This is a genomic window from Paenibacillus sp. J45TS6, assembly GCF_018403285.1.
GTDB lineage: Bacteria > Bacillota > Bacilli > Paenibacillales > Paenibacillaceae > Paenibacillus.
Map to the genome: position 1 here is coordinate 461371 of NZ_BOSJ01000001.1, position 57671 is coordinate 519041.

Annotated in this window: 52 protein-coding genes and 1 other RNA gene (1 of these 53 running past the window's edge); 4 read left to right on the forward strand and 49 right to left on the reverse strand. The window is 43.6% G+C overall.

From position 1 onward, the window contains the following. Positions 1–143: 143 nt before the first annotated feature. The 4 genes from KJS58_RS02270 to KJS58_RS02285 form a co-directional block, all read right to left on the reverse strand. The gene (locus KJS58_RS02270; RefSeq protein ID WP_213530044.1) at positions 144–1811 is read right to left on the reverse strand and encodes a peptide ABC transporter substrate-binding protein; all 1668 of its coding nucleotides are present in this window, start codon (positions 1809–1811) and stop codon (positions 144–146) included. Positions 1812–1959: 148 nt separating this feature from the next. After that, the gene (locus KJS58_RS02275; protein WP_374705771.1) at positions 1960–2346 is read right to left on the reverse strand and encodes a DUF3397 domain-containing protein; all 387 of its coding nucleotides are present in this window, start codon (positions 2344–2346) and stop codon (positions 1960–1962) included. Between the two features lie 3 nt (positions 2347–2349). Continuing rightward, positions 2350–3297 (reverse strand): ketopantoate reductase family protein, encoded by a 948-nt coding sequence (locus KJS58_RS02280; RefSeq protein ID WP_249716867.1) that lies wholly within the window; start codon positions 3295–3297, stop codon positions 2350–2352. Positions 3298–3423: 126 nt separating this feature from the next. Continuing rightward, entirely contained in the window at positions 3424–4071 is a 648-nt protein-coding gene (locus KJS58_RS02285) for an RsfA family transcriptional regulator (protein ID WP_213530048.1), read from the reverse strand. Positions 4072–4348: 277 nt separating this feature from the next. On the opposite strand from KJS58_RS02285, the gene KJS58_RS02290 reads away from it, so the two are divergent. Continuing rightward, the gene (locus KJS58_RS02290) at positions 4349–4585 is read left to right on the forward strand and encodes a DUF2626 family protein (RefSeq protein ID WP_213530050.1); all 237 of its coding nucleotides are present in this window, start codon (positions 4349–4351) and stop codon (positions 4583–4585) included. Between the two features lie 110 nt (positions 4586–4695). After that, complete coding sequence (locus tag KJS58_RS02295) at positions 4696–5784, forward strand: hypothetical protein (RefSeq protein ID WP_213530052.1); 1089 nt, start codon at positions 4696–4698, stop codon at positions 5782–5784. 24 nt (positions 5785–5808) lie between these two features. Here KJS58_RS02295 and KJS58_RS02300 read toward each other — a convergent pair whose 3' ends face one another. From KJS58_RS02300 to KJS58_RS02330, 7 genes are all read right to left on the reverse strand, one after another. Then, positions 5809–7077, reverse strand: coding sequence for an extracellular solute-binding protein (locus tag KJS58_RS02300; protein ID WP_213530054.1), 1269 nt, complete (start codon positions 7075–7077; stop codon positions 5809–5811). Between the two features lie 198 nt (positions 7078–7275). Continuing rightward, the gene (locus KJS58_RS02305) at positions 7276–8607 is read right to left on the reverse strand and encodes a PhoH family protein (RefSeq protein WP_213530056.1); all 1332 of its coding nucleotides are present in this window, start codon (positions 8605–8607) and stop codon (positions 7276–7278) included. Between the two features lie 228 nt (positions 8608–8835). Next, the gene (locus KJS58_RS02310; protein ID WP_213530058.1) at positions 8836–9900 is read right to left on the reverse strand and encodes an LCP family protein; all 1065 of its coding nucleotides are present in this window, start codon (positions 9898–9900) and stop codon (positions 8836–8838) included. Positions 9901–10082: 182 nt separating this feature from the next. After that, positions 10083–10385, reverse strand: coding sequence for a YlaH-like family protein (locus KJS58_RS02315; protein WP_213530060.1), 303 nt, complete (start codon positions 10383–10385; stop codon positions 10083–10085). Positions 10386–10444: 59 nt separating this feature from the next. Next, the gene (gene typA / locus KJS58_RS02320; protein ID WP_213530062.1) at positions 10445–12286 is read right to left on the reverse strand and encodes a translational GTPase TypA; all 1842 of its coding nucleotides are present in this window, start codon (positions 12284–12286) and stop codon (positions 10445–10447) included. A gap of 144 nt (positions 12287–12430) precedes the next feature. Continuing rightward, the gene (locus tag KJS58_RS02325) at positions 12431–12931 is read right to left on the reverse strand and encodes a hypothetical protein (protein WP_213530064.1); all 501 of its coding nucleotides are present in this window, start codon (positions 12929–12931) and stop codon (positions 12431–12433) included. 264 nt (positions 12932–13195) lie between these two features. After that, positions 13196–13855 carry a TerC family protein gene (locus KJS58_RS02330; RefSeq protein WP_213530066.1) on the reverse strand — a complete coding sequence of 220 codons (660 nt, stop codon included), beginning with the start codon at positions 13853–13855 and terminating at the stop codon, positions 13196–13198. 133 nt (positions 13856–13988) lie between these two features. Between KJS58_RS02330 and KJS58_RS02335 the strand changes: the two genes are divergently transcribed. Further along, positions 13989–14675 carry a TerC family protein gene (locus tag KJS58_RS02335; RefSeq protein ID WP_213530068.1) on the forward strand — a complete coding sequence of 229 codons (687 nt, stop codon included), beginning with the start codon at positions 13989–13991 and terminating at the stop codon, positions 14673–14675. A gap of 74 nt (positions 14676–14749) precedes the next feature. On the opposite strand, the gene thiI is transcribed toward KJS58_RS02335, so the two are convergent. The 6 genes from thiI to KJS58_RS02365 all read right to left on the reverse strand — a co-directional run bounded on the left by thiI (position 14750) and on the right by KJS58_RS02365 (position 19421). Next, positions 14750–15967 carry a tRNA uracil 4-sulfurtransferase ThiI gene (gene thiI, locus KJS58_RS02340; protein WP_213530070.1) on the reverse strand — a complete coding sequence of 406 codons (1218 nt, stop codon included), beginning with the start codon at positions 15965–15967 and terminating at the stop codon, positions 14750–14752. A gap of 3 nt (positions 15968–15970) precedes the next feature. Further along, positions 15971–17122, reverse strand: coding sequence for a cysteine desulfurase family protein (locus tag KJS58_RS02345; RefSeq protein WP_213530072.1), 1152 nt, complete (start codon positions 17120–17122; stop codon positions 15971–15973). 128 nt (positions 17123–17250) lie between these two features. Next, positions 17251–17952: a lytic transglycosylase domain-containing protein gene (locus tag KJS58_RS02350; protein ID WP_213530074.1), complete on the reverse strand. Its 702-nt coding sequence runs from the start codon at positions 17950–17952 to the stop codon at positions 17251–17253. A 140-nt stretch (positions 17953–18092) separates the two neighbouring features. Further along, positions 18093–18488, reverse strand: a complete 396-nt coding sequence (locus KJS58_RS02355; RefSeq protein WP_213530075.1) for a hypothetical protein — start codon at positions 18486–18488, stop codon at positions 18093–18095. A gap of 75 nt (positions 18489–18563) precedes the next feature. Further along, on the reverse strand, positions 18564–18782 hold the full coding sequence (locus tag KJS58_RS02360; RefSeq protein WP_201450717.1) for a DUF1540 domain-containing protein: 219 nt from the start codon (positions 18780–18782) through the stop codon (positions 18564–18566). A 135-nt stretch (positions 18783–18917) separates the two neighbouring features. Beyond that, entirely contained in the window at positions 18918–19421 is a 504-nt protein-coding gene (locus tag KJS58_RS02365) for a YpuI family protein (protein WP_213530077.1), read from the reverse strand. A 248-nt stretch (positions 19422–19669) separates the two neighbouring features. Here KJS58_RS02365 and KJS58_RS02370 point away from each other — a divergent pair, with 248 nt between their 5' ends. Further along, positions 19670–21553 carry a S8 family peptidase gene (locus KJS58_RS02370; RefSeq protein ID WP_213530079.1) on the forward strand — a complete coding sequence of 628 codons (1884 nt, stop codon included), beginning with the start codon at positions 19670–19672 and terminating at the stop codon, positions 21551–21553. Between the two features lie 68 nt (positions 21554–21621). On the opposite strand, the gene KJS58_RS02375 is transcribed toward KJS58_RS02370, so the two are convergent. From KJS58_RS02375 to addB, 32 genes are all read right to left on the reverse strand, one after another. Beyond that, the gene (locus tag KJS58_RS02375) at positions 21622–21870 is read right to left on the reverse strand and encodes a hypothetical protein (protein ID WP_213530081.1); all 249 of its coding nucleotides are present in this window, start codon (positions 21868–21870) and stop codon (positions 21622–21624) included. 190 nt (positions 21871–22060) lie between these two features. Further along, positions 22061–22462, reverse strand: an RNA gene (gene rnpB, locus KJS58_RS02380) — RNase P RNA component class A. Between the two features lie 70 nt (positions 22463–22532). Continuing rightward, entirely contained in the window at positions 22533–23648 is a 1116-nt protein-coding gene (locus tag KJS58_RS02385; RefSeq protein WP_213530082.1) for a Nif3-like dinuclear metal center hexameric protein, read from the reverse strand. Continuing rightward, positions 23624–24391, reverse strand: a complete 768-nt coding sequence (locus KJS58_RS02390) for a tRNA (adenine(22)-N(1))-methyltransferase (RefSeq protein WP_213530084.1) — start codon at positions 24389–24391, stop codon at positions 23624–23626. The genes KJS58_RS02385 and KJS58_RS02390 overlap by 25 nt, the downstream gene beginning before the upstream one ends. A gap of 212 nt (positions 24392–24603) precedes the next feature. Continuing rightward, on the reverse strand, positions 24604–25734 hold the full coding sequence (gene rpoD / locus KJS58_RS02395) for an RNA polymerase sigma factor RpoD (RefSeq protein WP_160034146.1): 1131 nt from the start codon (positions 25732–25734) through the stop codon (positions 24604–24606). A 44-nt stretch (positions 25735–25778) separates the two neighbouring features. Further along, positions 25779–27599 (reverse strand): DNA primase, encoded by a 1821-nt coding sequence (gene dnaG / locus KJS58_RS02400; RefSeq protein WP_213530086.1) that lies wholly within the window; start codon positions 27597–27599, stop codon positions 25779–25781. 45 nt (positions 27600–27644) lie between these two features. Further along, positions 27645–28100 carry a YaiI/YqxD family protein gene (locus KJS58_RS02405; RefSeq protein ID WP_213530088.1) on the reverse strand — a complete coding sequence of 152 codons (456 nt, stop codon included), beginning with the start codon at positions 28098–28100 and terminating at the stop codon, positions 27645–27647. A gap of 204 nt (positions 28101–28304) precedes the next feature. Continuing rightward, positions 28305–30380 carry a glycine--tRNA ligase subunit beta gene (glyS, locus tag KJS58_RS02410; RefSeq protein ID WP_213530090.1) on the reverse strand — a complete coding sequence of 692 codons (2076 nt, stop codon included), beginning with the start codon at positions 30378–30380 and terminating at the stop codon, positions 28305–28307. Next, on the reverse strand, positions 30373–31260 hold the full coding sequence (gene glyQ / locus KJS58_RS02415; RefSeq protein ID WP_160034137.1) for a glycine--tRNA ligase subunit alpha: 888 nt from the start codon (positions 31258–31260) through the stop codon (positions 30373–30375). Before glyQ ends, glyS begins: the two co-directional genes overlap by 8 nt. A gap of 353 nt (positions 31261–31613) precedes the next feature. Beyond that, positions 31614–32366 carry a DNA repair protein RecO gene (gene recO / locus KJS58_RS02420; RefSeq protein ID WP_213530092.1) on the reverse strand — a complete coding sequence of 251 codons (753 nt, stop codon included), beginning with the start codon at positions 32364–32366 and terminating at the stop codon, positions 31614–31616. A gap of 36 nt (positions 32367–32402) precedes the next feature. Next, complete coding sequence (locus tag KJS58_RS02425) at positions 32403–32555, reverse strand: YqzL family protein (RefSeq protein ID WP_213530094.1); 153 nt, start codon at positions 32553–32555, stop codon at positions 32403–32405. Between the two features lie 134 nt (positions 32556–32689). Continuing rightward, complete coding sequence (gene era / locus KJS58_RS02430; protein ID WP_213530096.1) at positions 32690–33592, reverse strand: GTPase Era; 903 nt, start codon at positions 33590–33592, stop codon at positions 32690–32692. Positions 33593–33631: 39 nt separating this feature from the next. Continuing rightward, positions 33632–34039, reverse strand: a complete 408-nt coding sequence (locus KJS58_RS02435) for a cytidine deaminase (RefSeq protein ID WP_213530098.1) — start codon at positions 34037–34039, stop codon at positions 33632–33634. Between the two features lie 37 nt (positions 34040–34076). Then, a complete protein-coding gene (locus KJS58_RS02440; protein WP_213530100.1) occupies positions 34077–34442 on the reverse strand; it encodes a diacylglycerol kinase family protein in 366 nt (121 codons plus the stop codon). Beyond that, positions 34442–34936, reverse strand: coding sequence for an rRNA maturation RNase YbeY (gene ybeY / locus KJS58_RS02445; protein WP_213530102.1), 495 nt, complete (start codon positions 34934–34936; stop codon positions 34442–34444). The genes KJS58_RS02440 and ybeY overlap by 1 nt, the downstream gene beginning before the upstream one ends. A gap of 87 nt (positions 34937–35023) precedes the next feature. Then, the gene (locus tag KJS58_RS02450; RefSeq protein WP_213530104.1) at positions 35024–37252 is read right to left on the reverse strand and encodes an HD family phosphohydrolase; all 2229 of its coding nucleotides are present in this window, start codon (positions 37250–37252) and stop codon (positions 35024–35026) included. 17 nt (positions 37253–37269) lie between these two features. Then, on the reverse strand, positions 37270–38241 hold the full coding sequence (locus KJS58_RS02455; protein ID WP_213530106.1) for a PhoH family protein: 972 nt from the start codon (positions 38239–38241) through the stop codon (positions 37270–37272). Between the two features lie 6 nt (positions 38242–38247). Continuing rightward, the gene (yqfD, locus tag KJS58_RS02460) at positions 38248–39453 is read right to left on the reverse strand and encodes a sporulation protein YqfD (RefSeq protein ID WP_213530107.1); all 1206 of its coding nucleotides are present in this window, start codon (positions 39451–39453) and stop codon (positions 38248–38250) included. Beyond that, entirely contained in the window at positions 39450–39743 is a 294-nt protein-coding gene (gene yqfC / locus KJS58_RS02465) for a sporulation protein YqfC (RefSeq protein ID WP_213530109.1), read from the reverse strand. Before yqfC ends, yqfD begins: the two co-directional genes overlap by 4 nt. A gap of 126 nt (positions 39744–39869) precedes the next feature. Continuing rightward, positions 39870–40391 (reverse strand): hypothetical protein, encoded by a 522-nt coding sequence (locus tag KJS58_RS02470; protein ID WP_213530112.1) that lies wholly within the window; start codon positions 40389–40391, stop codon positions 39870–39872. A 13-nt stretch (positions 40392–40404) separates the two neighbouring features. After that, complete coding sequence (floA, locus tag KJS58_RS02475) at positions 40405–41415, reverse strand: flotillin-like protein FloA (RefSeq protein WP_213530114.1); 1011 nt, start codon at positions 41413–41415, stop codon at positions 40405–40407. 62 nt (positions 41416–41477) lie between these two features. Further along, positions 41478–42854, reverse strand: coding sequence for an NfeD family protein (locus KJS58_RS02480; RefSeq protein ID WP_213530116.1), 1377 nt, complete (start codon positions 42852–42854; stop codon positions 41478–41480). Between the two features lie 127 nt (positions 42855–42981). Continuing rightward, the gene (locus KJS58_RS02485) at positions 42982–43425 is read right to left on the reverse strand and encodes a GatB/YqeY domain-containing protein (protein ID WP_160034110.1); all 444 of its coding nucleotides are present in this window, start codon (positions 43423–43425) and stop codon (positions 42982–42984) included. Positions 43426–43440: 15 nt separating this feature from the next. Beyond that, entirely contained in the window at positions 43441–43614 is a 174-nt protein-coding gene (rpsU, locus tag KJS58_RS02490) for a 30S ribosomal protein S21 (protein WP_005547957.1), read from the reverse strand. Between the two features lie 144 nt (positions 43615–43758). Further along, positions 43759–44118, reverse strand: coding sequence for a histidine triad nucleotide-binding protein (locus KJS58_RS02495; protein ID WP_213530118.1), 360 nt, complete (start codon positions 44116–44118; stop codon positions 43759–43761). A 270-nt stretch (positions 44119–44388) separates the two neighbouring features. Continuing rightward, positions 44389–45261: an IS3 family transposase gene (locus KJS58_RS02500; RefSeq protein WP_306433048.1), complete on the reverse strand. Its 873-nt coding sequence runs from the start codon at positions 45259–45261 to the stop codon at positions 44389–44391. Continuing rightward, positions 45195–45539: a helix-turn-helix domain-containing protein gene (locus KJS58_RS02505; protein WP_249716845.1), complete on the reverse strand. Its 345-nt coding sequence runs from the start codon at positions 45537–45539 to the stop codon at positions 45195–45197. The genes KJS58_RS02500 and KJS58_RS02505 overlap by 67 nt, the downstream gene beginning before the upstream one ends. Before the next feature lie 105 nt (positions 45540–45644). Then, positions 45645–46049 (reverse strand): hypothetical protein, encoded by a 405-nt coding sequence (locus tag KJS58_RS02510; RefSeq protein WP_213530120.1) that lies wholly within the window; start codon positions 46047–46049, stop codon positions 45645–45647. A 154-nt stretch (positions 46050–46203) separates the two neighbouring features. Next, positions 46204–49635, reverse strand: a complete 3432-nt coding sequence (locus KJS58_RS02515; RefSeq protein ID WP_213530122.1) for an AAA family ATPase — start codon at positions 49633–49635, stop codon at positions 46204–46206. Next, positions 49632–50816: an exonuclease SbcCD subunit D gene (locus KJS58_RS02520; RefSeq protein WP_213530125.1), complete on the reverse strand. Its 1185-nt coding sequence runs from the start codon at positions 50814–50816 to the stop codon at positions 49632–49634. The genes KJS58_RS02515 and KJS58_RS02520 overlap by 4 nt, the downstream gene beginning before the upstream one ends. A gap of 30 nt (positions 50817–50846) precedes the next feature. Beyond that, positions 50847–54962, reverse strand: a complete 4116-nt coding sequence (addA, locus tag KJS58_RS02525) for a helicase-exonuclease AddAB subunit AddA (RefSeq protein ID WP_213530127.1) — start codon at positions 54960–54962, stop codon at positions 50847–50849. Then, a protein-coding gene (addB, locus tag KJS58_RS02530; protein ID WP_213530129.1) for a helicase-exonuclease AddAB subunit AddB crosses the window boundary here: on the reverse strand, positions 54959–57671 show its 3' portion. Its footprint extends 800 nt past the window's final position; only the last 2713 of its 3513 coding nucleotides appear in the window; its start codon lies off the right edge, out of view; the stop codon is at positions 54959–54961. Before addB ends, addA begins: the two co-directional genes overlap by 4 nt.

Here is a 57671-nt window from a genome sequence, read left to right on the forward strand (position 1 = left end):
TAAATCAGCATAATAATAGTAAGTTCATTTTCGTTATATGCAAAAAATTACTTAATTCTGGAAATTGGTAGAACAAATAAAAAATCGGGATATATAAGGGGTTACCCACATATATATCCCGAAATAACTATACTGTTAGATGATTACTTGTTCTCAAGATAAGCTCTGGTGAAATCAATCGCTCCGCTAAAGTCAAGGCTCACACCTTTAAGATTAGGTTTAGTGAGTGACACATTCGTATAATAGTACACCGGTGCAATAACCATATCATCTTGAATCAAGATTTTCTCAGCTTGTGCGAAGTACTCATTACGTTTAGCTAGATCTTTTTCCTCTGCCGCTTTCTCAATCAAAGCATCATATTCAGGATTCGCATAACCAGAATCATTATTACCGTTACCTGTTGTCCAAATATCCATGAATGTCATTGGATCATTATAGTCAGCAGACCAACCTGCACGTGCAATTTGATAGTTAAGATTGTTACGAGTTTCTAGGAATACGCCCCACTCTTGGTTTTGTGTAGCTACTTCCACACCAAGAACGGTTTTCCACATATTCGCAGCAGCTACCGCCAATTTTTGGTGAGCTTCACTCGAGTTATAGATCAAAGTAATCTTAGGAAGAGTAGTGTATCCTTCTTCTTTCATACCTTCTTCTAGCAATTTCTTCGCTTCATCTGCATTCTCTTGGAAGTACTCTGCATCTTTTACTTCCTCACGGAATTGTGCTGATTCACCTTTAATACCTGGTGGAACAAAACCGTATGCAGGAATTTGTCCGCCAAGGGTTACATTATCAACAATGGATTGACGAGTAAGCGCCATTGTAAATGCTTTACGGATTTTCGCGTTTTGGAACGGCTCAGCCGTTGTATTAAACATATAATAGTAAGTACTTGCAATACCAGTAGAATGGAATTCCTCTGGCAATTCTTTACTTACGCCTGGAATTTGATCAGTAGGGATTTCGCCGTTAGGAGCTCCAGCATAATCAAGTTCTCCGCTTCTATAAGAGGAAAGCTCAGTTGCACCGCTAGGTGTCAAAGACATATCGATTTTTGAAAGTTTGATATTATCTTTATCCCAATATTGTTCGTTCTTCGTTACCTCAATTTTTTGTCCCGTTGTCCACTGGGTGAGCGTGAATGCACCGTTAGTGATCATCGAATCTTTGTTAGTTGCCCATTTATCATTACCTTCTACCGATTGGTGAACCGGATAGTAAGTATAGAATGAAGTCAGACCCAAGAAATAAGGAGTCGGATTTTTAAGAGTAACTTTCAAAGTATGCTCGTCCACAGCTTCAATGCCGACTTTGGAGAAATCTGTTAATTCGCCAGTATTGTATTCCTCTGCACCGCTAATGTAGTAAAGTTGATAGGAATACGGAGGCGCTGGAGAGGTTGCAGGATCAAGTACGCGTTTCCAAGCAAACACAAAATCATTTGCTGTAACTGCGTCGCCATTGCTCCATTTAGCATCTTCACGAAGTTTGAACTCATAGATCAGTCCATCTTCGGAAATTTCCCAACTTTCAGCTACACCTGCAATTTCGTTGCCTTCAGAATCCATACGAACAAGGCCTTCATACATCGTTTTCAAAACGGTGTTCGTCTGGCTGTCTTGCGCAAGAGCAGGGTCAAAAGTTGGTGGTTCAGCGCTCAAGTTAATTTTCAAAACCTGTTCTGTTGGTGTGGAAGAACCATCACCTTGACTGCTATCATTGCTATTATCTGAACCGCACGCTGCAAGTACGGTACCAAATGCAAGAACAAGCGTCAAAAGGACTAGCAAACTTTTCCTCTTCATCTAGCATTTCCCCCTAAAAATGTGGTATATGTTTATAGATTATACAACCAGTGGTCAAAAAAAGCCATATAACTTTTTCTTCTTCTACATATTTTTTCAAAATTCGACTCTTTCGACACAAAACGCACACAATCTATGTCATATTTTCTTACATCAAAGCTATTATGTAACTGAATAATCCAAAGGCCATAAGTACTAAGTAACTAAACCCCATCAAGACAAATGCCATGCGCCAAACGACCCTGAACATACGCTTATAATCAATCTTTCCTTTTAATCTAGTTTGGGCACTTCCGATCAGACCGAGAGCAATAAGTAACAAGATTAAAATCAAATAGAATCCAAACCCTGAGTCAAATGTATTATTAAATAGAGCAGCAACCGCAGCAATAAGAAAGATCGTCGTTACATCCATTGCGGTAAGAAGGGCAACTTTCTTTTGCTTCTTATAATAAAGGACGAGGAAATACACAATGAGAAACGGAAAAAAAGGGAGCATGCTCAGCACGCTCAGGAAAGATTCGATTGTATCCAAATTTTACACTTCCTCCTCTATTAACATCCCTTGAACTATTTTATATACAAGCTCATGTCCAGGAGCAGCCACCCCTGCCTCCTTTGCCATATCGATAATACTACCGTTAATTGCATCAATCTCTGTTGCTTTCCCATTCATGACATCTGTACACATCGAAGACCGATTACTTGCGGTGGAACGGCACACTTGAATCACTTGTTCCCATAAGTCCGCATCATAAGGAATAGACAGCGCATCATACACACGAGTTGCTTCAACATACAATTGTTTCATCGTCTGCAATCGATAGGAACTATGTAATAACTCACCATTTGTAATTCTCCAAATTGAAGTAAGCGGATTGATAATCGCGTTGATCATCAGTTTTCGGTAAACCAGCTTATCGATTTCATTCGACGATTTTGTAGTAAATCCTGCTTTGAGCAACGCTTCTGTAAAATACAACATCACATTTACTGCTTCCGTTTGCTCTTCTTCGCAAGACTCTAGGAGAGTTTCTCCATAACCTGCTCGAATCACTTCATACTTGCTTGTTCTTTTCGCCCCTTCTGTAGTTACCGCGGCAAACACATAGGCTTTAGGCAAGGCCGAAGCGATTTTGCGAGTATGCCCTGTTCCATTTTGAAAACAATAAATGGGTATATCCACATCGACGCTCCTCAGCACCTCAATCACATCATTAATTGCTCCTTGTTTTGTCATGATCATCAATAGATTTCCCGGCTGCCTCTGCCATATCTCTTCAAAGCGGTTTATAACATAGATCTGTAGATATGAGACTTGCACTTTTGATACATGCCCCTTGGGGTCCGTAATGTGAATCCCATTCTTCACGAGTTCACCCGCTTGTTCCTCTGTTCGCACCCATAAACGGACCGATTCACCAGATGCCGCAAGCTGGCCTCCATATAGTAGTCCCAGTGCCCCAGCACCAATTACATCAATCATCAAAACAGATTCCACTCCCATTACAATTGATTTATCTATTATGATAACAGAAGGATAAGATGACAAAAACCCGTCTACCGCATAATAGCGATAATACGGGTCTTAGATACTGGCTTAATCTGTGTATTAATCAATACGTTCGAGATTGCCGTTCGCATCCATTTTAAACCTAGATTTCACTTCTTCCTCTTCTTCTGACAGAAATGCTAGTCTTCTTGCCCGGTCCATAATCTGGATCAGCGCCTTGTAATCATCGTTCACTACACGATAGTCAGTCTGTACCTCGTTCACTTGTTTAAACAATCGTTCATTCTCAAACTTCAAATCGTTTAACTCTTCTTCTTTTTCACGAAGCTCTTTCTCCAAGAGTTTTAAATGTCTAGCATTTTCGTGAACCATTCCTTTCCATTGTCTCAGGAACCGGATTACGGCATCAATAGATAACGTTTCTTCTGAAAACGCTTCTGAGCGATATACCATTTCTTCCGTATCTGTTACAGAAAGGGCTGCAACCTGCGGCTGTACTGCAGATTGTCTTTTTGAATAACTTCTTTTTTGACGCTGAGCCTTTGCGATTCCGATGGCTTCATCATATTTTTTGCGTACAAAACTATTCCAGCGAAAACCACAAGCAGCAGAAGTCCTTCCAATCTTATCCCCTACTTCTTCAAAAGCAGCCAGCTGAGTACTTCCTTCACGAATATGACGAAGCGTCACATCAGCCAGAATCAAATCATCTTCTGCACTCCAAGCATCTTGTCTCACAGCAGTCATGCTATAAACCTCCTAACTTGCATCCATTATCACAACCTCACTCCGGCATAGTAAGCCAGAGTGTAAGCCGGTTATAAAAGCAGCTTTAATCATTCTTATGCCCTTCATAGAGTTCATAGAATCTATTTCATATTAAAATGTATTCCCAATTTTGAGCATTGTCATACCCGAAAAGATTTCGCTTTCAAACCCGATTTTTATTTACAGCTTTTTCCTTAAAGGCTATAATGTTACTTAGTATACATTTGATCGAATTATCAGAAAGGGGGTTGCTATCGTGGCGCGCATGTTTCGTGTGCTTGGTTTTTTCACTCTAACGATTGGACTTATGGCTTTTGCCGCAAATATGCTAGAAATGGCCTTTCTTTTCTTCTTTCAAACCGTCTTCTTTGTTGTACTTGGCTATTTGAAATTCACCGAGAGAACGTACATCCTTTTATTCTGGGCTTACATGATTGTTAGTTTTTCCGGCTTCAGTTATTGGACTGTATTTGTAATGGGCAATCCTCTATAAAGAACATAATAAAGAACGGTTTGGCTGTTACTGCCAAACCGTTCTTTATTTATTCTCTTTTTCATATTATGTTTTAACAAGGTACAAGCTTGCGTTAGGAGGAGAATCAATTGCGACACCGGTTACACGCTAAGATCGTATGGCTTACTATTTGCTTTCTTCTTATGGCGAACTTTGGCTCTTATGTCCACGCAGAACTTTCTATAGAAGAAGATAACCTAAATATACTCCAGAACAGTCTCTCGATCGTCGAGATTGATCATGAAATTAGACGCATCCTAGATAAGCAAGAAGAACTTCAGCAAAAGCAGCGACTACTTGAAACAGAACTCAAACAACACAAAGAGGAAATGGTCAGTCACGAAGAGCGAGCAGGTTCGATCGTTAGATCCTATTATATGGGTGAGCGTAATCAGCTCCTCCAGATTCTTTTGAATTCAGATTCTTTTCGTTCACTCCAGATTGTAGCTGGTTATTATGAGATGATTATATTGGGTGATCAGGAAACCCTGCGTGCCTATCATAAAAAATACAATGAATTAACGACTGTCTCTGCGGAACTGGATCAAAGTGCAACTGAACTTGAGCAGATAAAACAAAACCTGATCAATCAAAGAGAACGAGTAATGGCCCTTGAAGAAGAAGTGGAAAAAGGACTCTCTTCGAGTGATCAAAGAGACCTCATGGAGAAGTTGATTGTAGAACTGACTTCCTATTGGAATAACGTTGGAGTTCATGAAGTTCATCAATATTTTAATGCGCTGGCTGTGGCGATGGAGAATCTCCCATCCTACGTGCAAAAAGAACCTGGCATTCTCTCTATGAATCGCGGCACTTATACCATTTCAATTACCGAAGCGCAGCTAAATGATTTTTTAAGATCAGAGAATGAAATTTTCCAGGATTTTTCGTTTGAGTTTAGCGACGATTACATTATTGCTTCTGGAAAACGTGACGACCTTGAACTCGCGGTTTATGGTCATTACTCTGTAATTGATGAACCAGAGAACGGTATTCTTTTTCACGTTGATAAGCTCATCTTTAACCAGTTTGAACTCCCTGATACGACACGTACGATGCTTGAGCAAGAATTCGACCTTGGATTTTACCCTCAGAAATTAATGTCCTTCATTAAGGCGACCGGTGTATCAACCAGAGAACAAACACTAGAAGTCACGATGGAACTTTCACTCAAATAGGGCTATTCACAACTCAAGAAATTCCTATCTTGAATCTGTCATTAGTAGACCCAGTTGTACATCATATTCTTCTAAAGAGAGCTGCCCATGTATAAATTGTTCAATCGTTTCCGCTGCTGTCCAAGACTTTTCAGGATCAGATAACACATGATTTTCATCCTGAAGTAATGATTCTTCCATACTTTCTTCTAAAGCTTGCAGCGGGATCGCATTGGTTATATCAAACAGATCGGGATCTGTATACAGAGTGGAATATACTGGAAGCTTACCTGAGAGAGCAAACCAATTTTTTGCTGACTTTGGCGATGTAAGTTTCGTAAGAAACTCTACTGTCGCTTCTTTTTGCGTTGATTTAGGAGAGATAATAAAACTACGTCCTTTTACAGCAAGGGACTGAGACTTCACATCATTATTAATGTAGGAAGAAAGTTCTTCTCTATGAACAGGAATGAGCTCTGATAGAGTAATGATCCCTGCTTGAAAGTCTGCACTGACGGACTTGAGATTGTACCGCTCTGTCTTAATATAAGAAAATAGAGGCTGTATAGCTTGAATCTGCTGTAATGCATCCTCTTCTTGTTCGTCATTTAACTCAAACACGTGTGAGACATCTGAATAAATCCCCAGGAAAGTAAGCCAAGAAGCATAGGCCACAGGATCTTCTCCATTGAAATAAAAAGGCTTATTCAGCCTTTCTCCCCACCCCGTAAAACGAGATACCCACTCATCCCGTGTACTAGTCGATTGCAGCGGCTCTTTACTCGTTTCTTCGTTCCGATACTCAGCATACACATAGGGATCTAAATCCATGGGAATAGACCACAGGTACCCGTTCCACTCTCCTGCTCGAAGCACAGAATCAAAAGAATCACCAGCAGCTATATTTCCATCTCCGCCCGTCATCGGACGAGCATATCCTTTTTTGGCGTACCATTTTATATACCGGTTATCAATAAGTAAAGTATCCGGACTTTCCCCCATCATGAACGTTTCCTTAAACGCTGAATAAAAATCAGCTGTTTCTATATTTGTTATCGTAATTTCCATGCCGATCTCTTTCGCTGTATTCATAGCAAAACTCTGAAATATTTCGTATTCTTCATCGTCCATCGATACCAGAACAGATAAAGGATTATTTTTATGCGTAGTCTCCGGAGCAGGAACTGAGAATATATCTGTCACGTCGTCTCTCTCTTCTTTTGTTTGATCTTGAACGAGATCAAGACTCGGTGAAAGTATGGTTAGGGACAATAACAATACAACAAACAGAATCCAATGATTTCTCCGTTTCAAGGCTCTTGCTCCTTCCGCAAAAACAAAGCTTCCATTTACCAACTATTGTAACAAATAATTGGGTCTGCTGTCCTACTTCCTTTGAGTTTTTGTTCCTCATTCTTCTTTTTTTCATACAAAAAGAACCGGTTCTTTATGCCGGTTCTCCGATTTTAAATAATAGACCCTTTTCCCGGGAAATAAATAGGCCATGTTCTCTTATAATAAATCAGCTGCGAGTTGCGCGAGCTTTGATCGTTCTCCTTTTTCAAGCATAATATGTCCGCTAATCCCTTCCTGACGGAAACGTTCCACAATATAAGTGAGTCCATTACTTGATGAATCCAGATAAGGATGGTCGATCTGTTCCGGATCCCCCATGAGAATGATCTTACTTCCTTCCCCTACTCGGGAAACAATGGTTTTTACTTCATGTCTGGACAAATTCTGAGCTTCATCGATAATAATAAACTGTCCTGGTATCGACCTTCCTCGAATATAAGTTAAGGCCTCAACTTGGATACTGCCAAGCCCCATCAAAATCTTATCAATATCACCTGATTTTTTCGTATCAAATAAAAATTCGAGATTATCATAAATAGGCTGCATCCAAGGACGTAGCTTCTCATCCTTCTCTCCAGGTAGATAACCTATATCTTTTCCCATCGGTACGACCGGTCTTGCAATCAGAAGTTTTTTATATTTATGATCATCTTCCACTCTAAGCAGTCCTGCTGCTAAAGCAAGCAACGTTTTGCCTGTTCCAGCTTTTCCTGTAATTGTAACCAACGGAATTTCATCATTTAATAAAAGTTCGAGAGCCATCCGTTGCTGTGCATTTCTCGCTACGATGCCCCATACAGGATCATTACTTAAATACAGCGGCTCCATCTTCGTTCCTTCTTGATTTACTTTTAGTAAGGCTGATTTCCCTGTACCCATCTCATCCTTAAGAATAACAAACTCATGCGGATATAGAGCATAAGGCAGCTGTAAAGGCTTAATAGGAAGAAATCGATACGTATAAAACTCATCAATGACGGAAGGATGAACTTTAATTGTAGAATAACCAGGATATAAATCACTAGGATCCGCCGTACGATCGGATAAATAGTCTTGCGTATATAAACCAAGCACATCCGCTTTGATTCGGACAAGCACATCTTTACTTACGAGAACAACCTGATCCGCTTCCTCCTTTTCTTGCTCTTCGAGGTGATAGTTTAGCGCGACAGCCAAAATACGATTATCATTCGTCACTTCCCCGAACATCTCCTGCACTCGAACAAAACTGCGATGATTTAGTTCCACCTTTAATCTGCCGCCTTCTGGCAATGGTACCCCGCTGTGCAGGTGACCCTGCTCCCTTAAGCCGTCTAATAAACGCGATACATATCTTGCATTGCGTCCAATCTCGTCCGCATTTCGCTTCTTCGAGTCAATTTCCTCTAAGACAACTGCTGGAATGACGACCTCATGCTCATCAAAAGCATAAATGGCGCCCGGGTCATGAAGCAGCACATTCGTATCCAATACAAAAATTTTTTTCATTGGTATCCCCTCCAAGGCGGCGTCTTTTAAGCACAGTTAGGCAAGCTTTGTAGCAGCGGTAAGGACAATCTTGCATCCCATATTTCAATGTATTCGTTAAGGAGCAAATAATTGTTCATTTTCCTGAAAATATCCTGAGATAAACCAATTTATTTATGAAAAGCATTAAATGGAGCCAAAAAAACCCCAGTGAATTGGGTTCACTGGGGTTCTGAAGCCTCGTTCCTACTATTCACTAGAAGTAGAGTTAACAAAGACGTGTTCACCTGCAAGTTCCTGTGCGAGTGCTTCTTTGGCTTTCGTTAATTCATTTTGATTAATATATACATAAGGGCTGTTCCAGGTTCCTGTCACCGGTACAAAATTCACGTTATCCTTTGACATGTCCCAGTAAGCAGAGATGAAATTTTTCACTTGATCACTTTCTACGGTAGTCGTGATGTTATCACTTACTGCTCCCACCACTTTTCCAATTTTCACTATACCACCAAGTGATTTCATCTGATCCATCATCGATTGCAGCACTTCGTTTTGACGCTGATTACGAGAGAAGTCATCTGAAGCTGGCGTCTTCGGATCACAATTCGATTTACGATAACGTACATAATCGAGTGCTTGATCTCCACTCAGATGCTGCGGGCCTTTTTTGATATTAATGTCTGTGCCATCGGCATTATCTTTGTAGCACATATTCTGCGATGCATTTACGTCAACACCGCCAAGTGCATCTACTGCGTCTGAGAAAGCCTGAAAGTTCAGAACCGTCACATAATCAATATCTAGGTCTAAGTATTTGCTCAGCATCACGCGCATTTCTTCTTCGGCGGTTATTCCTGACTCTTTTTCTGCAGCCTTAAACCTAGGATAGTAGGCATTAAGCTTGCGCTGTGAATAACCATCAAGCTGAATCAGTGTATCCCTCGGTAAAGATACAAGGGTAGCCGAGTCTGTAGCTGGATTCATCGAAGCCACCATAACGACATCGGTAAGATGAGTATTCGTTTTTTCGCGATAGTCTGTACCCAGAATCAACATCGTCAGCGGTTTTACCTTAGCTGAATCCTCCGCAGCAACGGGTGAATCCGTTCCCGTATTGATTACATTGTTATAAATCATATATAAATAGCCGCCGCCTGCCACTACACCGAGAATTACAAAGATCATAATCAATTTCATTAATTTACGAAAAGGGCTTTTCCTTTTCTTCTTCTGATGTTGGTCTTGTTTCCCATTAGAAGGAGGCTTCTTATCTCCCTGATTTCGAGGAGGAAGTCCATTAGAACCTATACTCATTCTCTCAACACCTTTACCTGTTTCTATCATTCTGACTTCTACTTATATTACCGCTTTTTATCGGTTTATATCAAATCTATAGAAATAAATACCCTTAAATAAGGAGAAGACCGCTCAAAGAGCGGTCTTCTCCATTACATTTATGAAATCGTATTGGGTATGCACCCTATAACTCTTTCGGCTTACATCTTACCTGTCTGTCCAGATGCTTGTGTCTTTTTCTTCTGACGTCCTTCGACGAAATAACGAATTCGGACTAGCAGCATCAGTCCCACAGCAACAAGTAAACATTGTATAATTGGCAGTTTATCAATTTGGAAAATAAGCAGCATGAAAGCACCTATGGCCATAAAGATGTACAGTAATATCTCTTTCGGTAATGACAATTTTTGCTGTGGACGAAATACCTTATTGTAGACATACGTGATCAGTACAAAAATCACCACATAACTTATGATCGGGTGTGACGCTAACCATGCTTGCATGGCGAGTCAACTCCTTCCTTAGGTTCATGCTCTCTTTTCCTTATCTTAACTGAAGACGATTAAGAGTTAGCTTGCGCCATCTTACGATGTTTCTCAGCACGTTCGCGCTCACTCTTATTAAGAATTTTCTTGCGAAGACGCACCGATTTAGGAGTAATCTCGCAATATTCATCATCATTCAAGTATTCAAGAGCTTGCTCAAGAGAGAAAATAACTGGAGTCTTCATTTTAACTGTATCGTCTTTAGATGCAGAACGAACGTTAGTCAATTGTTTTTCCTTACAAATGTTCACGACGATGTCGTTGTCACGGTTGTGCTCACCAACGATCATACCCTCATAAACTTCAGTTCCTGGCTCAAGGAATAACGTTCCGCGATCCTCTACCCCAATCATACCGTAGAAAGTAGATACTCCGCTCTCACTGGATACGAGTACGCCTTGGTGACGACCGCCGACTTGTCCGCCCACGAGTGGACCATAGCTGTCAAATGCATTATTCATTACACCATAACCGCGAGTAAGGGTCAGGAAGTTTGTACGGTAACCAATGAGTCCACGTGCTGGAATCAGGAATTCAAGACGAACTTGACCGTTTCCGGAGTTCACCATGTTCACCATTTCCGCTTTACGTGATCCAAGGCTTTCCATAACAGCTCCCATGCTGTCTTCCGGAATATCAATCAGAAGACGCTCAATCGGCTCCATTTTCTTACCATCGACTTCTTTAACGATAACTTCTGGTTTGGATACAGCAAGTTCATATCCTTCACGGCGCATGTTCTCAATCAAGATACTAAGGTGAAGTTCACCACGACCTGAAACAATATACGCATCCGGGCTGTCTGTTTCTTCTACACGAAGACTCACGTCTGTTTCGAGCTCTTTGAAGAGACGATCACGAAGTCTGCGGGAAGTAACCCATTTACCTTCACGGCCAGCAAAAGGACTTGTATTTACAAGGAATGTCATTTGAAGTGTAGGCTCATCGATTTTTAGAACCGGCAAAGCTTCAGGGTTATTCGGATCAGCAATGGTTTCGCCGATGTTGATATCTTTGATTCCGGCAATAGCAACGATGTCGCCTGCGCCCGCTTCGGCTACTTCTATGCGTTTCAACCCTTGGAAACCAAACAATTTCTCAATACGAGCAGATTTCATACCACCATCACGAAGCATTACCGTAACAGGTTGTCCTTGTTTAATTACACCACGGTTTACACGTCCGATAGCGATACGACCAAGGTATTCATTGTAGTCCATCAAAGTAACGAGGAATTGAAGGGGTTCTTCCACACTTTCGGTTGGATGCGGGATGTGGTCTACGATTGTTTCGTACAGGCTCATCATGTTGTCGTCTTGTTTCTCAGGGTCAAGACTAGATGTACCGTTCAAAGCGGAAGCATATACAACTGGGAAGTCAAGCTGTTCGTCATTTGCACCTAGTTCGATAAACAGATCAAGTACTTCATCAATTACTTCAGCTGGACGTGCAGCCGGACGGTCAATCTTATTAACAACTACGATCGGAGTAAGGTTATGCTCAAGTGCTTTACGAAGTACAAACTTCGTCTGTGGCATACATCCCTCGTAAGCATCGACAACGAGAAGTACACCGTCAACCATTTTCATGATCCGTTCTACTTCGCCGCCAAAGTCAGCGTGTCCTGGAGTATCCACAATGTTAATGAGGAAATCTTTATAGTTGATTGCCGTATTTTTAGCTAGGATAGTAATTCCGCGTTCACGTTCTATATCATTAGAGTCCATTACGCGTTCTTGTACAGCCTCGTGATCACGGTATGTTCCTGATTGTTGAAGCAATTTGTCAACTAACGTCGTTTTCCCGTGGTCAACGTGGGCAATAATCGCAATATTGCGAATGTTTTTTCTTACATGCATGGTTTGTATCCATATCCTTTCCAAAATCAAGTCTATTTGTAAATAAAACGGAATGCTCAAAAAAGAAGCGCCGGATCATCCGAGCGCGCTTAATCCACTTATATCCCTTATATTATAGACTAAATTCGTCAAAAATCAAGTCTATTATCTTCGAAATCTGCGATTTGGTTTCGGTCTGCCAAAAATGAGCCAAATGCCTGCGAAGATTAAAATGGCCGCAAATAGATAGATGAATCCGGTCGTAAGAAGCGTTATAAATAAAAGAACGATCGAAACAGCAAGCCCTATAATCGAAGTGGAATAAATGGTTGCCGGTCTTGGGTACTCAAATAAGGCGTACTCGAAAAGCCCCAGGGCGATACCAAAAATAAAAACCGGCCAAAGATAGGCAAGCAGATACCATCCGGTCAGATTGCAGACCAGAAATAAAATTCCATAGACTGTAAATACTCCAGCTGGAATGAGGATCACCGTACTTGTTTTTCTTAAAAAGTAATACAGATGCAGTAAAATACCAGGTATCAATAGAACAAGCGGCCAAAAGTTTCGTCCAATATAACCAAATACACCAAGTTTACCTAGCAAAATAACAAGACCGGCTACCGCGATGAATATGCCGATAGCACGTTCGTTTCTTCCTCTCACGATCCCTTCACCTCATCCATCAAAAATAATATATTTGTTGTTTCTTATTGCCTTAATGATTATCCTGTTTCCAAAAACACAAAGGACTGAGCACCCGATCTATGTATAGTTTATCCTATGTTTTTACAAAAAACTACTCTGTCAGCTAATTCCATTCTTCTTAGATGAAAGCAGGTGCCTCTATACTCTTAGCATAACCAAATCAAACAAAAAACCGGCAATTTCTGCCGGTATCTTTCCTATTAAATATCCTCATAAAGAATACTAAACACGGTAGTGTATCAATTTTCGAAAAACACCGCTAACCATAATACATACAGCAGCAATGGCAGGAATTAACCCCTGATATCCAAACAGATATTGCTGTAGCCAGATGCCTAGTTTCGGATCGCGAAGCAGCATTTCTCCTGCCGTATACGCTAAGATTGCAGACCCTGCAAATACGAGAATCGGATATTTTTGCAATAAAGTTACGATAATTCCGCTCCCCCATACGACGATAGGTATGCTTATCGCAATTCCGATAACGATCAGAGCAAGGTCTCCGTCTGCGATGGCCGCGATCGCTAAAACATTGTCCAGACTCATCACAAAATCTGCAACAAGAATCGTTTGAATGGCACTCCACAGTGTGGAGGACTCACGGACATTCACCTCTCCTGTATCTTCGAGCAGCAGCTTGAATGCGATATAAAGAAGCATCAGTCCACCCGCTGCCTGAATGTACGGAATTTCGAGTATAAGCACCGCAACAAAGGTCAGGATACATCTTAATAAGACGGCACCGAATGCGCCCCACCAAACAGCTTGTCTTCTTCTAGGTTCCGGCAGATTACGACTTGCTAGTGCAATAACCACTGCATTATCTCCGCTAAGCACAAGATTGATCATAAGTATTTGTGCCAGCAACCATAGCTCGTTCATACGTTACGAACACCCCCATACATTAGATGTATGTTCACGTTGCCAAGCCTATGCTTGACGATGTTCGGGCAGAGGAATATAATGAATTCCGATTTATACCAAACAGAGCGTTTTAATAAAAGGAGTGACCTACATGAATTTCAGCGAGTTTATAGTCAGCTTGCTGCAGGTTGTATTTATCGACCTTATACTGGCCGGCGATAATGCAATCGTCATCGGACTCGCTGCCCGAAATTTGCCTCAGGAAACTCAAAAAAAAGCGATTATATATGGTACCGGCGGTGCTGTCTTAATTCGGATTGCAGCTACGGTTGTCGTACTATGGCTGTTGCAGATTCCTTGGCTGTTACTTGTAGGAGGCGTGCTTCTAATCTGGATCGCCTATAAGTTGCTTGCGGATCAAGAGGACGAGCATACCGAAGTAAAAGCAGGAGTTTCCTTATGGACAGCAGTAAAAACGATTGTTATTGCCGACGCAGCTATGGGTATCGATAATGTAATCGCTGTGGCAGGTGCGGCAGAACAACATTTACTTCTCGTTATTTTAGGATTGTTAATTAGTGTGCCGATTATTGTCTGGGGAAGTACGCTGTTTATTAAGCTCATCAACCGCTTTCCGTGGATTATTTTCCTGGGTGCTGCGGTCCTTGGTTATACCGCTTCCAACATGATTACAGAGGAGAAAGTGCTTGAACCCTTCTTTACCGCACATCCTGTAATACGTATTCTATTCATTGCGTTTGTCATTGCAGGCGTACTCTTTGCAGGCTATCGCAAACAAAAAAGTGCGAAGCACGGTCAGCAGCATTCTTATTCGTAAAATTCATTGCAAAAAGAGCTGTCTTTATACATCCAGCGGATGATAGAGGCAGCTCTTTTCGTATGATCCTATATTTATAACCAATCCTCTTCGATCGCGCTGGATTCGAGATCCTTGCCGTCTCCAAGCGTGATCGTTTCCGTATTAGCTACGGCTTGTTCTAATAGTTCAGACAAATTTTCAATAGATGCTTCCAACTTCTCTACAATCCGAAGGTTCGGATTGGTTGCTGGAGATTTAGGAACAAATAAAGTACAGCAGTCCTCATAAGGCAAAATGGATAATTCATAGGTCCCAATTTCCTCTGCTATTTTTACAATTTCCATCTTGTCCATCATAACAAGCGGCCGCAGAAGAGGCAGAGCCGTTGCTCTTCCGATGACATTCATACTGCCAAGCGTCTGACTCGCAACCTGACCGAGACTATCCCCGCTAACAATAGCAAGGGCTCCTTCACGTTCCGCCAACATGGTTGCAATGCGGAGCATAGAACGACGCATTAAAGTAATGATCAGATTGTCCTGTCCCAATTGGGTAAACGAAGTTTGCACCTCCGTAAAAGGAACCAGATGCAGCTTGATCTCGCCCGAATATCCAGCCAGCACTCTAGCAAGGTCAATAACTTTGTCCTTGGCTTTCTGGCTGGTAAAAGGAAAACTGAAAAAGTGAACCAGTTCGAGTTCCAATCCTCTTTTCATGGAAGACCAGGCTGCTACAGGCGAATCAATTCCTCCTGATAACAACATCATTGCCTTGCCATTCGTCCCTCTTGGAAAACCTCCTACAGCGGAAAAAGATTCGAAAAAGAGGTACGTTCCTGTCTCCCTGATTTCGATTTTTAGTTCGATATCCGGTTTTCGTACATCAACTTTAAGTTCTTGGAACGTACGCAGCAAAGGTGATCCTACCAGATGATTCATTTCATGAGAGGAGTGCTCAAACCCTTTCCATACACGTCTGGCATTCACTTTAAATGTTGTACCCGGGGCAGGGCGCATCTCCTTCATGAATGCAAGCGAAGTATCTACAATTTCATCCAGTTCTGAGGCCGTTACCTTGACAGGACTGATCGAAACAAGTCCGAAAATTTTTCGTAAATCCTCGATTACAGCCAAATAGTCATGTCCGCCAAGCCCCACATACATCCGTCCATATTCTTCTACGATGGTAGCTCCGGGGTATGCAGTAAGCTTCGATTTCACATGACTTTTTATTGATTTTTCAAAACGTCTGCGGTTTTTACCTTTTAACGTAAATTCTCCAAAACGAAGAAGTAGCATATCGTATTTCATGTCTTAGCGGTTCCACCCTTCAAAATTAACCAGTCTTTTCTTCATTTCCCGTAGTGCGTGTATTAATTGATCGATATGTTCTTCGGTATGAACATCCCCCAAGCTAATTCGTATACCCGAACGCGCAGCTTTTTCCGATTTTCCCATCGCCAGAAGTACTCTGCTCGGTTCTGTATACTTGGAGGAACAAGCCGACTGTGTGGAAACAACCACACCCAGCTGCTCAAGTGTATGCAATATTACCTCTGCTTTCATACCAGGATAAGAGAAATGCACAATATGCGGCGCACCTTCAGGAGAGCTGTTCAGTTCCCATTCGGGATAACGATGAATTTCCTCCATTAAGCGATCTCTAAGCGGTATGAGGCGGGCGTAAAGATCAGATCTATTTTCTTCTGCTAAACGAATGGCTTTCGTCATACCAGCGATCAGCGGAATGTTCTCTGTCCCGGCCCGAACTCCCCCTTCCTGGGAACCCCCTGACAATAGCGGAGCAAGTTCGAGACCTGATCTAACATAGAGAAGTCCCGCACCTTTCGGTCCGCGTATTTTATGAGCAGATATACTATATAAGTCAATCCCCGAGTGGACAAGATCTACCTTTATTTTGCCAAAAGCCTGAACACCATCTACATGGAAAATAACCTTTGGATGTTGTTTCTTAAGTTTGCGTCCAATCTCTGCAACAGGATGAATTGCACCCGTTTCGTTATTTACATGCATTAGGCTTACCAAGATGGTATCTTTTCGCACTGCTTGAAGAACATCTTCCACATTCACCCGGCCTTTGGAATCCACTGGCAGATAAGTGATATCATACCCCATTCGCTCCAAAAACCGAAAACTTTCATATACCGATGCATGTTCAGTTTTCGTTGTTATCATATGTTTACCACGAGAATGATAGCGCAGGGCAACCCCTTTAATCGCCATATTATTACTTTCGGTAGCTCCCGAGGTGAAAATAATTTCAGATGCTTTGACACCCAGTGCTTTCGCACAGACTTCACGTGATTTGTTGAGCAATTTTTCAGCATTTTCTCCATATCCATGAATAGAGGAAGCATTCGCAAAATGTCGGTTCATCACTTCACTGACCGTCGTGATCACATCAGGATATGGCGGAGTTGATGCTGCATAATCAAAATAAAGCAATGGTTTCACCTCCTTAGGCACATGACCTTTCTTTGTATTAAAAAAGCAAAAAGACCAATGAAAGAAAGGTTCATTCCCATGACCTTCTCATGTGATCTTTTTCGCAGATCTATACAGTTATAAAATAATCAGACAGTGTATTTCGCCTGGGCCTGTTCTATTTTAGTAATATAGCGCTGCGTTTCAAGCGGTAAACGGCTCATTACCGTCATCAGTTCCTCATCGGTATCAACGCCTAGACGTCCGACTCTGCCTGGGCCTGCATTATACGCAGCAAGAGCCAGCTTCTCCTCACCGTTAAAACGCTGAAGCTGATATGATAAATATCGTGTGCCCGCATCTATACTTTGGGCCGGGTCGAATGCATTCGTAACCCCTAAACCTGCTGCTGTACCATCCATAAGCTGCATAAGGCCTTTTGCCCCAGCACTCGATACTACATTTGGATTAAAGGAAGATTCCGTATCAATAACAGCTTTGATCAAAGACTCAGATACGCCGTATTTTAGACTTGCCTGTTTAATTAATGCATCGTAATCTGTGGAAATCGCTTCATGGGCTGCGGATATAGAATCCGAAGAAGTCCCAGGGGCAGCACTTACATTACCCAGCTCCTCTGTTACTGTTCCGTTTCCAAGATGCATCCATAAAAGTCCATCCTCACGATTTGAAATCGTTCTTGAACTGGGCTGCTCTGGATTCTGCCCTACTTGTCCCAATACTTGTTCAAAAGATGCAGCAGGATTGCTGTCATTTGAAACTGAATTCGACGACTGAGAAGGTGAAGATAAGTCATACCAAAGGGTATTCCTCACCGGATCAATATGCATGTATAAATGGCCTCCCATTTGTTTTGTCCATGCTCTATTGTAACGCTATGAACTTGAAGTGCCAAGACCTGTTTTTACTGTACGATATAAAATCACAAAAACAGGCAACTCTAAATTCAGAGATGCCTGCCAATACATTTTTACTGATAGTAAGTGAACATGACAAGAAAGGAGTAACTTAAGAGCGCGGCAATCCCGATGCCTACCGCCCATCCTCCAACCGTTCGTCTTCCTTCTTTAAAAGCATAATAACCAAGGACAATTCCGATCGTACCAAGCACAAAAGACCATACGAATAAAGAGATAAAAGATATGGCGAGTCCAAGGTAACCGATCCGATAGGAGGCGAGACTCTCTGTCTTGGTCCCCTCTTCTTTACTTTCCACCGGTTCCTCATAACCTTTTGTGCCGGGAAGTGGAGAAGTTAACTCAGCTGCATATTCTTCTCGCTGCCTGAGCCCATGCTGGTGCTCCTTGCGTGGATAATCAATTCGTTCTCTTACCGGCTTTACATCGTATTTTTTTGAATCTGTCATGATGCAGGCACCTCCGAAGCAATAAAGCTTTACAAGGTAAGGTAGTTGCAAGGTGTAATGTACATCATCCAATGTTTAATGTTTTGGTTTAAAAGTATGGCAACAAGTCGCAGAAGAAGTAGAAGCTACATCTTTATGCTCGGAATCAAAGGTTTCACCTGCATATTCTTCTTTCAAGTGCTTCGTTGCATAAGCATCAATATTGATCATAATTAAATCTGCTTTGCAAAAGTTTTCTTCACCCCAATAGGAACAGTTAGATACACTGCATCTTACAATTGGTTTATCACTCATTGTTATCACCTCTTTACTATCGTTCCCCTTTCTAAAGTGGTTATGCACAGCCCTCTTTCCCTTCTTTATTGTGAAAAATAAAAAAAGCCGCACATGGCGGCCTCAATTGTATTTATAAGATTATAACGTAAACGCTTAGGCGTGATTGCGCTGATTTTGCATTCTTCGCTGTGTCAGATAATCACTTTCATAGTAGTTAAGATCATCTCTAAGCTCTTCGTAAGTTTTAGTTATTTCCATAATAATGTCACGTGCTGAGCGAACGGGTTTTACACGGAAACGAATTGCATCTTGTCCTGTATAAGCATAACGTCCATCTTCCGAATAGCACTCATTTCTCGGATAAAAAAAGCTGTTTACACTTTGATGGTACAAATGGTAAAGAGCTTTCTCGGCGAAATCAACGTCAAAATTCGCACGACGTAACACAGTCCCCAGTTTCTCATAAGAAACCTCAGAAAACACTAGCAAATGGCGTAAGTCAGAAAGAAATCCTTGGTAAAATAGTACGGTTTCCTCATCTTGATCAGCAGACAGTTGAGCAAGTGAATGTTCATTCAGAAACGTTTCTAACTTTTCTATTGCAGGTTTCAATTTCTCTCGTGCGGATTCACATAACTTCTGCACATTGGCTGACATAAAGGTAGTTCCCCCTTAAAGAAATAAGTCCTTATAGACCTCTTGTACAATGATCTGCATTTTGAATCAGACTGTTACCAGTAATTCTCAGCTACTATCCTATCATAAAATAATAACAAGCGGTACTTAAATAAAACTTATGGATGAAGTTTTTGAATTTCCGAGTCATATCCGTATAAAATAGGCTTTTCCTCCTCACGCTAAAGAGACCTGATCCCACTTAAAATAGCAGGAGGAATTTAGTTTACATGAGGAAAAATAATTGGATTTACCTGGCCCTTATTGTGGCCGCTTCTATCTTGGTTATTACTCTGCTCTTACCTTCTCAGGATAAAAACAACACAGCTGAACCGCCTGCTCCAAAACAAGAACAGCAGCTGAAACAGCAATATAAATCTCAGGATGTTCAGACGACGGAGCGTTTATCACGAATGGATGCCGAGCAGCATTTGCAGAATATGCTCAAAGAGTTAAAGCTTGCAGACGAAGCAGAAATCACTTCCTACATCGATAAGCTCCAGTCCTCTCATCATCAGCTGCATACACTGATTTGGATGAATCTTAAGGATGGAACCTCTACATCTTATTCATTAGAGAAAAACAAGCAAAAACCTGTTCTCGAAAAAAATCAGCAGCTGATGTCCAGTATTAAATCGGCTAAACAAGCATTACGTAAGCATAAGTCTTATGAATCTAATTCTATGCTGCTCGGAGAAGAGAAATACTTTGTTGTCGGTCAGCCTGCTCTAGATGGTAAGCATGCCGTGGTTGCTGTGATGAGCCAGCATATTCTTAACGATGTGGAAGAACATCAGCGCCGCAACCTGCGTATGATCCCCTATCCAAAAGAAGGGAAATATAACGTGAATTCCGTACTTCCTGGATCTTTAAAAGGGATGACAGTAAAAACGGGACATGACAACCAAAATGCAAGTCATTACTATGAGAATGAAATTGTAATTCGCTTTAAAGAAGACCCCTCAACAGACAAAATGGAACAGATTAAGAAAGAAATTAAACTTGACCATGTTCATAAAATGGGTGAAACCTATGTATTTAAGTCAAAGGACAAAGACTACGAAGCTTTAGCGTCGTACTTTAAGAAGAATTGGGATCCTATGTATACAGAGCCTCATTATCTGTATCTAACTAACGAATCATCTGATGACAACTTACGTGCAGGCAACATTCCGAACGATTTACTCTTCTCCAGATATCAATGGAACCTACCTGCAACGGAAACCAATAAAGGCTGGTCTTTGTCCAAAGGTAGCGATAATGTTACCATTGCCGTCGTTGATACGGGAGTAGATCTGGATCATCCTGACCTGGAAGGACAGTTTGTGGAAGGCTTTAATGTCGTAAACCCAGCAGAGAAACCGTATGATGATGTAGGGCATGGAACGCATGTCGCTGGTATCATCTCTGCCAAAGTGAATAACAATGAAGGTGTGGCAGGAATGACCTGGTACAACAAAGTGATGCCGGTCAAAGTACTCGACTCATCCGGGTCTGGGACAACTTATGCGGTAGCTGAAGGAATTATATGGGCTACAGATCATGGGGCAAAGGTCATTAATATGAGCCTCGGAAATTATGCCGATGCTGAATTTTTACATGACGCAATCAAATACGCCTATGATCGCGATGTCGTTCTTATTGCAGCAACCGGTAATGATAATACGGAACGCCCTGGTTACCCGGCAGCGTACCCTGAAGTTTTTGCAGTATCTGCAACAGATGCGGCAATGAGACGAGCTGATTTTTCTAATTACGGAGATTATATCGATGTGGTGGCACCTGGAGCAAGTATTGCCAGCACTTATCCTGGAAATCAGTATGCTGCCCTGTCTGGCACATCCATGGCAAGCCCCCATGTAGCTGCTTTAGCAGGACTTATCCGCTCCGTCAATCCGGATCTCAGTAATGAAGAAGTGATGGATTTGATGCGTTCAAGCGTTATCGATCTTGGAGATTCAGGATATGACAAATATTTCGGATATGGACAAATCGATGTATATAAAGCACTCGAAAAAGCAGGAGCGAATGTAAAGGAAGACAGTCCTCTTCAATTTTGGCCACAAAACTTACGAAACAAAATGGAAGACACAGTAAAAAAATATGTAAAATAGCTTCACTAATAAATAAAAAAAGAGCAGACGAGGAGCCTAAGCCTCTGGTCTGCTCTTTTTCATCCGTACTATCTACGGCGATTTCGACCGCAGCAATTACCAACGTTACCCATTTGTCCTTCTTGATCGCTTTCTACTACAGCCCACTCATGAACGGGAACAGGAATAACATGGTGTTTGTTGATGATTTCTACAGGGTGAATAATCGGTTGAATCGCTTTGTGATAGTGATTTTTCACAACATGAACAGGTTCACAAACAATCGGCTTCAGGGTTGGGCAATGCTTTTTCATATGGTGATGTCCTTGATAATTCATAACTCAACAACTCCTTTTCTTGTGATAATATAATCTATTCGAAATCGTCTTATCGGATTGGATGTTTGTCTCCTAATGACAAAAATATATGTAATAAATAAAAAAAACGGCAGAATGTCATCCTTTTTGAGGATCAACACTGCCGTTTGTATTTACATTATTTACATTGTTAATGTTAGCTGTTGTCAGTTAGGAAAGTTTTCCGTAAGCCGGGTTCTGTACTCTTCGTGGTATCACGGGAACTACCCTCCCACTTCAAGCGACAATCATCTATCTAGGCCATTCATTGCTGAACAGCTCAAGCGACCAACCTAGACACACCTCGGGCTAAGGCCGTCACAAGTGACTGTGTCTCTTTAGGTCTTGCTCCAGATGGGGTTTACCAGGAACGAAGTCACCAGCGTTCCTCGGGGTCTCTTACACCTCGGTTCCATCCTTGCCTGTGCTGGCGATAAACCAGCCATCGGCGGTCCATTTCTGTGGCACTATCCTTCAACTCGCGCTGACTGGACGTTATCCAGCATCCTGCCCTATGGAGCCCGGACTTTCCTCTCGTGGCAACAAGGCCACCAGCGATTGTCTGTTAAACTTTCCAAAACAACATTACATATTATACTCGGAACTCTTGCTTCATACAAGTACAATTCCTGGGATTTATCTGTTTACACAAATTGAAATGGTTCTGTGTTTATTTCGGAAGCATGTACTTTTGTTTCATATCGATTTTGTTCCAGTTTAGAACGCAGCCATTTGGCTGTATTAGGCTTCATAATTTTCTCAATATTATGTCCTGGATCAATAATCGCAATCCCTGCCATTAAAGCATCTTGAGCAGTATGGTAGTCGATGTCTCCCGTTACAATGACGTCCGCACCTTTGAACAAGGCAGGATTTACATACCGGCTGCCTGAACCTCCAAGCACGGCTGCTTTCTTCACAGTACGATTCAAATCACCGACCACTCGAACTGTTTTGACATCGAACTGTTCTTTCACTGTATCTACGAGTGTCTGCAGTGAGACAGGTTCAGCCAATTTCCCTACTCTACCCAGACCAAGCGCTCGACCTTTCAGGTCCATATGATAGAGGTCATAAGCTACCTCCTCATACGGATGTGCTTTTAACATAGCCTGAACGACTTTGCTCTTTACAGACCCAGGAACGATCGTTTCGATCCGCACCTCTTCTACACGCTCCATTTGACCTTCTGAGCCAATAAAAGGCTTAGTTCCTGCTCCAGGTACAAAAGTTCCTACCCCGTCTATATTGAAGCTGCAGTGGCTGTAATCACCGATAGCACCGGCTCCTGCACCAAGAATGGCCTGCAGTACTTTTTCATGATGTGTCTTTGGTACAAATACCACCAGTTTATATAAGTTTTCTGTATGCAAATCCTCGAGAGGAGATCCATTCTGGATTCCGATCGCCTCTGCCATCCAGTCATTAATTCCGCCTTCTGCGACATCCAGGTTCGTGTGACTAATGTATACCGCAATATCATGCTTAATCAGCTTTTCATATAATTTCCCCATTGGAGAATCTGTATTAAGCGATTTTAATGGCCGAAATATAATGGCATGATGGGCAATAATTAAATCAGCTTGAATGCGGATGGCTTCATCAATAACCTCTTCTGTTACATCGAGAGCTACAAGAACGTTCTTGATTTCTTTCTGGAGCGTTCCTAGCTGCAGTCCAATCCGGTCATCAGGGACAGCCAAGTGTTTAGGTGCCAGCTGTTCCATATATGAAATTACAGTTTGTCCTTTTGCATACATAACAGTACCTCCTCAATCCGCTTCAACCTATTTTGAATCTCTTCGGCTTTTTCTTTTGCAGCAGGTAGATCTGAGTTAGACAATGATTTCAGTACATGTTTTAGCTTGTCCATTTCCCAGTGCCACTTTTTTATAAAGACAGGACCTCCTTGTTCTACTAAAAAAGGACCCATCGCGATTAGCTCATCCTTGCTCAGTTCGATTTCATTTTCCCCAGTACCGATTAATTTTGGTTCATAAATCTCATCATTGGCAATATGTGAAAAATAAGCGGGTACGGCAGCAATGACTTCATAAATCTTCCCGTCTTCTTCAATGATTCGTTCTGCTTCAACGACAAAATCATGTTCATATAACCATTTACGGAGTATATCTTCTCCAACATTAGGTTGCAGAATAAGCCGCGTGACACCTTCCAGCCTATGAATGCCTCGATCTAGGATAGCGGCAATCAGCGCTCCTCCCATACCTGCAATCGTAACTGTATCTACTTCTCCTGGTTCGATGACATCAAGGCCATCTCCTCTGCGCACTTCAATTTTCGCAGAAAGACCTGCGCTTGCCACTTGTTTCTTTGCAGCTTCAAACGGACCTTCGTTCAGCTCGCCCGCAATCGCCTTCACAGCTTGACCGCTGCGAACACAAGCTACCGGCAGAAGAGCATGATCTGAACCAATATCAGCAAGAACCCGCCCTGGGTCCATTAGATCATGTAATAGTTGCAATCTTTTTGACAATTTCACTTCACAACACCATCCATATTTACTTGGTTTACAGTCCAAGAGGACCTTCGCAGTAATGCATTCTCATTTGCAATCAGACAAAAAAAGAGCTAAAATAATGTTTATTAGCAAATTCAATACATTAGTTCCAAAAACAAGAAAACTTGTTCGTATTAATTATAAATAAAGAGGACCTCCTGCCACATCACACAGCAGAAGGCCCACTATTTCAACTATTCAAGAAAATCTTTCAGGCGTTTGCTGCGACTTGGATGGCGTAGCTTACGCAATGCTTTTGCTTCGATCTGACGAATCCGCTCACGTGTAACGCCAAACACTTTACCTACTTCTTCAAGTGTTCTTGTACGTCCATCATCAAGACCAAACCGCAAACGAAGCACATTCTCTTCACGCTCAGTCAGCGTATCCAGCACATCTTCCAGTTGCTCTTTAAGAAGTTCATAAGCTGCTGCATCTGCAGGAGCTAGTGCTTCCTGATCCTCAATAAAGTCTCCCAAATGAGAATCATCTTCCTCACCAATCGGTGTTTCCAGTGAAACCGGTTCTTGTGCAATCTTCGTAATTTCTCTTACTTTTTCTACACTTAGATCCATTTCCGCTGCAATCTCTTCCGGTGTTGGTTCGCGTCCCAACTCTTGTAGGAGCTGACGAGATACACGAATCAATTTGTTAATGGTTTCTACCATATGCACTGGAATACGAATGGTACGAGCCTGGTCGGCAATTGCACGGGTGATCGCCTGGCGAATCCACCAAGTTGCATACGTACTAAATTTGAAACCTTTATTATGGTCAAACTTCTCAACTGCTTTGATCAATCCCATGTTTCCTTCTTGAATGAGATCGAGGAAAAGCATACCACGACCAACATAACGCTTCGCAATACTTACAACGAGTCGTAAGTTAGCTTCTGCTAGACGGCGTTTTGCTTCTTCGTCTCCATTCATAATACGCTTAGCGAGTTCAACCTCGTCATCTGCGGATAGAAGTGGAACACGGCCGATTTCTTTCAAATACATACGCACCGGGTCATTAATTTTGATACCTGGAGGTAAGCTTAAATCATCATCAAAACGGAAATCATCACTATCATTGTTTTCGGAGTCTTCACTTGGACGAAGTGGGTTCTCCTCATCATTTTCATTCACTACATCGATTCCCAAATCACTGAGCTGTTCATAAAACTCATCCATTTGTTCTGGATCTTGATCAAATGGAGAAAGTTTCTCCATGATCTCTTTATAGTTTAACGATGCCCTCTTTTTACCTTGTTCAATCAGTTGGTCTTTTACTTGATCCAGCGTCAATTCTGTCTCTAGTTCAGTATGCTGATCATTCGCCATATTCCGACTCCCTCCTCCCTAGAAACATGCTATGCTAAAAACAATCACTGTCTCTCTAGGGTTATAATCTCACTTGCAATTTGTGCTGCACGCAAAAAGTCTCCGGATCGTTCGGCAGCAATCATTTCTTCTTTCTTTTGATCAATCTGCCTGAGTACAGGGTATTTAAGCACCTCTCGTATACAATCATCCAGGGCACTCTGATCCCACTGACCAGGAGCATCCATCATGGTGATCGAGCTCACTGTTTTTTCCAAGCGGTCATCCTGAAGGGATAACATAAACAACCCTGTATCCGGCGCTTTTCCTTGTGCGTAATAAGCATATAGATAAGCAGCAATTGCTGCATGATCGTTAATGTTAAAAGCCTCACCTAAATGTTCATTGACGTACCTTGCAGCTTCCTCGTCTTGAAGCATCCAGGATAGAAGCCTTCTCTCGGCCGCATGATAGGCAGGAAGAAGATTAGGTGTAGGAATCTGCCTATTTTGTTGCCTACCATTATTCCACCTGTTATCAATATTATCCCCAAAATGCTCGTTTTTTTGTATTTGTTGTCTTTCGAGGTTACATTCCTGCTTTAAGGTCTCGAAATCAACATCTACTTCAGATGAAAGTTCCCGAAGATATACTTCCCTTTCTGTTGGTGATGAGAGGGGAGCTATCAGTTTGATGGCCTCCCTTGAATAAGCGATTCGACCACCTTCTTCTAGCAGTATATGGTTTTTCTTCAGGTTTATAAGCTTAAATTTTATTGGAGACACTGCACCATCAATAATTTGATGGGTAAAGCGGTCACCGCCATGCTTTCGAATGAATTCATCCGGATCAAGTCCATCGGTTAGAAGCGCAATCTTTACTTCAAGACCAGCGGATTCCAAGATAGGCAAGTTTTTTAGTGCAGCAGCTTGTCCGGCTTTATCACCGTCATAACAAATAATTACCTCATCACTGAGTGATTTAAGCATTCGTGCTTGGTTTTCTGTTAATGCGGTTCCCATTCCAGCCACACCATTAAGAATATCATGCTCCCACGCAGAGATTACGTCCCCGTATCCTTCAAACAAAATCGTCTGTCCTTTCTTACGAATGGAAGACTTAGCATCATACATGTTATAGAGGATCCGACTTTTATTAAATAATCTCGTTTCGGGTGAGTTTAGATATTTGGGCTGGCCATCTCCCATGGTCCGTCCCGCAAAAGCAATTACCTTGCCGCTACTGCTTTTGATAGGAAAAATAATACGATCTCGAAAACGGTCTACATATCCCCCGCCTTCATGTCGAGAAGAAATGAGTCCGCCCTTCTCCATTTCTGGAAGAGAGAAAGAACGTTTCTCAAGAAATTGAACCAGTGTATTCCATCCTGCAGGAGCATAACCAATCTGAAAATGATCAATTGCCTTATCGTTCATACCCCGACCACGTAAATATTCTATTGCTGCTTTGCCGTACTCTGAATTTTTGAGTAGATAATGGTATAATTTCGCAGTGAGTTCGTTCGCCTGCAGCAAACGCTCCGTTTCCGGATTGTGGTGCGCAACATTACGTCCATGCCAATCCCCAAGAGGGATATGACTTTCTTCTGCCATTGACTTTACAGCCTCGGGGAAGGTTAATCCTTCGATTTCCATCCTAAATTTGATGGCATTTCCACCCTTGCCGCAACCGTAGCAGTAGAAAATCTGGCGTTCTGGTGTAACCGTAAACGAAGGGGTATTCTCTGAATGAAACGGGCAAAGGCCCTTCATGTATTTGCCCTGCTTGGTCAGATGTACAAATTTACTTACCGTGTCTACGATATCATTACGCTGAAGAACTGATTCGATAACACTTTCCGGTATGTTACCCTGTCCGGCACTCATCCTAACCACCTTCATCTCTTAACACGTAAATATAATTCGCTAAACTCACACAAACTCCTGCAAATCTTTCAAAAGTTTTGTCAGTTTATGTTGAAATGTCCTTCGATCCTCATCTGTCAGTGGCTTCGGACCTTTCCCATAATGACCCCTTTTTCTTGCTTTTGCATGAGTATGTCTAGAATCAAGCAGAAAATCGATGTCCTGATTATCAATTATTTTTCCTCGAAAAGTAATAACACTGCAGTTCTTGGCTAGAGCCAGTGCAGCAAGTCCATAATCTTGAGTCACAACCACATCATGAGCACGTATATGATTCGCAATGTAAAGATCGGCACTCTGATCGCTGCGATCTACTTGGATTACCGTTACCCCTTCTGCTGCCTCTAACCGGTGATCAAATGAAGATACCATTAGCACATGCATGTCAAACCTAGAAGCTGTTTCTGCAATTTCACGTTTTACGGGGCAAGCATCGCCATCGACGACAATTCGCCTTTGCATATCTCCATCACCCGTCTCTTTTTAAATTCAGTCCGGGATATTATTATATACGCCTGAGACCATCCTAATTCCTGCCCAGGCATCAAATACGGCAAACAAAGAAAATAACACAGGACAGCGATATACGCTGCCCATTAATATATCCTTTGTTTCCCTTTATTTTGTTTTGACAATCTCAAAGTCCAGTATAGACTCTGCTGATTATTACCAAACCAACTTGGAGAAATCAGCGAACGATTTCAAGTCTTGATCGATAGAAGCGAGTAAGCCTAAGCGATTCGCACGAACAGCTTCGTCTTCTGCCATAACCATAACAGAATCAAAGAATTCGGTGATAGGCTCTTTCCAGGAGCTAGCCAAACTTAGGGCCTTTTCTGCATCATGACGAGCAATAGCTTCTTGGTAAGCAAGAGAAGTAGCCTTCCATGCATCATATAGTTTACGCTCTCCATCTTCCACAAATACCTCTTCACTAACCGAAGCATTAGAAGCTTTAGCCGCCAAATTACCTACACGATTAAAGGAGTCCACTGTTGTTTTGAAATCTTCTTCAGAGACCACAGCATTCATTAAAGCAGCTCCGCGGCGCGTAACGGATACGATATCATTGTACTGAGCACTAATCACCGCATCCACTACATCATAACGCATGGTTTCAGACAAGAGTTTTTTGACCCGCAAACCAAAGAACTCCTGTAAGTCTTTACGTATTTCATCAGCCGGACGTTTCATAACTCTCATGCTTTCATGAACTCCGAGTCCAATTTCAAAAATAGCATCCAAAGTTATAGGCAGTTCATGTTCATAAGCAATCTGTACGATACCAGCCGCTTGACGACGCAGAGCATAAGGATCTTGTGAACCCGTTGGAATGATACCGATAGAGAAACAACCTACGATGGTATCTATTTTATCAGCAATACTTACGATAGATCCAATCATCGATGCTGGAACATTATCAGAAGCGGATCTCGGTTGGTAATGTTCAAAGATTGCTCTAGCTACCTCGGCGCGTTCCCCTGCTTTCAAAGCGTAATCTTCGCCCATAACTCCCTGCAATTCAGGGAACTCATATACCATCTGTGTTACCAGATCAAATTTACAAATATCAGCTGCACGGCTGACCGATTCAACCTGATCTGCCGGGATGTTCAGCTTCGCTGCAAGCGCATCTGCAATTTTGCGAATACGACGGACCTTATCTCCAACCGTACCCATCTCTTCTTGGAAAACAATGCTCTCAAGTTTGGATACTGCATCTTTAATTTGTAATTTTTGATCTTCTTCATAAAAGAATTTCGCATCGGACAAACGTGCACGAAGGACTTTCTCATTCCCTTTTGCAATCACATCAAGCGATTCTTTTCCGCCGTTACGTACAGTGACGAAGTAAGGAAGCAGTATGCCTTTGTCGTCAAACACAGGGAAATAACGTTGATGTTCGCGCATCGAAGTAATCAGCACATCTTGTGGAATGTTAAGGAATGAAGATTCAAATGTTCCGTATAACACCGTTGGAGTCTCAACCAGAAACAAAATTTCTTCGAGCAAATCTTCTTTAACACCAATTGTCCAGTTCTTCTCTTTAGCCAGCTCTTCGATTTGTTTCACAATCATCGCACGGCGCTCTTCAATATCGACAATTACATGCTGAGAACGTAATGCTTCAACATAAGCAGAAGGCTCTTTTATCTCGATTTCTTTTCCTAAGAAACGGTGTCCTCGCGTAATATTGCCTGAAGTAACACCCGCTACTTCTATAGAAACCACATCTGAACCAAAAAGCGCGACCATCCAGCGGATCGGACGAACGAATTTGAAATCATAAGAAGCCCAGCGCATAAATTTAGGGAATGTCATCGCATGTAAGATTTGCAGCAAACCTTCAGCAATAACTTCAGAAGTTTCCGTACCTTTGCTGCTTTTCGTTGCGTAGATGTATTCCACTCCGCCAAGTTCTTTAAACGTAAACTGCTCTGGAGAAACACCCTGGCTTCTCGCAAAACCGAGTGCCGCTTTACTCCAATTTCCGTTTTCATCCACTGCAATTTTGCGTGACGGTCCTTTTACTTCTTCTTCAATATCCTCTTGCTTTTCAGCAACGTCTTTAATAATGACAGCCAAACGACGTGGGGTCGCATAAGCTTCTACAGCACCATGGTTTACCCGGATACTGCTGAGCCATTTTTCCATCCGGTCCTGAAGCTGCTCAATCGCTCCGCGCACAAATCTTGCAGGCACTTCTTCTAGACCAATTTCAAATAGTAGATCTTTAGACATGATCCGCACCTCCTTGCTTAATCAATGGGAATCCGAGCTTCTCGCGCTCCGCTAGATACGTTGCAGCGACTTGACGAGCGAGATTACGTACTCTCGTAATATAACCCGTCCGTTCCGTTACACTAATTGCTCCACGTGCATCTAGAAGGTTAAACGTATGAGAGCATTTGAGCACATAATCATAAGCTGGGAATACCAGATCCTGATCCATTGCCTTTTTTGCTTCTTCTTCATACATGTTAAAGAGCGTAAATAACATACGAACATCAGAAACTTCAAACGTATATTTAGAATGTTCCACTTCCGGTTGATGGAACACGTCTCCATATTTCACATCGCCTACCCACTCCAGGTCAAATACATTATCTTTATCCTGGATATAGGATGCTAGACGCTCCATACCATAAGTGATTTCAACAGAAACAGGACTTGTTTCGATCCCGCCTACTTGTTGGAAATAGGTAAACTGCGTAATTTCCATACCATCGAGCCATACTTCCCAGCCAAGACCCGCACAACCAAGAGAAGGATTCTCCCAGTTATCTTCTACAAAACGGATATCATGCTGATTCGCATCAATACCCAGCGCCTTAAGGCTGTCTAAATATAGTTCCTGAATATTGTCAGGAGAAGGTTTGATAATGACTTGGAACTGATGATGTTGATACAAACGGTTCGGGTTTTCTCCGTATCTTCCATCCGAAGGACGTCTTGACGGTTCCACATAAGCTACTTTCCATGGTTCAGGTCCGATTGAACGAAGGAAAGTCATTGGATTCATTGTACCTGCGCCCTTTTCCGTATCATATGGCTGAACAATAATGCATTCCTGGCCTGCCCAGAACTCTTGCAGCGTTAAAATCATTTGCTGAAAATTCATGTACTTCTCTCCTTTTTTCATCAGCTGTAGGACAGCAAAAAACCCCCGCCCTACGCCTGTTATACAGACGTAGGGACGAGAGTTAATCCCGCGGTTCCACCCTACTTGATTACTTCAAAACTCAGAAGGAGCTTTCAAGCAATCCACTTTTCCGTATCATGTTCTGCTCACGAGTGCCGTTTCCTAAACAAAACCTGCCGGACTCTCACCTGCACCGACTCGCTAGTTAAGGTTTGTCTGTTCAGTACTTTCTCGATCAACGCATGTCTCTTAGAGACTATTATGGTTCATAATAACTTAGTGACAATGCGCTTGTCAAGAAAACATCCAGAATGGAACTTTGAATTCACATTCTATAAACCGTACTTTTCCATTTGATCAAGAAAATGACGGGATTTCAGTTTTAAGGCTAATTGCTGATCCATAAAAGCACGCATGATCACCTTAATTTCAGCCTTTGTCTCTTCACGTACAGAGATATTGCCAAGACGCTGTAAATCCAGCGCTGAAAATAAACGTAACAACTTTAAAGCCCTTGGGGTTATATTCATGGCCGGCGGATCAAAGTGTTTACACGCACGGCATAGAACGCCTCCAAGACCCGGACTAATGAAATATTCTTCATCCGGTCTCTCCCGTCCGCAGGAAATACAAGCTTGAAGCTCAGGTGCATATCCAGCGGATTGTAATATTTTCATTTCATAAAGATGAATAATAATAGCCGGATCTTTATCTTCTTGAAGGGCCCCGAGGCATGCCTTTAATTGTTTAAACCAAAAGGTCCCTGTTTCATCATCCTGCAGCACACGATCCAGTAACTCACAGGCATAAGAAGCAAACGCTGCCTTTATAATATCCTCACGCAGTAGATGATGAGATTCAATAATTTCGCCTTGATTTAAGGTGCCAAGTCCCTGATTACGAAAAAAAACATATTCCCCATACGTAAACGGCTGTGTCAGGGCAGCATGGCGGCTTTTTGCCTTTTTAGCTCCACGGACAAGAACTCCTACTTTACCTCCATTTTCGGTGCAAAGCGTAATAATCTTGTTCCCTTCGCCGTAGTCCATACTGCGGATGACGATCCCTTCCACCCTGTATAGCATGTTTCGTCCCCCACAAGCCACTCCTGCCGCACCTTACTAAGATTCGATCTGAACCGCATCAAAAGGCTCAACCTCCCCTTCAGCTTCGATTCCTACCTCTTCCAGGATAGATGCACAAGCTTCTTTGTACAGCAAGTAAGCATCAACATCTCCAGTCTTTGCAAAATACGTCCACGAAAAATCTCGCATAAGTATTCATCCTCTCTTGTGGAAATGACTTGATAAGCATCTAAGAGATAGGATGTACAAGGGAGATCTTTCTATGCGTAAAACAGCACTGGAAGTGTACGGCAGAAAAGGCATTTCTCAAATATTCAAACTATTTACGCGTCTCGATGAAAACCTAAATCACGGAGAACTCGGTCTTGATTCCGCCAGTCTTTTTTCACTTTTACCCAAAGTTCCAAAAATATTTTGGAACCGAGGAGTCTTTCAATATCATGACGAGCCCGTTTCCCTACTTCTTTAAGAAGAGCACCTTGTTTACCGATAATAATTCCTTTTTGGGAATCACGCTCCACATAAATCACAGCAGATACATACACTGTCCCATTTTCTTGGGCACGCATATCTTCAATGGTAACAGCAATGGAGTGAGGAACTTCTTCACGTGTCATATGCAGAATTTTTTCACGAACGAGCTCAGCAATGACAAACTGCTCCGGATGATCTGTAATTTGATCTTCAGGATAATACTGAGGACCCGCCGGCAAATACTTCTTAACTTGATCAAGAAGTGTATTTACGTTATTGCCAAGCTTAGCTGAGATCGGTACGATCTCGGCAAATTCATGTAGCTTACTGTATTGTTCAATTAAAGGCAAAAGAGCTTCAGGCTCGATTTGATCAATTTTGTTTAACACAAGGATTACAGGTGTTTTTACATCTTTCAACTGTTCGGCAATAAAGCGGTCACCGCCGCCCATTCCTTCGGCTGCATCAACTAAAAATAAAACAGCTTCTACTTCTCGAAGCGTATTGAGTGCCGTCATATTCATGAAATCGCCCAGTTTTGATTGACGTTTATGAATACCTGGTGTGTCTAAGAAAACGATTTGCATATTGTCTGCGGTGTATACACCGTGAATTTTATTTCTCGTTGTTTGCGGCTTATCGGACATGATCGCAATTTTCTGCCCGATGACTTGATTCATTAAAGTGGATTTACCCACATTCGGTCTGCCGATAATGGCTACAAAACCCGATTTAAATTCTTTTTTTGACATATTTCCTCCAAATTAGGGCTCAAACCCTGTACATTGATTTTATACTTTCGCAAGATCTTGAGGGCCGAATGCCCCTGGCAGTAGATCGGAGACGGTTGTTTCCACAATGTCACCTTTCAGATTTCCTAAGTAAACAGGCATATCGGGTTCACACAATTCAAACATCACCTGACGACATATACCACAAGGAGAGATCGGACCTTCTGTATCTCCTACGATCGCTATTGCTTTAAATTTTCTAGGCTCATGGCCGCTCGCGATGGCACTAAACACAGCCGTTCGCTCTGCGCAGTTACTTGGACCGTAAGCTGCATTTTCAATATTACAACCATGATAGATATGGCCATCTTCCCCAACCAGTGCAGCACCCACTCCAAAGTGGGAGTATGGGATATAAGCTTTCTTACGAGCTTCAATGGCTTCTTTCATCAAACTTTGCTTATCCATATATCTTACCTCTTTCTAGAACGAAATGTTATTTATTTTAGAAAGCCCATGTAATCAGCGGCTCCCAAAAAACAAACAATGCAATAATCACGGCAAAAACCGCCGCCAGCAGCACAGCTCCAGCAGCGGTATCTTTAGCGGATTTTGCGAGCAAGTGAAACTCAGGGGAGGCAAGGTCTACGACCCGTTCAACAGCAGTATTCAGCAGCTCTGTTATCATCACACCAGCAATTGCCACACAGATGAACATCCAGTCCACCTGCGAAATATGAAAAAATAGGCCCGCAACAACGGCAAGGAGAGCACACGCCGCATGAACACGCAGATTTCGCTGCGTTAGAAAACTTTCAATCAAGCCCTCCATTGCGTTACGAAATACATCACCCCATGAGCGCTTTTTCATTACCGACTGAGCCCCACCTCAGCAAGAACTGTTTCCTGTTTCCCCATCATTTCGGCTTCACTAGCTTCGTCCTGATGATCATAACCTAACAAATGAAGAAAACCATGTACAAACAAAAATCCGATCTCACGATGAATGGAGTGACCATATTCCTGGCTTTGAGCTATTGCAGTCTCCACCGAAATAATAATATCTCCAAGGATTTCAGGGAGATCTATAGCTTCATTCTCACCAAGATCATAAATAATATCCAGTTCTTCATCAATCGATTCATTCATAGCAAAAGAAAGTACATCGGTAGGACGATCAATTCCTCGATATTCCTTATTCAGTTCATGAATCTCTTGGTCTGTTACAAAAGTGAGGGCTACCTCGCCATCTGTAATCTTCTCCATCTCGGCAGCTTTTTCAAGCAGTTTCTCCAAAGTCCCAATTAATTCTTCCGTGATCTCAACAACTTCTTGGTTATTATTCCATACCAGTTGCACACTCATTTTCGTATGCTCCTTATCTGTATACTCTATTGTTATCTTAATAAGCGGTTAAGTCTAAAGCAATCGCTTTTCGCTGCTGGCTCTAACTTAACTTTTTGGTTTCTTTATTTCTTCCGGATATTCAATTCGAGAATGGAAAATACCCATTACCGCTTCTTTTAACGTCTTTGCCACAATATCCAGCTCACGCATGGTCAAATCGCAATCATTCAGCTGATGATCATCGAGCCTGCTTTTTATAATCTTCTCAATCATCGTTTCTACCTGTTCTACCGTCGGTTTCCGTAAGGAACGAACTGCGGCTTCCACGCTGTCTGCAATCCCTACAATAGCTGCTTCTTTGGACTGAGCTTTAGGGCCTGGATACCTAAAATCTTCTTCGGTAAAATCAGGTTCTACTCCTGCCTCTTCCGCCTGCTTTATCGCCTTTTGATAGAAAAAGTGCAAGAAGGTTGTTCCATGATGCTGCTCCGCTATGTCACGAATCCGTTTAGGAAGTTTATAATCTTTTTGCATCTCCACACCATCTCTTGCATGAGCGATAATAATGGACTTACTAAGCTTAGGATCCAGTGTGTCATGCGGATTTTCCATATTGTTCTGATTCTCGATAAAATAAATCGGTCGTTTTGTTTTTCCGATATCATGATAATAAGAACCCACTCTGCATAAGAGTCCATCTGCACCGATTGCTTCAGCAGCCGCCTCAGACAAGTTACCTACCATCACACTGTGATGATAAGTCCCCGGTGTTTCTGTAAGCAGTTTACGTAATAACGGGTGATTCGGATTCGACAACTCTACAAGCTTCAAAGCGGATAAAATTCCAAAAGTAGATTCAAAGAACGGCATCAGACCAATGGCAAGAATCGCCATCAGAATTCCACCTGCAAAAGCAAAACCTACTCCGTACAGCGCATTCGTACGATCCCAATCTCCATCTCCCAGAATCGAAAGCATGAAGACTACAAGGGATCCAATCAAAGACACCATAATACCGCTTTTCAGTAAAGTGGAGCGCTGACTCGCCTTGTCCGTAGCAAAAATAGCAACAAAGCTGACAATGACAGTAAACAATCCAAAATTGAAATCAAAATTTTCGTTTTGCTGCGTATTTAGTATAATGCTGGCCACAATCCCAAAAATAATAGCAGAAATATAGGCCAAAGGTATATCGAGCAGCAAGGTAATTAACATGACGCCAATCCCTACTGGAGCCAAGTATCCGACGAATACTCTACCATCTGTCTGAAGAAAAGCAACTAAATGCATACTGCCTATCGTAATCACAAATACACATAACAGCATGAGCAGCTGCGCATTGTTATATTTAAATTCCGGATTACTCATTTGCTGCATGTACATAAGGATACCTAATGACAGAAACAGCGACAGTAACAATAAACCAAACTGCGGCCAATAATTCACTTCATCACGCAAAAGTTTATTATCCGAAAGCAGCTTGTACACTTCTTCGGTAATAATCTCCCCTTTGGCTACAAGCGTTTCCCCTTCTTCGATGTAAACCGGCGGCGTATTTTCCCGCGCCTTCGCTTTGGCTTCTTTTGTCGCCTCTTCATCGTAGAATTTATTTGACGTAATAACAAATCGGGTAAGTTCCTGAACCACCTCACGAGAAGTACGGTCATTAAGCGAGCTTGTATTGACCATTTCCGCTACTTTTGCACGTGGAATAGATGCATCCGTAATCTGGTCCACCATAAGCCGAGAGACAAGCTCTCTTGCCACAGGTTTCATCTCTTTAATCTGATCTGAAGACAGTCTGGCAATTTTGATGTAGGTCTCTTCTGGAATACGGTAAGACTGTCCTTCGGTTACTTTACGAATCTCTTCGAGCAGCGGTTCGGAATAAATACCGGAGCTTCGATTATTGTTAATAAAATTCGATACGGAGTCCTTTAGTCGCTGCGGAATTTCTTGTTTATAGATTTCTATCTTGTCGTCACTTGATATATCATCCTGATTTAAACGGTCAATACGGTCAAGTATGGATGTAATTAAACTTTCATTACGTAAAGAGACATATTGGTAGATCGGCTGAACACTTTCAGCCGCCTGTTCCTGTGCAAGCGCCCGTGCTTGATTATCTTGGATCTGCATCGGCGCCTTAATTTCTTTTTCACTACGTGTTCCCTGCTGAATATCATAACGCTCAGGCAACAGACTCGGAGACAAACTAACATAGAACAGAATGAGCATAAACAAAAACAGAAGATAGCGGGCTCCCCTGCTATTCTTCCATCCCATTTTCTTATTCTGAAAAGACTTGTCTTTAGACAATTCCTTAGGGGTCACCAGGAAACAATCCCTTTCTATTCTTGATTTTCTGCGGCTCGGTCGTAAGCAGTGATGATTTTCTGCACAAGGGTGTGCCTTACCACGTCAGTTTCAGCAAAGTAAACAAATCCAATCTCTTCAACACTCGATAGAATCGATTTCGCTTCTATGAGTCCTGATTTCTTACCTCTAGGCAAGTCGATTTGAGTTACATCTCCGGTGATTACCATTTTGGAACCAAAACCGAGACGGGTCAAAAACATTTTCATCTGTTCCGGTGTGGTATTCTGCGCTTCATCCAAAATAATAAAAGAATCATCCAGTGTACGGCCACGCATGTACGCCAGTGGTGCAATCTCTATGAGGCCGCGTTCCAGCGCTTTGGCCGTTTGATCAGGACCCATTACATCATATAGCGCATCATATAGCGGACGCAGATAAGGATCGACCTTTTCCTGAAGATCTCCTGGCAGAAACCCGAGGTTCTCCCCTGCTTCGACAGCAGGCCGGGTTAATACAATTCTCTTCACAGATCCTTCTTTTAACGCGGTTACCGCGAGAACAACAGCAAGATAGGTTTTCCCTGTTCCCGCAGGTCCGATTCCAAATACGATGTCCCGTTTCTTGATGGTCGTAACATAATGCTTCTGCCCAATCGTCTTTACACGAATTGGTTTACCGCGGAAGGTAGTTGTAATTTCACCTTTAAATAAGTCAAGCAGCTGATCGGCTCTGAAATCTTTGGCAAGTTCGGTTGCGTACTGGATATCTCTTTCGGAAAGAATGTATCCATTACGAATTAATTGCAATAATACTTCAAATAGCTGTTCCATTTTCTCAACTTCATTTCCGTCGCCCCGAATGGTGATTTCGGCTTCACGTGAGTCAATCGTCACTGGAATTTCGGACTCCATGAGTTTAAGAAAAGTGTCCTGTGGTCCAAAAAGTGATTGTCCTTCACCTGCGTTCTGAAGAGAGATGCGTATGCTGCGATTATGTTCTGTCAAATAACCTCATTCTCCTTGATCTTCAACTTGGTTATAAACGAGCGGTAATTCAACCGCGATACTTTCTTCTACTTCGAAAAGCACTTTCATATAAACTTTACCATTCTCTTTCTTCTCATGCAAAATTTTTTCGCTGATAATCTTAGTACCTTTACCGTTTTTCGCTAAAATATCATTTCTTGCTGCTTGAAGGCCTTGCCCTTTCACAAACTCTTCACCAAGAGACTGCTCTTTATACAACGTTTCACGGTCAATTTCAGTCATCCAACCCACTGGAAGTTTAAAAGAGCGCCATTTGAGCGGGTCCACTTCGGTAATTGTCTCAAATTTGCTGTATGGAGTATCTCCATAGCCCCAGAACTGGACTGCTCTGTTTCCGAGCACAAGGAAGCGACGTTCTTTAGACTCTCCTGTATAAGTGATCTGCTTTTGCAACAAAGGTACTTCAATATTATATTCATGCCAAACAAGCCCTTTTACTTCCCCTTTGGCTACGACACTCTGTGTGTTCTCTTCGTCCCCAAGAATACCTGATATAAGTACAGCACCCTTCTTGACCCGCATATCCTTCTGAACTACGGGTCTGCCTTGTTCCGCATAAATTTCAGTGATTACAGCATCCGTCTTGCTGATCAGATGTCTTGGACTCATCAGTGGTTTCTTCTCTGGTTCATCCGCTTCAACGACCTGAATTGTAACTTTGGTTCCTTCCCGGAGTACCCCGATCCACGAAGCTGCAGGGAGCTGCTTCACCATATCCTTGGCCAGCTCGTCCTGTTCCGGAAGCCGAAATGAAAATTGAAAAGGATATAACCCTTCTTTACGAGCTACTTCCAAAATTTCTTCTTCTGGTATTTTTATATTCCCTTCTACTTTTACGTCCCATACCAATGCAGACATGCCATACAATAAAACGAAGAATAAAATGGCGCCCGTTACAAACAGTTTCCGTTTTAGTAGTCTTGCCGTGAAAAAGGGGAGCCCAATACGCTGCTTTACCCGTACCCTGCAGCCTGTCCGTTTTAAAAGCGGGCGAAGCTCAAAGAAATCGTCCACCAGAATATTCATACTGGCACTGCGATTACCTATTGCTTTGATCTCCCATACATTCAGTCCATGCTTCGCCATTTCATTAATCATGGCTTCGATGTCGCCCCCGAGAAGTACAATATGAACAGTTCCCCTAATATTGGCCAAGCCCGGTGTTCTCACTTGACATCCTCCGTCCCCATATACTGAATATTTTTAATATGGCCTTCTACCGCTACTTCTTCAGGCATAATATTCCGAATGACAAGCTCTGTACCGCTTACCTCAAGCCGTCCTACAGACAGGTCGAGCACAAGTTTATCTTCGGAGAAATGTACAACACCGCGATGGTTCTCTATGTATAATTGCTTACTTCCGATCAGGGTTAGCCTCGGCATGTCAAAAAGAACATCCTGCGGCAAATCGAGTACTTCGCTGGTCCATTTGCGCAAATTGCGACTGATCCGGGTCATTGAGCTGGTCTTCCCCCTTCCTGTACTCTAAACCATATGCAGGAAAAGGCTGCTTTATGAGGATTTCATGACAAAAAGCCGCCTTTCTCCATGAAGAGAAAAGACGGCTCCTTGGTTAATCCAATATTAATACTTATTGCGAGAATGATAAGGACGTTTTGCCCGCGGCGGTCCTAACACTTCTGCCCAAATAATCCCTTTACGAATATCGGATGGGTCAGCAAATAACTTTTCCTGTTCATCCGGTTTCTGAGAAGATTGTGCTCTGGAAGCTGCAGCACGCCTTGCGGCTCGTGCCGCTCTCTCAGACTCCTCTTTTATTCTTTCTAACCTCAGTCTCTCTGCTTCGATCTGTCTGCGCTGTTGCTCCATAATATCATGCTGAGATAATTCTTCATTTAGAGAATCTTCTACAGCATTAGGGAAGTATGGAGACGGAGAATCAGCAGCAGGAGTATCATAAGGATTGCGATACTCCCCATCACGAGAATCAACAGGATCTACAGGAAGTGTAAACTCTCTTGAAGGAGGTCTTTCCGATTCGCCATTCCCTCTCGATTTATTCGCTTTACTTAAAAACGAAATGAGCGCAAAGCCAATGACAAATACGAAATAGATATTACTGCCTAACCATTCCAGAAGGTTCATCTATTTCACCACCTTATCTGTTTTGGTTATGATCATCCTGGTCTCTCTTGCTTTCTTCCGGCTTCGCAATAGCACCACGCATCTCTGTATCTGCCTCGATATTGCGATAGTTCATATAATCCATAATTCCAAGTTGTCCGTTTCGGAAAGCTTCTGCCATCGCGAGCGGCACATCAGATTCTGCTTCAACAACGCGAGCTCTCATCTCAATCACACGCGCTTTCATCTCTTGTTCTTGTGCAACCGCCATCGCGCGTCGTTCTTCTGCTTTTGCCTGCGCAATTCGTTTGTCTGCTTCTGCCTGTTCCGTCTGCAGATCAGCCCCGATATTTTTACCTACACTAACATCGGCAATATCAATAGAGAGAATCTCAAATGCAGTACCTGCATCCAAGCCTTTCTCAAGTACGGTACGAGAAATTCGGTCCGGATGTTCTAGAACATCTTTATGCGAGTTAGAAGCACCGTTCGTACTTACAATCCCTTCCCCTACACGGGCAATAATGGTTTCTTCACCCGCACCACCGACGAGGCGATCAATATTAGCACGAACCGTTACACGTGCTTTAACTTTCACTTCAATCCCGTCTTTTGCTACCGCAGAGACGACTGGAGTCTCAATTACTCGTGGATTAACACTCATTTGAACAGCCTGTAGCACATCACGACCTGCAAGGTCAATCGCTGCAGCACGTTCAAATTCAAGTGGAATGTTCGCACGTTGTGCGGCGATCAAGGAGTTAACCACTCGGTCTACGTTACCACCTGCGAGATAATGACTTTCCAGTTGGTTAATGTTAAGACCAAGTCCTGCTTTTGTAGCTTTAATGAGTGGGTTTACAATTCGGCTTGGTACAACCCGTCTCAGTCTCATAGCTACGAGGGTAATAATACTTAATCTGACACCAGACGCAAGCGCCGAGATCCAGAGCATTACAGGGAAAAAGCTAAAGAACACACTTAATATGATGACCGCAACAACGGCAATTAACAGAATAGCTATCCAACCTGATTCAAATACCATGTAGTAAATTCCTCCAACAAATTAATTTTTTTATAACAGAATCACGCCATCTTATTTAACCGTTATTTAACGCCGCTAGCTTCTCTTTCACTTTGTTTCTTCACCACAACACGCGAACCTTCCACCTTGTAGACATAAATAGGTTCGTTTGCGAGAATATAATCCCCTTCTGTAACCACATCTACACGCTCTGTCCCAATGACAGCCGTACCCGATGGGCGAAGCGGAGTCGCACTTGCGCCTTCCATTCCAATCAGGTCTTCTCTGGTTCTAACCGAAGAATATCCTCTGTCAGCCGTCATGTTATCATTCAGAATAAAACGATTCCAGATTCCTTTCTCCTTGAACACGATGGCGACTATGATCACAAGTGCAATCGCAGCAGCTGCCGCAATCCCTAAGGAGACAAGTGCTGTACTTGTATCGTATGCGGCTCGTACGACCCCTGTAATAAGACTCCCAGCACCCAGTACACCCAGAATACCAAAGCTTGGAACAAAAAGTTCAGAGATAAGGAGTGCAATTCCGATGATAAACAGGAACCACGTTTCCGATCCGCCGATACCTGCCACATAACTTCCACCGAAATAAAGGACAAAGCTCAAGAAACCAACAATACCTGGTACTCCAAATCCAGGAACAAACAGTTCAATCAATATGCCGGCGATCCCAATGAATAATAGAATCGTGGAGACAACAGGATGAGTGAGGAAACTCGAAAGCTTCTCAAATGTCGTCTGTTCCATCGTATAGATATTATCCGGCGAGTAATTTAACCAAGTAGCTACTTCGGCAGGCGATGAGGCGATTTTGTCAGCGTAACCAACTTCGAGCGCTTCCTTCGCTGTCAGAGAGATAACTTCGCCCTTTTCTTTGGTTCTACTAATTTCAGGCATTTCAACAACCATATTAAGATCAGTCATCCCGCCTGCGATCTCTTTTTTACGATCATTCTTTTCAGCTGCCGCCTGCATGTTTGACTTCCATGTAGCTACTAGCTTGGGATCATCAATATAATTATTGCTCCCATCGACCAAAGCTGCCGCACCAATCGTACTCGCCGGAGACATCGCAATATAATCAGAGACCAACGCAATATAACTGCCTGCTGAAGCCGCATCTCCGTTAATATAAGCTACTGTAGGAATTTTGCTTGCCTGAATCATATCTCCAATTTCTTTTGTCGTTGCGACAAGTCCGCCAGGCGTGTTGATCTGAAGAACAATCAGGCCTGCCTGCATTTCTTCCGCTTCCTTGAACCCGCGTTCCATGAATTTTTGAAGCCCTCGTTCAATAGGCTGATCTACAGGAATGACATACACCGCACCATCTTTCGCAGCAGCCTGAATCCCCTGTGGTTGAACAAAAGCAGAGACGAGAGTAACAAAGAAAGCGATTAAAATAACAACCGGAAACTTCCAATTTTTGATTTTATTCATTAATTGTTGTACCTCCCTTCTATATCATCCTATAATACCCACCACATAATGTATATTACGTAAGTAAACAATTTACGTTTCAAAAAAAGAAAAACACTCCCTGAGTTAGGGAGTGTTTACGGTTATGTTATTGCAGAAATTGTTGAACTGCTTGGCTCACCAGCTTGCCATCCGCTTTGCCTTTTACTTTCGGCATCAGGGCTGACATGACTTTCCCCATCTCGGCTTTCGAAGAAGCACCGGTTTCCTGGATGGTCTGCTGTACAATGACTTTAATTTCTTCTTCGCTAAGCTGTGCGGGAAGGTACTGACTGATTATATCAATTTCCGCTTTGGCATTCTCCGCAAGTTCTGTGCGACCCGCTTTATCAAATTCTTGGAGGGCATCTTTGCGCTGTTTGATTTCACGACTGAGGATATCAAGCACTTCGTTGTCATCCAAAGGTCTTTTCAAATCTATTTCAAGATTCTTAATCGTCGAACGAACCAATCGAATGGTGGAGAGTTTGAACTTGTCCTTACTCTTCATCGCTTGCTTCATATCTTCGTTCAATCGTTCGCTAAGATTCATGTTGTTATAATCCTCCTAAAACTTTCTCTTACGAGCAGCCTCGGACTTTTTCTTACGTTTTACGCTTGGCTTTTCATAATGCTTACGTTTCTTCACCTCAGCCAAAACACCATCTTTAGCGATAGAGCGTTTAAAGCGACGAAGTGCAGCATCAATAGTCTCGTTTTTACGAACTTTAGTTTCAGACACCAGTTTTCCCTCCCTCCGACCAGACCGTCCAAGAGCATATAACACGGTTCATCAAACTTAATTATAGGTGAAAATTCGTTAGCGTGTCAACCTATATACCAATATCGTTTAAAAACAAGGTTTTTATGCGCTTTATCTACGAAATTAACTGTGAGAATTGGAAATTCCAGTGAGTGCACCAAGGCGCGCTCCGCCTAGCACATGGTAATGAAGATGATGGACGGTTTGTTCTCCATCTTTTCCGCAATTATTAATTAAACGGTACCCAGATTCTGCGATTCCAAGCTGTTTAGCAGCTTCCTGTGCAGCCTTATGGATCTCAGCAACCAGACCAAAGTCTTCTCCCGCAACTTCATTCATGGAAGCAATATGCTTCTTCGGAATAACCAAAACATGCACCGGAGCAGCCGGCTGTATATCGTGAAATACAACCACATGTTCATTCTCGAGCACCTTATTAGAAGGAATGCTACCCTCTACAATTTTGCAAAATAAACAATCCATTTTCATTCCTCCTTTTTTAATACACCAAAGTATGTGAATCAATTTCATAACTTATTAAAATGATGAATTTGTAACTATATATAGACAAACAAAACCATTTTGATCTATATATACCCCTGATTAAAGCAACTAAAGGAATTATGAAATTGATTCTTGTACAATAATTTTATCATAACGGATTATAAAACCATTCGCCAGTTGAAGAGGAACATAAAAACGCCCCTTCTCAAAATGGTCAAGACCCCATTTTGTAGACATTGAAAAAAGACCCTAGGCGGTAAACTGGCGTCGGTACTCTACCGGCGTCAGTTTTTTTAGTTTCCGTTGTGGCCGCCTTCGGTTATAAAAACGGATGTATTTCTCCATTCGCCTTTGTGCCTCTGCAAGATTTCGTATATCATAAGGGTAGAGTCCTTCCGTTTTGAGATGCGAGAAGAAACTCTCCATAGAGGCGTTGTCTAGGCAATTGCCTCGGCGAGACATGCTGATTTGGGCGCCAACCTTTGGCAGCATGTCGTGGTAAGCATGAGACGTGTACTGGAACCCTTGGTCGCTGTGAACGACTAGTCCGGTCACGTCTTTTTGCTTGGAAAAGGCTTTTGCGAACGTTTGAAGTACCAGCTCATTGTCATTACGCTCACTAAGTTGGTAGGCTACAATCTCGTTATTAAATAGATCTTTTACTGCCGAGAGATACAACCAGCGCTCGCCTACTCGGTATTGGGTCACATCCGTCACCCATTTCTGGTTTGGTTTTTCAGCCGTGAAATTACGCTTAAGCAGATTATCAGCAACACGCTCGGCTGCCTGGTATGTCGCGTTAAATCGACGTTTCCGGCGAATACTGGCTTGAAGACCCATGTTTTGCATCAGGCGTAGTACCTTCTTGTGGTTCATCCATACACCTTCATCCTGCCACAAGAATAGCTGGATCTGTCGGTAGCCATATTTCCCTTCATAGCGTTTGTACACCGTACGGATGAGTTGTTTAGCCTCGGCATCTCGGTCGTTCTTCTTCCGCTTTACATATGCATAGTAGCCGCTTCTAGAGACGCCAAGAAGTTGGCAATGTTCTGCTATTTGGCCGGTGGTCGCCGTTTGTTCGATGAGCCTGAAGCTTTGCTCTTTCCCTCCTGCATCCAGATTTTCAAATACTTTTTTAGCGTGGCATTCTCCCGTTTCAGCTGCTGGACATATCGCTCCTGATCTAAATACTCTTTTCGTCTTCCTCGTTGATCCAACAGACCAAACTCACCTTGTTCACGGTATTTACGCATCCAACGTTTCATTCGGCCCTGATCTTGAATTCCTAAATGATCGTTGATTTGCCGATACGTCCATTTTTCCTCTACGTGCAAACGGATTGCCTCCATCTTGAGTTCCTCAGAATATGTCTTAAACTTTTGACCTTTTATTGCCATAAAAAATACACCCCCTAGAATTTCATCGGTTAACCCAGGGGTTTTTCCAATGTCTATTCTAAGGGGTGCACTTCAAAAAGAAAGAGGCGTTTTTTACGAATTTACTTATAATAAAGGCAATAGAGTCAATGCGGTTATACCAACAAGCGGAAGTAATAAACGTCTGAATCTTCGTCTGCCTGGATAATATCCACCGCCATGATACGGATTACCTCCGTATCCGCCGTATCCGCCATATCCACCATATCCACCAAATGGCATAAAAGCACGTGTGTCTCCGCATGGCGGCGGAGGACACCCACAAGATACGCCTTGATGGGCATACATCGAAGTTTGCATTGGAGCATACATCTCATTCATATACTCACTTCCTACGGGTATGGCGAGACTAAGATATTCTTCATCCATATTCTCGATGATTCCATCATGCAAGGAACCATCTTCCATCCATACACATACATAACGATGCATATGATCTTGACACATTTTTTTCACTTCTGTTTTTTCCATCTTCTTGTTCCTCCTCGGCATCTGGGCTGATACCCTATGTTATTCACTTCAAGAATAAGTGACACAGAGTTAAGAAGTTTTTTTCTTCCCGCCTTTGAAGGAATGTCGAATTGGAAGTTCCTGATCGGAAAATAAAGATAACCTAATTCCTAATCTATAATTGTTCCATCATTACTTTTGAACCTCCGCCTGCATCTTCAGCCGGTACGACCACCAGTTTTCTAGCAAGTCGTGCTCTAAGTTCAGGTACATGACTAATTACACCGACGGCAAGCTGATCATTATGCAGTTTTTCAAGTGAAGTGATCACCGTATCCAGCAGTTCTGGGTCAAGGGTTCCGAACCCTTCATCAAGGAAAAAGAACTGAAGCGGATATTGACCGCGCAGCTGAATTTGCGCTGACAATGCAAGTGCAAGTGACAAGGAAGTCAGGAATGTCTCACCGCCGGACAAGGTAGATACCGGTCTTTTCACACCACCGTTTGCATCATCCACAATGACAAAACCGCCGCCGGAATCCACCTCCAGTGCATAACGCTGTTTCGTTAGGTAACGAAGACGAGAAGATGCGGTTCTGCTGACCTGCATCAATTGTTCTTCCGCAATATATTCGACAAACGTGTTACCTCGGAATACGGATTGCAACTTGGATAACTGTTCAGCATATAAAGCGAGTTCACTGCGTTTTTCATCAAGTTCCATCCAGCGTTCATGACGGCGCGATATGTCTTCCAAATCTCGCTCCGCTCTTGCTTTTATCCGCATCGCCTCTTCGTCTTGCGCCCTCAGTGTCCGCAGCTTGTGACTTGTATGCTCCCACTCTTCCTCTGTAATGATTACTCCCTGAAGCTTCTCATCCAAATCCCTTAGGCGAAGTTCCACTTCTTTTTGTTTGTTGCGATATTCCGTTACCCTATATTCTGCTTTGGCAACAGCCTCCGGTTCCATGTACGCACTTCGCACATCCTCATCAGAATCAAAAGGAGACTTCAACCGCTCCGCTTCATAACGTGAAGTGATCGTAGTAAGCTGATCTTTCGCAGATTCAAGCGATTGTTTAGCTAAACCGACTTGCTGTAAAGCATTCTGCTTCTTCTCTTCCGCCTCTTTCATCGCCAGTTTTGCTGCTTTTGTCTCTTCCCGTATGTGATTTAGTGACGAAGCTGCTGCTTTTAGCAAGTCTTCTGCCCGTTTTTCTCCTACCCAGGAACGAAGTCGGTTCCCTTTCTCTTGCAGCAGTTCCTGTTTGCCAGCGTGTTCTGTATCCAGCTGGGTACGGCGCTTATCAATGAGCGACAACTGTTGCTGCATGTCTGCGATCACACTTGCTTTTTCTTCTAGGAAAATAACGCTCTTCTGGAGCCTTTCCTTCAAATTTTCGGCAAGTGTATCGCGCTCTTGGAGCGACTCGTACTTTACTGTCGCCTCCTCCGGTGTCAGGCCGGGCAGCTCCTCGGCCCAGCTTGCGCGCAGCGCCGCCACCTCAGCCTGGTGCGCATGAACGCGCGCCTTGGCTTCCGCGTGCTGTTTAGCGCACGCGTCACCGTTTGCGGCAGCCAGCATTTGGCGCTGCCGCACTTCCGCTGCACGCGCGGTAAGCTGTGCAGCTTCCTCGCGCAGCGGGGCTATGGAGGCGGCGAGGTGCCCAGCCGCCTCTTCGAGGGACCGGGTGGCTTCCGCGTAAGCGCGCACCCGGTCCGGAGCAGGCACGCCAGGCGCAGCGGCAAAGCCTGTGGTCTTCGCAGGCGCGGCTTCCGCCTGCGAAAGTGCCGCTGCCTGCGGCTCGGCACTTTGGCCTTGCTGCGCAAGCTCAGCGCGCAGCTCATGCAGCTGCTGGCGGAAGCCAAGCCGCAGCTCAGCAAGCTCGGCGCGCAGTTTGCTGAGCTGTGCAAGGTCTTCCTCACTTGCCGTACTTGGCAAGTGAGCATGCCCCTGCGGATTCGGGTGATGCACCGAACCGCATACCGGACATGACTTCCCGTCGCTAAGTTCTGCAGCAAGCCGTGCAGATAATCGCTGCAGTTCTTCTTCCTTCAGCAGAACACGAAGGCGTTCCTCTTCCTGGTTTATGGAAGTAACCGCATCTTGTGCATGGATGTCCATCCGAACAAGCTCTGCTTCTGCCGCCTTCAGTTTATTTCCTAACTGCTGCTGTGCAGCAAGCAGTTCGGAAGCTTCCTTCTCAGCTGAGTGACGCTGCTGATTTGCTTGCTCAGACTCTGCCTGTGTTTTTTGTTCTGTCAGCTGAACTTCTTTCAGCTTGTCCAGTGCAGTATCCAGCCGATGTTTCCGCTGAACGGCATCCAGCAGCACACGTCTTTCCCCAGACTTTACTTCACAGCCAGACAGCTGCTCCTGCAGGTCTTTCCGTCGATTGGTCGCCCTCACCTGAAGATCTTGTTCTTTGAGCAAAAGCTCATGTGTAATCTGATACTGTTTTGCTTCTGCCTCACACTCTTTAGCAAGCTTTTGCACATCACTTACAAGCCGATCCGTCTCTTTCTCCAGTTCTCGCGCTTGTTCCAGTTGTTCAAGACGCACAAGCAGCTTAGGTTCTTCTTCTGCTAGAATCTGTTCCTTTTCTTGTTCAAGCAGAGCACACTCACGAGATATCTTCTCTCTCTGTGCGAGCTGTACTTCAGCAGATTCAGCAGCTAAACGTCTTCTTGTCAGTTCATCTTTTGCTCTATTCTGTTCCTCAAGCATAGGAATCAAAGAACTTGCAAGAGCAGATCGTTCCATCTGCTGTTCTAATTGGCTGATTTCGTCCTGCTGTTGTAACATCTTTTCCAGCTGCCCGCTAAACTTGGTCCGCTCCACAATCAGCTCTCTCGTCTTCGTCATTCCTTCAGCTAGAGCCGTCACCTGCTCAAGTAGTGCACGTATCTGCTTCGCTTCCTTCTCGGCTTGCTTAAGCTGAAGCTCCGCTTCTTTTAAAGCTTCTTTACTTGCCAGACCCAGTCCTTGCTGTTCTGCTTCCAGAGCTTTTAGGGTACTATCATTCTCTTTTACTTTGCGGCTGAGCTTAATTGCCAGCTGATCGCCGTATTTCTCTAGATGAAATAGACGCTGCAACATCTGTCTGCGTTCTGTTCCTTTTAGAGATAGAAACTCAGCAAACTTCCCTTGCGGCAAGACGACTGCCCTTGTGAAATCATCCATTTTCAGGCCAATCATATCCTCAACCGCACGATTTACCTCGGCAAGTTTATCAGCAAGTACTTGCTCTCCTTCTTCCGTTACTGCAATAAAACGGCTCACCGAGTTACTGATAGAAACATCTCCGGTCCGCTTAAAGCGGCGTTCAACGCGATAAGTCTGTACTCCTTGTTCGGACTGGAGTTCAAAGGTGAAAGATACAAACAATGTATCCTCCGCCTGATTCATAATTCCCTGCGTACCATTCACAGCTCTTTCCACTTTACCGTACATCGCAAGCGTAATCGCATCTAGAATGGTTGATTTTCCACTGCCGGTTGGTCCGAAAATTCCAAACAGACCCGTTTCCGTCAGCGTCCTGAAATCAATTTCCTGTACTTCCCGATAACTTTGAAGTCCAGATAGTTTAATTTTGACCGGTCTCATTCAGAGTCACTCCCTTCCCCTGTACGGCCGTCATCTTCATTAACTAACTCCAAAAACAACTTTACCAGCTGGTCGTCCGGGACCGCCCCGCCTGTCTGCCGCTGGTAGAATCTTCGAAAAACTTCATGCACCGGAAGTTCAGACCTTACTTCATTCATCTCGGAAGTAATTGTTTCTGGATAAACCGGCCGAATATGAATAATTCCTTCCCTGCTTTTACGAAGTTTCTGAATCTCAGCAATTGACATCGCTTCTTCCAGGGATATCTCCAGATCAATGTAAGCTGTCTTGTCCCGTTCTTCCTCAAGCCAGCGGTATACTTCGGCAAGACCCCCGTGGGCTTTCCAGCGTACTAAAGGTTTGCCGCTGCTTAGATACACTTCATTAGCGATAGCCGGCTGTCCAGGTGCTACATCAACCATCACTACTGATTTCGTCTGACCTGCTTCTGAAAAGCTATAGGATAAAGGGGATCCGCTGTAACGAATCATCCCCTCTCCTTTCACATGCTGGGGTCTGTGAAGATGTCCTAGCGCCGTATATTGTGCTCCAATAGACAAGGCAGAAGGATCCACTGTATAAGCGCCGCCGACTTGAATTGGTCTTTCTGAGTCACTCTCAAGTCCCCCAAGCACATAAATATGACCCATAGACAGGTTTACTGTGTCCTTCTCAAAACTGTTCCCTAAATGCCTCATGAGCTGCCCCACTCGTTCACTATAGGCAAGCCGCATTCCCTGCTCTTCTCCATCCTCCGTAAACAATTCATTAAGCCTGGATTCGGAGGGATAAGGAAGGGCTGCAATTTTAGCGATTTCTCCGGTTCTTTGGGCATGAATCGTAATAATATCGGAAGTGGGTAATCCGACCAGTGTAATTCCGCGTCCATTTACGAGCGGGGATACCGAAGCCACCCGTTCAGGCTGATCATGGTTTCCTGCAATAACGACTAGTGGTCTGCCTCCAGAGGTCAGTCTAGCAACAGCGTCATAGAAGAGCTGCTCAGCAGCAGCTGGAGGATTCACTGAATCATATACATCGCCTGCCATAAGAATCGCATCTGCTTTTTCCTCATTCGCAAGTCGAACCAGCTCGTCCACAAACTGCTCCTGCTCTTTTAACCGACTGCGCCCTTCCAGTGTCTTTCCGAAATGCCAATCTCCAGTGTGCAATATTCGCATTTGTTAATTACTCCTTTTGCCCTCATTTTCCTAGAGCTTTACTGCCGTATCTGCATCAAAAAAATAAAGCCATTTCTCATCTATCTCATAACCTAAAATGTCTCGTAAAGCTCTTGCATAAAGATCAAGCTGAAACTCATAGCCTTTTGCAAGGGTGTCGATACCTCCCCGATGGTCAAGTACTCTATCGGTCTTGTAATCTAGCAAAATTCGTTTGCCGCCTACTTCAAATAGACAGTCTACAATCCCTTGAATGAGTACTGTCTCTCCGCCGAGGATACTCGAGTCCATCCGATTCTCTTCTCCCGTAGACGAATGATGATGAAAATCAAGCAACGTCTCATCTGCAGGAAGCCCGTAGCTAAACGGCATTTCTCTTCTCACCCAGCCTGTCTTCTCTGCTTCTATCAAAGCCTTACCCGGTTCACTTTCGAAAAAACGTACAATCTGAACCGGATCAATCGCTTCTGCCTGATAAGGAAGCAAGATATGACGCTCTACCAAACTAGCAATGACCGCCTGAGCTGTGCTGACCGTTAATCCTGGTTCAGCGGGTACATGCTGCATTAAGGTATGATATACCGTTCCGCGCTCCGCCCCCGTTAACCTAGATTCTTCCATAAACTTCGGTCTGCGTAAATGTAAAGTAAACTCTTCATTTACCGCCAGTTTTCCCTGCTCGTCATGAAGAACCTTTTCTTCTATTAAACCTAGCGGCGGATGCTCCTGCATCACAAGGAGCGACTTCATCTCAGTCACCGATGTACTTGCTGCTGTATGTGCACTAGCCGTATATGGATAAGTCCAGCTAAGCACCTCATCAATTTTCATTTTATGACTTTCGGACTCTTCGGAAACGGGCGTCTCAACAGGTGATAGATTCATTAGCGCACGCGTGACCTGCTGCCGATCTTCATTTATTTCATCCGCCGCTTCGTTCATCGAAGCATCCAGGGAAGAAGATACAGATTCTGCAGACAATACGGAAATACGCCATCTCGAATCATCCTGTACAAACAAATCTGGCTGCCCTAAATCTCTGCCCATTTCCTCATCTTCGAGTCCTGCAAGCGCACGCAGATGCCATGCATCTGGATGCCTGAACACAGCGGGACCGATCCAATCCATATAACTGCGTCCTGAAGCCAGCAGTGTTTCTGGAAGCAGAAGCGCCTGATGATTCTTAATCTGAGACCAGTTCATCGCTTTTTGAACAGCATCTTTTACCGTGCCAATAAGAATCATTTTTTCCTTAGGACGTGTCAATGCAACGTAGAGCACACGCATTTCTTCAGCTAATAACTCTGCATGAGCTCGTCTGCGGATGGCAAGACTTGCGAGCGTAGGATAGCTGACTCTATTCTCTTCATCCACAAACCTCGGACCAAATCCAAGCTCTTTATGCATCATAAATGGTGCATTCAAATCTTGTTGATTAAACATTTTGGACATGCCCGCGACAAAGACGATGGGGAATTCCAGTCCCTTACTCCGGTGAATAGTCATAATGCGGACCGATCCTTCTGTATCCGCTGCTATACCCACCGCGCCCAGGTCTCCTCCGTTGTCCTTGAGTCTCGAAATAAAAGTAAGAAAACGGAACAATCCACGATTCGCTGTGGAATTCTCATATTGTTTTGCACGATCATAGAGAGCTTTCAAATTACGGCTGCGCTGCACTCCGCCCGGCAGACCGCTGACCCAATCCAAGTAACCGGTATCCCGGTAGATACGCCAGATTAATTCGCTCAAGCTGCCGCTTCTCGCCTCCTGTCTCCACTCTTCTAGAAAATCAGAAAATGCAGTTAATTTGCGAAGCAGATTTGTTTTGAACTGTAATGAATCGGACTTACTCTCTTCTATATGAACATCGTTCCTTGGATCGCCTAGGGTTTCTACCACTTCAAGTGCTGCGCTCGCTTCCTTCATCCCGAGTTCAAGAGCCATCTGTGCCTCTAATTGCTCTATATCATCAGCTTTATTACTGGTTATATGCCCGCTGCTGTTAAACTCACCTGTTTCTTTCTCCAGATTTGCTATGGTGTTCTGCATGGCGTCATAAAAAGAAAGCCGTTTACCTACAAGCCGAATGACAGCGAGTTCCTCTTCATCTAGACCTACAATCGGAGAACGAAGTACAGACGCGAGCGGTATATCCTGCTGAGGATTATCCACGACTTGCAGTAAGGAAAGCATAATTTCAATTTCAGTGGCCTGGAAAAAACCTTTGTTTTGGTCACCGATTACGGGAATACCTTCACGCTTCAGTTGTTCCATAATAAGCGGAGTCCACAGCTGAGCAGAGCGCAGCAGAATGACGATATCGCCATATCTTGCAGGTCTCATCTCTTTCGTGTTTTTATCATAGACAGGAAGCGGATTTCCGGTATTGCCAACCATCTCATGAATACGGGCAGCAATGACCCTTGCCTCGAGCTCTGCTGTCTCCATCTCAAGCTGTTCTATAACTTCACTCGCAGCCCCATCTTCCCCCGCATTCTCCGGCTGTTCCGGTGCTTCCGAACCGGCCCTATCAATCATGATAAGTTCGGGTGTGTATCGCCCATCTTCTGGTACATCAGGAAAAGAGGCTCCAAATGATAAAGCGGCTGCATCATCATATTCAATTTCAGCCACGCCTACATTCATGATCTGTCTGAACAGCATATTTACGGCACTTACAACTTCAAGCCGGCTGCGGAAATTCCGTGCTAGATCAATCCGGAGACCATCACCTTCGCCCTCCGTATCATAACGGCGATACTTATCCAGGAAGAGTCCTGGCTCGGCTAGACGGAAACGATAAATACTCTGTTTGACATCCCCCACCATGAACCGGTTTCCGGGTTCTTTGCGGGAGATCAAGCTAACGATATCTTCCTGAACTGTATTTGTATCTTGATATTCATCAAGTAACACTTCATCAAATTGCTGCTGATACTCTAGTGCTGCATCTGATGGAATCGTCTGTTCTGGCGTAGAGTCAGCACCTCGTAAGATTTGGAGCGCATAATGCTCTAAATCACTGAAATCGACAACACCTCTCGCTTTCTTCTCCTCCGTAAATACACGAGCAAATTGATTTACGACAGAAGCCAGCTCCTCCATTAGAGGTGCCGCTTTATTCATTTCATCAAAGAACTGTTCCGGCGTACGACCAAATAATGCCGTTTTCAGTTCCATAACTGTCTTTTTGGCGGCTTCTCTCCGCTCTTTTGCTCTCTCCTGGAGCCCAGGATCAGCCTGTCCCTTACGGACTGCCTTCAGCTTGCCGAACTCAGATTGATGAAAAACATCGTATAGTTCATCCCAAGCACCATTTTTCACCCTGGAAAGCAGTTCGTGCACCATTTCAAGATCACTATTGAACGTCTCCGCATAAGCTGCAGGACCCTCCGGTTCTTTGGCGATACGCAGTGCCTGCTCAAGCAAAAGGACCGCGCCGCCCAGAGCAAGTTCCGCGTCACGCATAATGCTTCTCACCCAAGTGGACTGACCCAGCTCCTCCACTGAATTCACACGGAAAGAAGCTGCCATTTCTTCAAGCCAATAGGATGGCCATGAATGACTCCGCGAGAAATCGTACAACTTCTGCACCAGCCGATACATTGCATCGTCACTGCGCTCACCGCTGAACCAATCCACGAGCCTGCGGAAGGTACTTCCTTCGCCTTCTTCACTGTATTTTTGTTCAAACAGATCCATCAGTAGTTCTTGACGCATGAGCTCTGCTTCATATTCATTCAGAATACGAAACCCTGGATCCAGCGGAATCTGCTGATAATATCTGCGAATAATCTCCATACAGAATGAATGAAGGGTTGTGATTGAAGCTCGGCCGAGCAGACTCAGCTGACGGCGCAAATGTTCGTTCTCGGGCTGCTTCTCAAGTGCTGTTTCCAGTGCATCCCGGATCCGCTCGCGCATCTCGGAAGCTGCTGCCTTGGTAAACGTAGCTACAAGCAGACGATCTACACTAAATCCCGCATCCTCATCTGATATCTTACGAATGATACGCTCGACAAGCACTGCCGTTTTCCCTGAGCCGGCAGCTGCAGCCACCAGCATGTCCTCTCCGGAAGAAGAAATAGCTTTCCACTGATCATCACTCCAAAAACTTCCTTCCGGTTTAGGTATACTCCTCATTCTTCTTCTCCCCCTTCATGCTGAAATAGATCCCATGCCTGCTGTTTAGCGGGCTTTCGAATGAGATGATATTCGTTCCCAGGCAGCCCCTCGTCAAACTGACACACGGATTTGAATGGACAAAATGTACATGCTGTTTCCTGCTGCATTCGGAAAGGTTCAATCCCAACCTCACCTTCGGTAATTCTTGATCCGATTTCTTGAATTGTATTTCGTACAGAGCCTAGCAGCATGCCCCACTGCTCTTCGGTTGCTACGGAAGCACTGCTATAGAAACCTCCATCTGCCTTAACGGCCACAGGTAAAATAGAGGAGTATCCTTTATCCAGCGTGTTGTCCATCTTCGCCACCACATCGCGGTCGGCAAGCAGCAAACCTTTCATTTTGAATCGTTTCAAAAGCTCTTGTTCTGCCTGCTCTTGTGCCATCGCATTGGCTGAAGTCAAAAGAGGGTTATGCACATGGAAATAAAGTACTCCTGCAGGATGAGCTTCCGTTCCGATCCACTCTTCGGCATAGGTTAACAGCACATCAAGATACGTAAGCATCTGGAGCGATAATCCATAGAATACTTCATGTAGTTTTAGATCCGTTTGACTGGATTTATAATCAATCACTCGAAGTAGAATATCTCCGTGTTCTCCTTCTGCTACGTCCACACGGTCAATCCGCCCCACAATCTCCATGACAACCCCATTTGCCAATTCAAATGTAAGCGGCGGCAGCGATTTATCTGGTCCAAAATCGAGTTCGAGTGCCAGCGGCTCAAAGTTTCCGCGTTTTGACTGCTCCCCTAAAATAATCGAAGCACGGCTGACAATGTTTTTCAGCTTTCGAAAAATGTATCCATACCGAGCTGAACTCAGTAAAATCTCGCCTTGCAGCTGAGGGGCAAGTACATCTACTGTTGCTTCTGCCTCCTGTACACATTCCTCTTTGGTCAGTGCGCCCCAATTCCGATTTTGCTCTTTAAGCCGGCTTGCCATCTTGCTCAGCGCCGCATGGAACAACTGTCCGATATCCGGTGCTTTCAGGCGATAGACCTGACGCTCTTTCAGCTTTAGTCCATGTGAAGCAAAGTGAGAAAATGGACACATCGCAAAACGTTCCATACGAGAAACGCTGGTCTTCAGCTTGTTACCATATAGCTTCCTGCTTGTGGCTTTGGTTAGAGACCTTGTCCGGTTCTCATAAAAAACAGATCCAAGCATTCGTTCGAGTCGTATCTGCTTGTCCGGCTGATGTAGATACCAATTATATACATCCCACCAAACAGCCGGGATCGCCTGTCCCCTGCGCCATTCTCGAAGCTGGCTGATCAGATGAGCCATTGTCTTATCTGGATGTGTTATATATTGCTCATGTTCTTCCCATGGATCACTTGATGCCGGTTCGTCCAGCAATGTCTTCTCTTTAAGCTCTGGAAACATGCGTTTCAAATAGCGTATCATTTCAGAAGGATGAAGCGCCTTACCGTCCTCATCACTTTGAGGATAACTTATCCATAATTTATGACTTGGCTGAGTAAAAGCACTGTAAATTAGAAAACGTTCATCCTGCATTTTCCGGTTTACATCGGGGCCAAGCTGCATTCCATACTCGGTGAGGGCTGCTCGTTCGGTTTCCGTAAGGACTCCATCCTCTGTTTGTATTTGCGGAAGCACACCATCGATTGCTCCAAGGATGAAAATATGACTCACATTCCCTGTACGGGACCTGTCCATTGAACCAACGAGAACTTGATCTAAAGCAGGCGGAACTAAACCGAGTTTTAACTCTGACAAGCCTGTTTCCAAAATGCCTGCAAAAAGTTCTGCATCCATTTTTTCTTCGCCCATCATTTCTACGACTTGATCCAAAAGTTCAAGCACTGCTCCCCACATCCCGCGGTGTTCTCGTGCTTTTTCCGGCTTACCTGTCTTGAGCGCCTCATGACTTCGTGCATCAAGCTTATTTGCAATTTCTGCATCCTCCAGAAGCAAAAATAAAGCCGAACAGAACTCTTTTGCTGTTTTTGCTTTTTTGACTCTTTTCTCAAAAGCAAACAGCGGAGAAGTAATCACCTCTCGGCACCTCTCAAGCATCTGAACCGTTTCACGGCTTGCCTCTTCACGCTGGGCCTCTGCCCCTTCTTCTTCTTCCAAAGATAAACTCGGGGCTGCTCTCCACGGTTTCCCATCCGTCCATCGATATCCTGAGATCCCGCTCGCAAGCACATAATTCTCGAGTATGTCCATATGATAACGACTGACCGAGCCATCCAAAGGAAGAAGTAGATCGGTCTTGACCGCGCGGAATACATCCTCATACCGCCAGCGATGCCGCACAATGTCCATTGCTGATCTCAGGAATTCGGCTAATGGATGATGAAGTTCATCTCTGCGCTTATCGAGAAAATAAGGTATATCGTAATCTTGGAAGAGAGGGGATATTATATTTTCATACGCTTCTATATTTCTAACCAGGACCGCGATATCCCGGTAACGGACGTTCTCTTCACGTACAAGTCGCCCTATCTCTCTTAGCATGCCTTCCACTTCAACTCGGCTGTTCGCAGCACTGCGAATCTCAATTCCGCCGTCATCCTTGCCTGCTGGCATCACTCTTCGCTTCTCAAATCCAGACTCCAGATGAGCCAGTGCAGAAGAAGTAAAACGCGGCGATTTCTCCGGTGCAAGTACCGTCGTATGAGTGGACTCACCAATCTCA

Bases quoted from the DNA above. Each gene is read 5' to 3' on its own strand.
- KJS58_RS02270 (WP_213530044.1), bottom strand. From the start codon at position 1,811: ATGAAGAGGAAAAGTTTGCTAGTCCTTTTGACGCTTGTTCTTGCATTT.
- KJS58_RS02280 (WP_249716867.1), bottom strand. From the start codon at position 3,297: ATGATTGATGTAATTGGTGCTGGGGCACTGGGACTACTATATGGAGGC.
- KJS58_RS02285 (WP_213530048.1), bottom strand. From the start codon at position 4,071: ATGACTGCTGTGAGACAAGATGCTTGGAGTGCAGAAGATGATTTGATT.
- KJS58_RS02305 (WP_213530056.1), bottom strand. From the start codon at position 8,607: ATGAAAAAAATTTTTGTATTGGATACGAATGTGCTGCTTCATGACCCG.
- KJS58_RS02310 (WP_213530058.1), bottom strand. From the start codon at position 9,900: ATGAGTATAGGTTCTAATGGACTTCCTCCTCGAAATCAGGGAGATAAG.
- KJS58_RS02315 (WP_213530060.1), bottom strand. From the start codon at position 10,385: ATGCAAGCATGGTTAGCGTCACACCCGATCATAAGTTATGTGGTGATT.
- typA (WP_213530062.1), bottom strand. From the start codon at position 12,286: ATGCATGTAAGAAAAAACATTCGCAATATTGCGATTATTGCCCACGTT.
- KJS58_RS02330 (WP_213530066.1), bottom strand. From the start codon at position 13,855: ATGAACGAGCTATGGTTGCTGGCACAAATACTTATGATCAATCTTGTG.
- KJS58_RS02335 (WP_213530068.1), top strand. From the start codon at position 13,989: ATGAATTTCAGCGAGTTTATAGTCAGCTTGCTGCAGGTTGTATTTATC.
- thiI (WP_213530070.1), bottom strand. From the start codon at position 15,967: ATGAAATACGATATGCTACTTCTTCGTTTTGGAGAATTTACGTTAAAA.
- KJS58_RS02350 (WP_213530074.1), bottom strand. From the start codon at position 17,952: ATGCATATTGATCCGGTGAGGAATACCCTTTGGTATGACTTATCTTCA.
- KJS58_RS02355 (WP_213530075.1), bottom strand. From the start codon at position 18,488: ATGACAGATTCAAAAAAATACGATGTAAAGCCGGTAAGAGAACGAATT.
- KJS58_RS02360 (WP_201450717.1), bottom strand. From the start codon at position 18,782: ATGAGTGATAAACCAATTGTAAGATGCAGTGTATCTAACTGTTCCTAT.
- KJS58_RS02365 (WP_213530077.1), bottom strand. From the start codon at position 19,421: ATGTCAGCCAATGTGCAGAAGTTATGTGAATCCGCACGAGAGAAATTG.
- KJS58_RS02370 (WP_213530079.1), top strand. From the start codon at position 19,670: ATGAGGAAAAATAATTGGATTTACCTGGCCCTTATTGTGGCCGCTTCT.
- KJS58_RS02375 (WP_213530081.1), bottom strand. From the start codon at position 21,870: ATGAATTATCAAGGACATCACCATATGAAAAAGCATTGCCCAACCCTG.
- KJS58_RS02385 (WP_213530082.1), bottom strand. From the start codon at position 23,648: ATGTATGCAAAAGGACAAACTGTAATTTCATATATGGAACAGCTGGCA.
- rpoD (WP_160034146.1), bottom strand. From the start codon at position 25,734: ATGGCGAATGATCAGCATACTGAACTAGAGACAGAATTGACGCTGGAT.
- dnaG (WP_213530086.1), bottom strand. From the start codon at position 27,599: ATGAGTGCCGGACAGGGTAACATACCGGAAAGTGTTATCGAATCAGTT.
- KJS58_RS02405 (WP_213530088.1), bottom strand. From the start codon at position 28,100: ATGCAAAGGCGAATTGTCGTCGATGGCGATGCTTGCCCCGTAAAACGT.
- glyS (WP_213530090.1), bottom strand. From the start codon at position 30,380: ATGTCTAAAGATCTACTATTTGAAATTGGTCTAGAAGAAGTGCCTGCA.
- glyQ (WP_160034137.1), bottom strand. From the start codon at position 31,260: ATGAATTTTCAGCAAATGATTTTAACGCTGCAAGAGTTCTGGGCAGGC.
- recO (WP_213530092.1), bottom strand. From the start codon at position 32,366: ATGCTATACAGGGTGGAAGGGATCGTCATCCGCAGTATGGACTACGGC.
- KJS58_RS02425 (WP_213530094.1), bottom strand. From the start codon at position 32,555: ATGCGAGATTTTTCGTGGACGTATTTTGCAAAGACTGGAGATGTTGAT.
- era (WP_213530096.1), bottom strand. From the start codon at position 33,592: ATGTCAAAAAAAGAATTTAAATCGGGTTTTGTAGCCATTATCGGCAGA.
- KJS58_RS02435 (WP_213530098.1), bottom strand. From the start codon at position 34,039: ATGGATAAGCAAAGTTTGATGAAAGAAGCCATTGAAGCTCGTAAGAAA.
- KJS58_RS02440 (WP_213530100.1), bottom strand. From the start codon at position 34,442: ATGAAAAAGCGCTCATGGGGTGATGTATTTCGTAACGCAATGGAGGGC.
- ybeY (WP_213530102.1), bottom strand. From the start codon at position 34,936: ATGAGTGTGCAACTGGTATGGAATAATAACCAAGAAGTTGTTGAGATC.
- yqfC (WP_213530109.1), bottom strand. From the start codon at position 39,743: ATGACCCGGATCAGTCGCAATTTGCGCAAATGGACCAGCGAAGTACTC.
- KJS58_RS02470 (WP_213530112.1), bottom strand. From the start codon at position 40,391: ATGAACCTTCTGGAATGGTTAGGCAGTAATATCTATTTCGTATTTGTC.
- floA (WP_213530114.1), bottom strand. From the start codon at position 41,415: ATGGTATTTGAATCAGGTTGGATAGCTATTCTGTTAATTGCCGTTGTT.
- KJS58_RS02480 (WP_213530116.1), bottom strand. From the start codon at position 42,854: ATGAATAAAATCAAAAATTGGAAGTTTCCGGTTGTTATTTTAATCGCT.
- KJS58_RS02485 (WP_160034110.1), bottom strand. From the start codon at position 43,425: ATGAATCTTAGCGAACGATTGAACGAAGATATGAAGCAAGCGATGAAG.
- KJS58_RS02495 (WP_213530118.1), bottom strand. From the start codon at position 44,118: ATGGATTGTTTATTTTGCAAAATTGTAGAGGGTAGCATTCCTTCTAAT.
- KJS58_RS02505 (WP_249716845.1), bottom strand. From the start codon at position 45,539: ATGGCAATAAAAGGTCAAAAGTTTAAGACATATTCTGAGGAACTCAAG.
- KJS58_RS02510 (WP_213530120.1), bottom strand. From the start codon at position 46,049: ATGGAAAAAACAGAAGTGAAAAAAATGTGTCAAGATCATATGCATCGT.
- KJS58_RS02515 (WP_213530122.1), bottom strand. From the start codon at position 49,635: ATGAGACCGGTCAAAATTAAACTATCTGGACTTCAAAGTTATCGGGAA.
- KJS58_RS02520 (WP_213530125.1), bottom strand. From the start codon at position 50,816: ATGCGAATATTGCACACTGGAGATTGGCATTTCGGAAAGACACTGGAA.
- addA (WP_213530127.1), bottom strand. From the start codon at position 54,962: ATGAGGAGTATACCTAAACCGGAAGGAAGTTTTTGGAGTGATGATCAG.